This window comes from Polaromonas sp. CT11-55, from assembly GCF_047303325.1.
Classification (GTDB): domain Bacteria; phylum Pseudomonadota; class Gammaproteobacteria; order Burkholderiales; family Burkholderiaceae_C; genus Polaromonas.
Genome location: NZ_JBKBEX010000004.1, coordinates 1 through 55,081, shown reverse-complemented (window position 1 = coordinate 55,081; position 55,081 = coordinate 1). Strand labels below are relative to the sequence as shown.

Annotated in this window: 57 protein-coding genes and 1 pseudogene (1 of these 58 cut by a window edge); 19 read left to right on the top strand and 39 right to left on the bottom strand. The window is 65.7% G+C overall.

Features of this window, described 5'->3' with window-relative positions:
- From motA to fliE, 11 genes are all read right to left on the bottom strand, one after another.
- A protein-coding gene (motA, locus tag ACEN8I_RS05615; protein ID WP_413327202.1) for a flagellar motor stator protein MotA crosses the window boundary here: on the bottom strand, positions 1-139 show its 5' portion. It extends 725 nt beyond the left edge of the window; 139 of the gene's 864 nt are visible here — the first part of the coding sequence; its start codon is at positions 137-139; its stop codon lies beyond the left edge, outside the window.
- Between the two features lie 43 nt (positions 140-182).
- On the bottom strand, positions 183-812 hold the full coding sequence (gene flhC / locus ACEN8I_RS05610; protein ID WP_413327200.1) for a flagellar transcriptional regulator FlhC: 630 nt from the start codon (positions 810-812) through the stop codon (positions 183-185).
- A gap of 45 nt (positions 813-857) precedes the next feature.
- On the bottom strand, positions 858-1,175 hold the full coding sequence (gene flhD / locus ACEN8I_RS05605) for a flagellar transcriptional regulator FlhD (RefSeq protein WP_036836995.1): 318 nt from the start codon (positions 1,173-1,175) through the stop codon (positions 858-860).
- 277 nt (positions 1,176-1,452) lie between these two features.
- Positions 1,453-1,770: an EscU/YscU/HrcU family type III secretion system export apparatus switch protein gene (locus tag ACEN8I_RS05600; protein WP_413327585.1), complete on the bottom strand. Its 318-nt coding sequence runs from the start codon at positions 1,768-1,770 to the stop codon at positions 1,453-1,455.
- Positions 1,763-3,109, bottom strand: coding sequence for a flagellar hook-length control protein FliK (locus tag ACEN8I_RS05595; RefSeq protein WP_413327198.1), 1,347 nt, complete (start codon positions 3,107-3,109; stop codon positions 1,763-1,765). The genes ACEN8I_RS05600 and ACEN8I_RS05595 overlap by 8 nt, the downstream gene beginning before the upstream one ends.
- Positions 3,106-3,453: a flagellar protein FliT gene (locus ACEN8I_RS05590; protein WP_413327196.1), complete on the bottom strand. Its 348-nt coding sequence runs from the start codon at positions 3,451-3,453 to the stop codon at positions 3,106-3,108. The genes ACEN8I_RS05595 and ACEN8I_RS05590 overlap by 4 nt, the downstream gene beginning before the upstream one ends.
- A 2-nt stretch (positions 3,454-3,455) precedes the next feature.
- Positions 3,456-3,941, bottom strand: a complete 486-nt coding sequence (gene fliS, locus ACEN8I_RS05585) for a flagellar export chaperone FliS (RefSeq protein ID WP_413327194.1) — start codon at positions 3,939-3,941, stop codon at positions 3,456-3,458.
- A 16-nt stretch (positions 3,942-3,957) separates the two neighbouring features.
- Positions 3,958-5,403 (bottom strand): flagellar filament capping protein FliD, encoded by a 1,446-nt coding sequence (gene fliD / locus ACEN8I_RS05580; RefSeq protein WP_413327192.1) that lies wholly within the window; start codon positions 5,401-5,403, stop codon positions 3,958-3,960.
- Positions 5,404-5,541: 138 nt separating this feature from the next.
- Positions 5,542-5,913, bottom strand: a complete 372-nt coding sequence (locus ACEN8I_RS05575) for a flagellar protein FlaG (protein WP_413327190.1) — start codon at positions 5,911-5,913, stop codon at positions 5,542-5,544.
- Between the two features lie 133 nt (positions 5,914-6,046).
- Positions 6,047-7,357, bottom strand: a complete 1,311-nt coding sequence (locus ACEN8I_RS05570; RefSeq protein WP_413327188.1) for a FliC/FljB family flagellin — start codon at positions 7,355-7,357, stop codon at positions 6,047-6,049.
- A 159-nt stretch (positions 7,358-7,516) separates the two neighbouring features.
- On the bottom strand, positions 7,517-7,834 hold the full coding sequence (gene fliE, locus ACEN8I_RS05565; protein WP_413327186.1) for a flagellar hook-basal body complex protein FliE: 318 nt from the start codon (positions 7,832-7,834) through the stop codon (positions 7,517-7,519).
- Positions 7,835-8,165: 331 nt separating this feature from the next.
- Here fliE and fliF point away from each other — a divergent pair, with 331 nt between their 5' ends.
- The 16 genes from fliF (at position 8,166) to ACEN8I_RS05485 (ending at position 21,154) form a co-directional block, all read left to right on the top strand.
- A complete protein-coding gene (gene fliF / locus ACEN8I_RS05560; protein WP_413327184.1) occupies positions 8,166-9,902 on the top strand; it encodes a flagellar basal-body MS-ring/collar protein FliF in 1,737 nt (578 codons plus the stop codon).
- A gap of 4 nt (positions 9,903-9,906) precedes the next feature.
- Entirely contained in the window at positions 9,907-10,887 is a 981-nt protein-coding gene (fliG, locus tag ACEN8I_RS05555) for a flagellar motor switch protein FliG (RefSeq protein ID WP_413327182.1), read from the top strand.
- Entirely contained in the window at positions 10,880-11,629 is a 750-nt protein-coding gene (locus ACEN8I_RS05550; protein WP_413327180.1) for a flagellar assembly protein FliH, read from the top strand. The genes fliG and ACEN8I_RS05550 overlap by 8 nt, the downstream gene beginning before the upstream one ends.
- The gene (gene fliI / locus ACEN8I_RS05545; RefSeq protein ID WP_413327178.1) at positions 11,622-13,058 is read left to right on the top strand and encodes a flagellar protein export ATPase FliI; all 1,437 of its coding nucleotides are present in this window, start codon (positions 11,622-11,624) and stop codon (positions 13,056-13,058) included. The genes ACEN8I_RS05550 and fliI overlap by 8 nt, the downstream gene beginning before the upstream one ends.
- 49 nt (positions 13,059-13,107) lie before the next feature.
- On the top strand, positions 13,108-13,566 hold the full coding sequence (gene fliJ, locus ACEN8I_RS05540) for a flagellar export protein FliJ (protein WP_413327176.1): 459 nt from the start codon (positions 13,108-13,110) through the stop codon (positions 13,564-13,566).
- Positions 13,567-13,586: 20 nt separating this feature from the next.
- Positions 13,587-14,954, top strand: coding sequence for a flagellar hook-length control protein FliK (locus tag ACEN8I_RS05535; RefSeq protein WP_413327174.1), 1,368 nt, complete (start codon positions 13,587-13,589; stop codon positions 14,952-14,954).
- 125 nt (positions 14,955-15,079) lie between these two features.
- Entirely contained in the window at positions 15,080-15,571 is a 492-nt protein-coding gene (fliL, locus tag ACEN8I_RS05530; RefSeq protein ID WP_413327172.1) for a flagellar basal body-associated protein FliL, read from the top strand.
- A gap of 27 nt (positions 15,572-15,598) precedes the next feature.
- A complete protein-coding gene (gene fliM / locus ACEN8I_RS05525) occupies positions 15,599-16,603 on the top strand; it encodes a flagellar motor switch protein FliM (RefSeq protein WP_413327170.1) in 1,005 nt (334 codons plus the stop codon).
- The gene (gene fliN / locus ACEN8I_RS05520) at positions 16,596-17,051 is read left to right on the top strand and encodes a flagellar motor switch protein FliN (protein WP_413327167.1); all 456 of its coding nucleotides are present in this window, start codon (positions 16,596-16,598) and stop codon (positions 17,049-17,051) included. The genes fliM and fliN overlap by 8 nt, the downstream gene beginning before the upstream one ends.
- Entirely contained in the window at positions 17,048-17,518 is a 471-nt protein-coding gene (gene fliO, locus ACEN8I_RS05515; RefSeq protein WP_413327165.1) for a flagellar biosynthetic protein FliO, read from the top strand. The genes fliN and fliO overlap by 4 nt, the downstream gene beginning before the upstream one ends.
- A complete protein-coding gene (gene fliP, locus ACEN8I_RS05510) occupies positions 17,518-18,294 on the top strand; it encodes a flagellar type III secretion system pore protein FliP (RefSeq protein ID WP_413327162.1) in 777 nt (258 codons plus the stop codon). The genes fliO and fliP overlap by 1 nt, the downstream gene beginning before the upstream one ends.
- An 18-nt stretch (positions 18,295-18,312) precedes the next feature.
- On the top strand, positions 18,313-18,582 hold the full coding sequence (gene fliQ / locus ACEN8I_RS05505; protein ID WP_074577803.1) for a flagellar biosynthesis protein FliQ: 270 nt from the start codon (positions 18,313-18,315) through the stop codon (positions 18,580-18,582).
- Positions 18,583-18,612: 30 nt separating this feature from the next.
- Complete coding sequence (gene fliR, locus ACEN8I_RS05500; protein ID WP_413327159.1) at positions 18,613-19,407, top strand: flagellar biosynthetic protein FliR; 795 nt, start codon at positions 18,613-18,615, stop codon at positions 19,405-19,407.
- Between the two features lie 357 nt (positions 19,408-19,764).
- A complete protein-coding gene (locus tag ACEN8I_RS05495; protein WP_413327157.1) occupies positions 19,765-20,076 on the top strand; it encodes a hypothetical protein in 312 nt (103 codons plus the stop codon).
- A 24-nt stretch (positions 20,077-20,100) separates the two neighbouring features.
- Positions 20,101-20,598: a hypothetical protein gene (locus ACEN8I_RS05490; protein WP_413327155.1), complete on the top strand. Its 498-nt coding sequence runs from the start codon at positions 20,101-20,103 to the stop codon at positions 20,596-20,598.
- Between the two features lie 16 nt (positions 20,599-20,614).
- Positions 20,615-21,154 carry a hypothetical protein gene (locus tag ACEN8I_RS05485; RefSeq protein WP_413327153.1) on the top strand — a complete coding sequence of 180 codons (540 nt, stop codon included), beginning with the start codon at positions 20,615-20,617 and terminating at the stop codon, positions 21,152-21,154.
- A gap of 15 nt (positions 21,155-21,169) precedes the next feature.
- On the opposite strand, the gene flgL is transcribed toward ACEN8I_RS05485, so the two are convergent.
- The 13 genes and pseudogenes from flgL to flgB form a co-directional block, all read right to left on the bottom strand.
- Positions 21,170-22,387: a flagellar hook-associated protein FlgL gene (flgL, locus tag ACEN8I_RS05480; RefSeq protein WP_413327151.1), complete on the bottom strand. Its 1,218-nt coding sequence runs from the start codon at positions 22,385-22,387 to the stop codon at positions 21,170-21,172.
- Positions 22,388-22,397: 10 nt separating this feature from the next.
- Positions 22,398-24,383: a flagellar hook-associated protein FlgK gene (gene flgK / locus ACEN8I_RS05475; RefSeq protein ID WP_413327149.1), complete on the bottom strand. Its 1,986-nt coding sequence runs from the start codon at positions 24,381-24,383 to the stop codon at positions 22,398-22,400.
- Positions 24,384-24,725: 342 nt separating this feature from the next.
- Positions 24,726-25,022: pseudogene (locus tag ACEN8I_RS05470) on the bottom strand (methyl-accepting chemotaxis protein); the annotation flags it as partial.
- Positions 25,023-25,147: 125 nt separating this feature from the next.
- Positions 25,148-26,872, bottom strand: a complete 1,725-nt coding sequence (locus ACEN8I_RS05465) for a methyl-accepting chemotaxis protein (RefSeq protein ID WP_413327146.1) — start codon at positions 26,870-26,872, stop codon at positions 25,148-25,150.
- Between the two features lie 98 nt (positions 26,873-26,970).
- Entirely contained in the window at positions 26,971-27,921 is a 951-nt protein-coding gene (flgJ, locus tag ACEN8I_RS05460) for a flagellar assembly peptidoglycan hydrolase FlgJ (protein ID WP_413327143.1), read from the bottom strand.
- Positions 27,922-28,167: 246 nt separating this feature from the next.
- Positions 28,168-29,307 carry a flagellar basal body P-ring protein FlgI gene (locus ACEN8I_RS05455; RefSeq protein WP_413327140.1) on the bottom strand — a complete coding sequence of 380 codons (1,140 nt, stop codon included), beginning with the start codon at positions 29,305-29,307 and terminating at the stop codon, positions 28,168-28,170.
- 2 nt (positions 29,308-29,309) lie between these two features.
- Entirely contained in the window at positions 29,310-29,981 is a 672-nt protein-coding gene (locus ACEN8I_RS05450) for a flagellar basal body L-ring protein FlgH (protein ID WP_413327137.1), read from the bottom strand.
- Positions 29,981-30,763 carry a flagellar basal-body rod protein FlgG gene (gene flgG, locus ACEN8I_RS05445; RefSeq protein ID WP_413327134.1) on the bottom strand — a complete coding sequence of 261 codons (783 nt, stop codon included), beginning with the start codon at positions 30,761-30,763 and terminating at the stop codon, positions 29,981-29,983. Before flgG ends, ACEN8I_RS05450 begins: the two co-directional genes overlap by 1 nt.
- Before the next feature lie 38 nt (positions 30,764-30,801).
- Positions 30,802-31,542, bottom strand: a complete 741-nt coding sequence (locus ACEN8I_RS05440) for a flagellar basal body rod protein FlgF (protein WP_413327131.1) — start codon at positions 31,540-31,542, stop codon at positions 30,802-30,804.
- A 43-nt stretch (positions 31,543-31,585) separates the two neighbouring features.
- A complete protein-coding gene (flgE, locus tag ACEN8I_RS05435) occupies positions 31,586-32,872 on the bottom strand; it encodes a flagellar hook protein FlgE (RefSeq protein WP_413327128.1) in 1,287 nt (428 codons plus the stop codon).
- 91 nt (positions 32,873-32,963) lie between these two features.
- Positions 32,964-33,629, bottom strand: coding sequence for a flagellar hook assembly protein FlgD (locus ACEN8I_RS05430; protein ID WP_413327125.1), 666 nt, complete (start codon positions 33,627-33,629; stop codon positions 32,964-32,966).
- Between the two features lie 48 nt (positions 33,630-33,677).
- Positions 33,678-34,094, bottom strand: coding sequence for a flagellar basal body rod protein FlgC (gene flgC / locus ACEN8I_RS05425; RefSeq protein ID WP_413327122.1), 417 nt, complete (start codon positions 34,092-34,094; stop codon positions 33,678-33,680).
- Between the two features lie 42 nt (positions 34,095-34,136).
- Positions 34,137-34,541: a flagellar basal body rod protein FlgB gene (gene flgB / locus ACEN8I_RS05420; protein WP_413327119.1), complete on the bottom strand. Its 405-nt coding sequence runs from the start codon at positions 34,539-34,541 to the stop codon at positions 34,137-34,139.
- 426 nt (positions 34,542-34,967) lie between these two features.
- On the opposite strand from flgB, the gene flgA reads away from it, so the two are divergent.
- From flgA to ACEN8I_RS05405, 3 genes are all read left to right on the top strand, one after another.
- Positions 34,968-35,669, top strand: coding sequence for a flagellar basal body P-ring formation chaperone FlgA (flgA, locus tag ACEN8I_RS05415; protein WP_413327117.1), 702 nt, complete (start codon positions 34,968-34,970; stop codon positions 35,667-35,669).
- A 75-nt stretch (positions 35,670-35,744) separates the two neighbouring features.
- Positions 35,745-36,035, top strand: a complete 291-nt coding sequence (gene flgM / locus ACEN8I_RS05410) for a flagellar biosynthesis anti-sigma factor FlgM (protein WP_413327114.1) — start codon at positions 35,745-35,747, stop codon at positions 36,033-36,035.
- The gene (locus ACEN8I_RS05405) at positions 36,032-36,487 is read left to right on the top strand and encodes a flagella synthesis protein FlgN (RefSeq protein ID WP_413327111.1); all 456 of its coding nucleotides are present in this window, start codon (positions 36,032-36,034) and stop codon (positions 36,485-36,487) included. Before flgM ends, ACEN8I_RS05405 begins: the two co-directional genes overlap by 4 nt.
- A 774-nt stretch (positions 36,488-37,261) precedes the next feature.
- Here ACEN8I_RS05405 and ACEN8I_RS05400 read toward each other — a convergent pair.
- The 15 genes from ACEN8I_RS05400 to ACEN8I_RS05330 all read right to left on the bottom strand — a co-directional run bounded on the left by ACEN8I_RS05400 (position 37,262) and on the right by ACEN8I_RS05330 (position 54,771).
- On the bottom strand, positions 37,262-38,956 hold the full coding sequence (locus ACEN8I_RS05400; RefSeq protein ID WP_413327109.1) for a methyl-accepting chemotaxis protein: 1,695 nt from the start codon (positions 38,954-38,956) through the stop codon (positions 37,262-37,264).
- A 28-nt stretch (positions 38,957-38,984) separates the two neighbouring features.
- A complete protein-coding gene (locus ACEN8I_RS05395) occupies positions 38,985-39,476 on the bottom strand; it encodes a chemotaxis protein CheW (protein ID WP_413327106.1) in 492 nt (163 codons plus the stop codon).
- Between the two features lie 86 nt (positions 39,477-39,562).
- Positions 39,563-41,248: a methyl-accepting chemotaxis protein gene (locus tag ACEN8I_RS05390; protein ID WP_413327103.1), complete on the bottom strand. Its 1,686-nt coding sequence runs from the start codon at positions 41,246-41,248 to the stop codon at positions 39,563-39,565.
- Between the two features lie 34 nt (positions 41,249-41,282).
- Positions 41,283-41,774 (bottom strand): chemotaxis protein CheW, encoded by a 492-nt coding sequence (locus ACEN8I_RS05385; RefSeq protein WP_413327100.1) that lies wholly within the window; start codon positions 41,772-41,774, stop codon positions 41,283-41,285.
- A gap of 322 nt (positions 41,775-42,096) precedes the next feature.
- Positions 42,097-42,921, bottom strand: a complete 825-nt coding sequence (locus ACEN8I_RS05380) for an RNA polymerase sigma factor FliA (RefSeq protein WP_413327097.1) — start codon at positions 42,919-42,921, stop codon at positions 42,097-42,099.
- A gap of 35 nt (positions 42,922-42,956) precedes the next feature.
- On the bottom strand, positions 42,957-43,634 hold the full coding sequence (locus ACEN8I_RS05375; RefSeq protein WP_413327095.1) for a MinD/ParA family protein: 678 nt from the start codon (positions 43,632-43,634) through the stop codon (positions 42,957-42,959).
- Between the two features lie 10 nt (positions 43,635-43,644).
- Positions 43,645-45,981, bottom strand: a complete 2,337-nt coding sequence (gene flhF / locus ACEN8I_RS05370; RefSeq protein WP_413327092.1) for a flagellar biosynthesis protein FlhF — start codon at positions 45,979-45,981, stop codon at positions 43,645-43,647.
- Positions 45,978-48,044, bottom strand: a complete 2,067-nt coding sequence (flhA, locus tag ACEN8I_RS05365; protein WP_413327584.1) for a flagellar biosynthesis protein FlhA — start codon at positions 48,042-48,044, stop codon at positions 45,978-45,980. The genes flhF and flhA overlap by 4 nt, the downstream gene beginning before the upstream one ends.
- A 17-nt stretch (positions 48,045-48,061) precedes the next feature.
- Positions 48,062-49,222, bottom strand: coding sequence for a flagellar biosynthesis protein FlhB (gene flhB, locus ACEN8I_RS05360; protein WP_413327090.1), 1,161 nt, complete (start codon positions 49,220-49,222; stop codon positions 48,062-48,064).
- Positions 49,223-49,496: 274 nt separating this feature from the next.
- A complete protein-coding gene (gene cheZ / locus ACEN8I_RS05355) occupies positions 49,497-50,156 on the bottom strand; it encodes a protein phosphatase CheZ (RefSeq protein WP_413327087.1) in 660 nt (219 codons plus the stop codon).
- 1 nt (position 50,157) lies between these two features.
- Positions 50,158-50,556, bottom strand: coding sequence for a chemotaxis response regulator CheY (gene cheY / locus ACEN8I_RS05350; RefSeq protein ID WP_007873092.1), 399 nt, complete (start codon positions 50,554-50,556; stop codon positions 50,158-50,160).
- 69 nt (positions 50,557-50,625) lie between these two features.
- Positions 50,626-51,726 (bottom strand): protein-glutamate methylesterase/protein-glutamine glutaminase, encoded by a 1,101-nt coding sequence (locus ACEN8I_RS05345; RefSeq protein WP_413327084.1) that lies wholly within the window; start codon positions 51,724-51,726, stop codon positions 50,626-50,628.
- Positions 51,723-52,382, bottom strand: coding sequence for a chemoreceptor glutamine deamidase CheD (gene cheD, locus ACEN8I_RS05340; RefSeq protein ID WP_413327081.1), 660 nt, complete (start codon positions 52,380-52,382; stop codon positions 51,723-51,725). Before cheD ends, ACEN8I_RS05345 begins: the two co-directional genes overlap by 4 nt.
- Positions 52,379-53,236, bottom strand: coding sequence for a CheR family methyltransferase (locus ACEN8I_RS05335; protein ID WP_413327078.1), 858 nt, complete (start codon positions 53,234-53,236; stop codon positions 52,379-52,381). The genes cheD and ACEN8I_RS05335 overlap by 4 nt, the downstream gene beginning before the upstream one ends.
- A 344-nt stretch (positions 53,237-53,580) precedes the next feature.
- Positions 53,581-54,771, bottom strand: coding sequence for an EAL and HDOD domain-containing protein (locus ACEN8I_RS05330; RefSeq protein ID WP_413327076.1), 1,191 nt, complete (start codon positions 54,769-54,771; stop codon positions 53,581-53,583).
- Between the last annotated feature and the right edge of the window lie 310 nt (positions 54,772-55,081).

Sequence of the window (55,081 nt, the reverse complement as noted above, 5' to 3'; positions counted from 1 at the left end):
CGACGAAGGCGCCCACGGCGGCTCCGCCGATGATGAGCAGCTCCAGCGGCTGGTACAGCACTCCGAAATGCCCGCCCATCATGGCGTAGCCGCCAAAGACGGAGGCGACGACGACGAGGTAGCCGATGATGACAAGCATGGGGTTCTCCTGCTGGACCGGTAAAAAGAAAGCCGCCGCGCCTTCAGGCGGTGCGCGAGCTGTTCATCACATTGGCGAGCCACTGCGACGAGGAGATCGCGGGCGTGCCGCCGGCGGCCGCGGGGCTGCCGCCTTCGGCCTCGTCGCGCCTGGCGCCCGAGGTCCGGGTCTTGCCGGCGCGCGAGGGCGGGCGGCACAGCACGCACACATAGTTGCTCTGCGAGTCATGGGCATGGGCGACAAAGAGGCCCGTGCAGCGCGTGCAGGTGCTCAGCTGCAGCATGTCGCTGTCGAAAAAACGCACCAGCGTCCAGGCCCGCGTGAAGTCCAGCACCGGCTCGCCGCCCTGCTGCTGCACCTGCTCGATGTACAGGCGGTAGCTTTTAATGATGGCGTTGATGCGGGTGCAGCCGCCGTGGACCACCATGAAGCGGTAGATGTTGTAGAACATCGACGAGTGGATGTTGGACAGCCAGGTCATGAACCAGTCCGTGGAAAAGGGCAGCAGGCCCTTGGGCGGGGAGGTCCCCTTGAGCTCCTTGTAGAGCTTGATCAGCCGGTCCCGGCTCAGGCTGGTTTCGGCCTCCAGGAACTGCAGGCGGGCGCCCAGCTTGATCAGGTCCATGGCCAGGTGGATTTCCCTGGCCTCCACGATGACGCTTTTACCGGCCATGGCGGTTTCCAGGCAAAGAGCGGCTCAGGGCCCAAACGCGGGACATCACCGGACCGCCTCAAGCTGCTGACCCGACAGCAGGATCGCGGCATGCGCCTGCTGCAGCGCCGGGTTCTTGCCTTCCAGGGTCAGCGCCGACAGCATCGGATGGTCGTCAAAGCGGAAACGGCACAGCAGCAGGCTGGAGCCCGCCAGTTTCACAATCTGGGAAAGCGACAGGCTGCCCAGCAGGTCAGCCAGCTCCCGGCTCATGCCGAGCCGGTACATCGCCAGCGCAATGTCCTCCGTCACCAGCCGCTTTGCAAGCAGCAGGTAGGCCAAATTCAAATCGCCAATGTCGTTGGCGGTACCAGTGTCAATCACGTTGCGTTCCTGTTCTTTCAAAATTTGCATGTAAAGCGGTGAACGAGTCATCCATCACAGTCAATTTCGTCACCTGTCACAGATTGATTGAGCGGCTTGTCGTACGACTTCCTCTCAATTGCAATTTTTAACACATTAAATTGACAATTACATGAACGAATCAAATTTATCAATTAAGTAACATTTAAGCGCCAAAACAGGAAAATTTAGTAATTAATCGAAGAATTTAATGAAAATACTAGTATTTCAGTGGGATGGAAAATCGATTGACTAATGTTTAAGTACTCGTTTCTTCATTTTCTAATTGATGGACCCATGTGAGCATTTCTGCAACAGCGAGGTACAAATTTGGTGGAATTCGGCTGTCCAGATCTACATGCATTAACAATTTCACCAATTCCAGAGAGGCGTGAACATAGAGTCCGCTGTCTTTTGCGCGCTGGACAATGGCCTCGGCGACCGCCCCATAACCCTTGGCCACCACGGTTGGCGCCTCGCCCGCGGCGCCCAGGGACAGCGCCACGGCTTCGGCGCGGGGGCCTTGCGGGTTGCCGGCCAGACCGGCTTCCCTGTCGTCAGACGACCTGTCAGGCATTGCCATTTCCCCCTGAATCCGCCGAATCTGCGGGATCGTCCATGCCGGCCGCGCCGCCTATGCGCAAATCCGTCAGCGCCAGCCCCACGCTCTGCAGGCGCCGCGACAGCTGGTCTGCGGCCTGCTTGAGTACAGCTGCCGTACCAACCCTCGATGCATCCAGGTGCAGTTGCAGTGCCGCGCCATTGAGCCCCAGGCGCACGTCCACCGTTCCCAGCCGGGGCAGCGTGAGCGTCATGCGGGTGACCCAGGCGGCGGGTGTCGTTTGCGCGCCGCTCTCACCGGCCTGCCGCCCGGGGCCTTCCTCAGGCTCCTGACGGATCTCCCAGTCCATCGGAACACCGGGCCAGCCCTCGCCGCTCCAGCGGAACACCGGCTGCGCCAGCATGTCGAGCTGCTGGCGCACCAGGCCCAGGGCTTCGGGGTGTATCGCCGCCGCGGGATGGCCGGCGCGCGCGCTGTCCACGGAAGCGGCGCTGGAGGCATGCAGGTCGGCATCGGGCAGCGAAAAATCGTGCGGGCTGGGCGGTGCCGGCTCCGGCAAGCCGCTGGGTCCGTAGGTCACGGACTGGCCCGCGGGTTCTGGCTGACCAGTTTTGTTCAGGGGTCCGGGCGACTGCGCTTCGCCGTGGCCGGCGGCAGGCGACGCTGCCGCTTCCGGTATTGCCGGCACCGGCCCGGCATCCGTCGCAGCGGGTGAAGCAGGCGGAACGCGCGGAACAGGTGGCAGCGCCGCCATCCCCTCCAGCAGCAACGCGAGAGAGGCCAGCGTGGAGCCGACGGCAGCAATCGATAAGGGAGCGCTCACGTCCGGCGATTGCGCCTCGGCAACCGGCAAGGCCAGGCCGGCCTGCGGCTCTCGCGCCAGCTGCGCCAGCGTGCGCTGGCCGGCCGTGAATTGCTGCAAATGCGATTCGTAAAAAAGGCCTGATTCGGCCACCGTGCGCGCCAGGGCGGCCGCCAGCACCGGCACCGCGGGCGCGTGCATGTGGGGCTGCAACGGTGCCAGGCCGCGCACGGCGGGCGTGCTGCCCACCGGGAGCTTGAGCAACGCGCTGACCGTGCGCGCGGCGGCGCTCAAGGTGACGGCGCCTTCCACCCCGACAGGGGCCGGGCTTGCCGGGTTGCCGTCACGGCCGAAGAGGCCTAAGAGGCCCACGCCCAGCTCGCGCTGCAATGCCTCGCGCGAAGGCAGGCGGATGTCGTTGTCCACCTTCTGCACATTCGCCACGGCGCCCGGGCCGGCGATTTCAGCCTGCGCCTTCAGCGGTACCAGGTCCACGCGCTGCCCCAGCCGCGTGGCCAGCAAGGTGTCCACCAGAGGCGTCACGCCGCTCATGGCAGGTAGGCGTCGTCCGGCTGGCCGTAGGCCCTGTGCAGGCTGCGCTGCCGGTCCAGGCTTTTCATGACGCCGACCAGCTTGGAAAGCTGGGGCATGATCATGCCGACGATTTCAGTCGAGTTGGCGCTGATGCGGCCCAGCAGCACATACTTGCGCGCCGACTGCGCCTCGTCCAGCGTGCTCAGCGGCTCTATGTCCTTCAGGCGCTCCACCATGCTGCTGCACTGCCCTTCAAGCCGGGGCAGCTCGCCCCACTGCTTGGCGCGCGCCAGCACCAGCATGCGCTCGGTCAGCGGGGCGATCTGCTCGTAGCAGTGCATCACTTCACTTTGTGATCCCATGCTCAGGCTCCCGTGGAAAACCGCGACGCCGCGGGCGCGGCCGGCACCTGCGGCGGCCGCGGCCGCTGCGGATCGATCTCGCGCCAGGCCGAGCTCACGCTGTCCAGCAGCCGGTCGGCCTCGTCCAGCAGCGCCGGGTCGTTGCGCAGGTTGGCGTACAGCAGGCGCTGCGTGACATAGGCGTAAAACGCCGACAGGTCCGCCACCAGCTGGGCGCCGGCCGCGCCCGCGGCCTCCGCGTCCAGGCTGGCCTTCAGCCCGTTGTCGACGATGTTGATGGCCTTGGAGATGGCCTGGCCCTTGGCGCTGATGTCCTTGTTCGCCATGTGGTGGCGCGCCATCGCGATGGCCGTCTTGGCGCCGTCGAACAGCATGGTGATCAGCTGGTGCGGCGAGGCGCTCATGGCCGCGCTTTCGGTACCGACCTTGGCATAGGCATTGGCGCCCGGGTGATAGGTGTAGGGTTGGGTGTGGGGTTGTGTGTGCATCGAAACGGCGGCAGGCTTATTTGCTCGAATTGCTCGAACTCATGTTGGCGAATTGCTGGGTCAGGTAACTGGCGGTGGAGTTCATGCGCGAGACCAGCAGGTCCAGCTGGGTGAACTGCGCCTTGTAGCGCGCGATCGTCGCGTCCACCCGGCTCTGGGTCGCCGTGTACTGGCTGTCCAGCGACTTCAGCGTGGTCTCCACGCCCGTGGTGGCCGCGCTGATCATGCCGGTGCTGCTGGTAAAGCCGTCCAGCAGCGAGGAGACCTGCTTGCCGATGCCGCCGGTCGTTCCGTTGCCGGCGAACAGCTCGGCTACCGCGCCCTGTTTGTCCGCGAACGCGGCCTTGAGCTTGGACGCGTCGAAGGCCAGAGTGCCGTCCTTCTGGAAGCTCACGCCGACCTTGGACAGCACTTTGAGCTCGCCGGCCTGCGGCGTGTTGAGCGCCGCGCGTATGCGCGTCTGTATGGTGCGCAGCGTCGAATCGCCGACCAGGGCCGCGCCGGTCTGCTTTTCGGTGTCGTATTTGGTCAGCTGCGCCGCCGTGGTCTGCAGGCTGTTGTAGGCCGTGACGAAGCCGTTGATGGCCGCCTCCACCGCCGAGGTGTCGCGGCTCACCGTCAGCGTGCTGGTGCCGGTTTTCGCCAGCGTCATGGTCACGCCGGGCGCGGCGTCGACCACCGTGTTGGTTTTGGAGGTCACCGGGATGCCGTTGACCTTCAGCGCCGCATTGCCGGCCGCGGCCGTCTGCCGCAGGGCCTGCGCGCCCGACGCGTCGTGGTTGAGCAGGCCCTGCAGGCTGGCGTCGCCCGCGACGGAAATGCGCATGCTCGAAGCCTCGCCGGTTTCCTTGGAGGTCAGTACCAGGCGGTAGGGCGACGCGCCGCCGTCATTGACGATGCTGGCCGTCACGCCGATGTCCGTGCTCTTGTTGATCGCGTCGCGCAAGCCCTCCAGCGAATTGTTGCTGTCATCGATCACGATGGACTTCGCGGCGCGCGCGGCGTCCGGCGTGAAGCTGGCGCCGCTGTAGGTGCCGCTGGCGTCGTTGAATGTTCCGCCCGAGATGGTGCCGAAATCAATGGTGACGGTGCCCTTGCCCACCGCGGCCTTGGTGCTGGAGACGCCCGCCGCGGCCAGCGACTGCGTGCTGGCCAGCCGGCTCACGTCCACCGTGTAAATGCCTGCGGTGGCCGTTGCCTGGCCCGTGGCCGAAAGCACGTCGCTTGCGCTCGAAGTGGCCTTGATGCCTTGGAACAGGTTGGCGTCGGACAGCTTGGCCGCCGCCGTCTGCAGGGTGCTAAGCGCGTTTTTCAGCGTGCCGTAGGCCGACAGCTTCGCGGTGTAGCTGATCTGCTGCTTTTGCAGCAGCACCAGCGGCTGGCTCTCCGCCTTGGTGAGGTCGGTGAGCAGGTCGTTCAGGTTCAGGTTGGACCCGACGCCCAGGCTTGAAATCGATGCCATGAAATATCCCTCAATCTTCTTTAATGAAAGTGCTGCTCACAAAACCCAGCGAAGCGGTCCTGGCTAGACGCGTCGCCGCAGACAGTGCACCAGCACGGCAAGGCGACGCAACAACGCCAGGAGGGTTTTTGAGCGGCACTAAACGGCCTGGTGGACCAGCAGGCCCTGTAGCTTGCCGAGTGCGCGCGAAATCCGCACCACCTCTTCCGAAGGCATCTGCCGGATCAGCTCGCCGCTTTCCACGTCAACCACCTTGACGACCATGGTGTCGGCCTCCTTGTCGAACTCGAACTGCACGCCGATGGAAGACATGCGCAAGGACTCGTTGATCTCGGCCAGCGCGCTGCGTTCGCGTTCACGTTCGGGTTCGGCCCTGGGCCCGGTTTCGGCCGGAACATCGCGGCTCGCGCCGGCGCGGGCCGAAGGGACGGGCGGCGGCGGCGCGGCATCGCGCCACGCAGCGGCCGTCGCGCCCGTCGCGGTCATGGCGGCATTTGCGGAAATCGTCATGCGGGGCTCTCCTCGAATAATCGCTAGGCACTCCCGCCTGGGCACCCAGGCGGGAGTGCGTAGCGCAGGCGGACACAGCCGCCTGGCTCGCACAAAACAGGCACGCCTCCCGGAGGAAGCGCGCCTTGCGCGATTAACGCAGCAGCGACAGAACGCCCTGGGTCGTCTGGTTGGCCTGGGCCAGCACGGAGGTACCGGCCTGTTGCAGGATGTTGGCGCGCGTCATGTTGGACACTTCGGTCGCGTAGTCCGCGTCTTCGATGCGCGAGCGCGAGGAAGACAGGTTGGTCACCGTGGTGCCCAGGTTGGAGATCACCGAGTCAAAACGGTTTTGCACCGCGCCCAGCGAACCGCGCAGGTCGTCCACCACTTTCAGGGCGGCGTCGATCTTCTTGAGCGCGTTGCCGGTGGCGGCGCCGGCGAATTCGGCCGTGGGCGTTGCGCCGCTCAGGACGATGTCGGTGCCGTCAACCGTGTTGCTGCCGGCTGCGCCGGTGTCGGTCAGCGCGGCCTGGATGCCGGCCAGGCCGTAGTTCTTGCCCTGGATGGAGACGAAAGCGGTCACGGTGCCGGCGGCATCGGTGCCGACCTTGACGGGCTGGGTCGTCAGGGTCACGGCGGCCGCGACGCCGTTGGCGGGGTCGGTGAAATCGACCGTGGCCGTGTTCAGCGTCACGGCACCGGTGGCGGGAGCCACGGAAGCCGCGTAGAAGTCGTCACCGCTCTTGACCACCCAGTTCGCCGTGGGGGCGCCGGCGGCGGTCAGCACATTGTGCAGGGACAGGTCGGAAGCGTTCACCGTGGCGCCGGTGGCCGCGGTCAGGGCCGTGGCGACGGCGCTCAGGTCGGTCGCAACGGGTGCGCCGGCGCCTGGATCGACCGTGAGGGCTGCCGCGCTGACGTTCAGCGCGTTGCTGGCGACCGAGAAGCCGGTCATCTTGAGGCTGGCGGAGTCGATCTGCTTGAGGTTGATGTCGATGGTTTCGCCGTCGTTCGCGCCGACCTGGATGCTCAGCTTGTTGTTGGCGGCCAGCACTTTCACGCCGTTGAAGTCGGTCTGTGCCGAGGTGCGGTCGATTTCTTCCAGGCGCTGGGTGATTTCAGCCTGGATCGAGGCCTTGTCGGCCACCGAGTTGGAACCGTTGGCCGACTGCACGGCCAGTTCGCGGATGCGCTGCAGGTTGCTGTTGATTTCGGTCAACGCGCCTTCAGTGGTCTGCGCCAGCGAGATGCCGTCGTTGGCATTGCGCTGTGCGACAGCCAGGCCCTTGATGTTGGCCGTGAAGCGGTTGGCGATAGCCTGGCCGGCCGCGTCGTCCTTGGCGCTGTTGATGCGCAGGCCCGAGGACAGGCGCTGGATGGCCGTGTTCAGCGAGGACTGCGACTTGTTGAGGTTGTTCTGCGTGAGCAGGGAAAGCGAGTTGGTATTGATGACTTGGGCCATGAGGGACTCCTGATTACATAGGTTGTGGACTCCGGCTAACTTGCCGTCACGCTGGCCTTGCCTGCCATGACAGTCTGCAAGCCACCGTTGTCCAGCTTATCGGCCGGGCTCCGGAAAATCTTTAACCCGCGGCGCAAAATAATTCGCGCCCCTCCCTCATCACGCCGGCATGTTCATGATTTCCTGGTAGGCCGCGACCACGCGGTTGCGCACCTGCAGGCCCATCTGGAAACCGATGTTGGCCTTTTGCATGTCGACCATCACGTCGTTGAGCGCCACGCCGGGCTTGCCCAGCTCGAAGGCCTCGGCCTGGCTGTAGGCGTTCTGCTGGGTTTCGCTGATGCGGTCCAGCGATTTTTTGAGCTCGCCCGCGAAACCGCCGGCGGCCGCCTCGCCGCCTTGCGCCGCTGAAGGGGCCGAAGCCTGGGCCAGCGCGCGCATTTGCTGCAGCACGGACTCGATCGAAGAAATAGCCATGGTGTTTCTTTCAGGCGCGTGCGCGCCCCTTGTTGGATGACGGCATGAAGCGTAGCGGCCGGGCCGGCGCGCGCATCAGGCCAAAAGACGGCAAAAGCCCCGGCTATTCGGCGGATCGGGAAGCCGGGCCGGCTCTGACAATTCTTCACAAGGACCCGCCCCGTGCCCCTCCCGTGCGCGGATGCCGGTCGCCATTTTTGCCTTTGTGCCCTTGTGCCTTTGAATAAGACCTGTTGTATGCCAACTGTTGTTTCGGCCGCCCGGCCACCACGCAGCCTCCGCTTCATCGCCGCGCATTCCCGCGGCGCGGTGACGGCGGCCGGGTGAGCGCGTGAACTCCGCCGCACTGGGCGCCGACACGGCCCTGCCCAAAGCGCCGCCATGGCTTGCGCAGCTGCGCGCCAACCCGCGCCTGCCGCTGATGGTGGGTGCGTCCGCCGCGGTGGCCGCCATCGCGGCGCTGTGGCTGTGGAGCCGCGCGCCCGACTACGGCGTGCTCTACAGCAACCTGTCCGACCGCGACGGCGGCGCCATCATCGCGTCGCTGCAGCAGATGAACATCCCCTACAAGTTCACCGAGGGCGGCGGCGCGCTGCTGGTGGCGGCCAACAAGGTGCCCGAGGCGCGCCTGCGCCTGGCCGCCCAGGGCCTGCCCAAAGGCGGCACCGTCGGCTTTGAGCTGATGGACGCGCAGAAATTCGGCACCAGCCAGTTCGCCGAGCAGGTCAACTACCAGCGCGCCCTGGAAGGCGAGCTCGCGCGCTCCATCAACTCCATTTCCGCCGTCGAGTCGGCGCGCGTGCACCTGGCGCTGCCCAAGCCATCGCTGTTCGTGCGCGACCAGAAAAAACCCAGCGCCTCCGTGGTGCTGAGCCTGCACCATGGCCGCAGCATCGACGAGGGCCAGGTCAGCGCCATCGTGCACCTGATCTCCAGCAGCGTGCCCGAGCTCTCGGCCAAAAGCATCACCGTCGTCGACCAGGCCGGCAACCTGCTCTCGGCGGCCAACGCCGGCACGCGCGGCCTGGACGTGAGCCAGCTCAAGTACACCCAGGAAATCGAGCAGGGCTACATACGCCGCATCGAAGCCATCCTGCAGCCCATCCTGGGCGCGGGCAATGTGCATGCACAGGTGGCCGCCGACATCGACTTTTCAGTCGTCGAGAACACCGACGAAAAATTCCGCCCCAACCAGGAGCCCGGCAGCGCGGCCATACGCAGCCAGCAGTCCAGCGAGTCCGGCCAGCTGGGCAGCGGCCCGGCCACGGGCGTGCCCGGCGCATTGACCAACCAGCCGCCGCCGGACCCGGTCGCGCCCATCACCGCGCCCTCGCAGATCAAGCCGGGCACGCCGCCGGGTACACCACCCGGTACGGCGCCCGGGGCCCAGCTCAAGATGAGCGCCGAACTCGGCTCGGCCGGCGCGGCCCCGCGCGCCGCAGGCACGGGCGTCAACTCGCGCAGGGACGTCACCACCAACTACGAAGTAGACCGCTCCATACGCCACACACAACAGGGCGCGGGCGGCATCAAACGCCTGTCGGTCGCGGTGGTGGTCAATGACCGCCGAAGCACGGGCGCCGGCAAACGCGCGGCGCTGACGGCGGCCGAACTCGAGCAGATCCGCAACCTGGCGCGCCAGGCCATGGGCTTCAGCGCCGAGCGCGGGGACTCGCTCAACGTGGTCAACAGCCCCTTCGCCGCCGACACCGAAACCCCCGAGTTGCCGCTGTGGCGCCAGCCCGAGAACATCGAGATCGCCAAGTCCTCGGGCAAATACCTGCTGCTGGGCCTGCTGGCTCTCTATATGTGGCTGACCGTGCTGCGGCCGCTGCTGCGCAAACACCTGCAGCCCGCGCCGGCGGCGGGGTTCACGGAGGACGCTGACGTGGCACCCAACCTTGGCGAAGCCGCCAGCGCGCAGGCGCAGGCCCTGGAGAAGGAACAGCGCGAACGCCGCGAGCAGCGGCACCAGGCCAACCTCCAGTATGCGCAGGACATGGCGGCCAAGGAGCCGGCCATGGTGGCCATGCTGATCAAACACTGGACCGAAAAAAATGGCGGATGAAGGCATGCGCAAAAGCGCCATCCTGTTGATGTCGCTGGGCGAGGCCGGCGCCGGCAGCGTGCTGCAGCACCTGCCCCAGCATGTGGTGCAGACCCTGGGCAAGGCCATGGCGGGCCTGGCGCAGGTCAGGCGCGACGAGGTCAGCGAGGTGCTGCGCGAGTTCCGCGAGGAGACCGAGCAGTACTCGGCCACGCACGTGGATGCCGGAAGCTACCTGCGTGCCGTGCTCAACAAGGCCCTGGGCAACACCCGCGCGGCCGACCTGCTGGAAAGCATTTCCCAGCCCGACAGCTCGACCAGCGGCATAGACCGCCTGAACCAGCTGGAGGCGACCGAAGTCGTCGAGCTGATACGCGACGAGCACCCGCAGATCATCGCCACCTTGCTGGTGCACCTGGACCGCGACAAGGCCGCCGACGTGCTGGAACAGCTGCCCGAGCGCGTGCGCCACGACGCGGTGCTGCGCGTGGCCACCTTCGGCGGCGTGCAGCCGGCGGCCCTCAAGGAGCTGACCGACGTGCTCACCGACATGCTGTCCGGCGAAGGCGTCAAGCGCAGCCGCCTGGGCGGCATACGCGCGGCCGCCGAGATCGTCAACATGATGAGCAGCGCGCAGGAGGAAAGCGTGATCAAGCATGTGCGCGAGCACGACGAGGCGCTGGCGCAGAAGATGATCGACGAGATGTTCCTGTTCGAGAACCTGCTCGAGCTCGAGGACCGCAGCGTGCAGTTGCTGCTCAAGGAAGTCGAGTCGGAGTCGCTGATCATCGCGCTCAAGGGCGCGCCGCTGGAGCTGCGCGACAAATTCCTCAAGAACATGTCGCAGCGCGCCGCCGAGATGCTGCGCGAGGACATCGAGATGCGCGGCCCGGTGCGCGTCTCGCAGGTCGAGGTCGAACAAAAGGGCATCCTGCAGATCGTGCGCCGCCTGGCCGATGCGGGCGAGATCGTGCTGGGCGGCCAGGGCAACGACTCCTATGTATAACAAGCCCGCCAACACAGCGCGCACAGGGCCGCCCTTCGCGCGCCGCGCCAACGGCGCCAAGGAAGCGCTCACCGCCTGGGAGCGCTGGGAAATGACGGCCATCGCGCAGGACCCCGCGCCCGAGCTTGCGCCCGAACCCAAACCCGCACCCGTGGTCGCGCCGCTCAAGCCCGAGGTGCTGATCAACGACGTCGAGCTGGCCCAGTTGCGCCTGCAGGCCCTGCGCAGCGGCGAGGCCGAAGGCTTTCGCCAGGGTTTCGCCCAGGGCCAGGCGCAGGGCCGCGCGCAAGCCATCGCCGAAGTCCAGGCCGAGGCGCGGCAGCTGCGCGCGCTGGCGCAAACATTACCCGACGCGCTGCGCGGCGCCCAGGCCGAGATCGCCGACAACCTGCTGGCCCTGGCGCTGGACATCGCACGCCAGGTGCTGGGCCAGGCCCTGGCACTCGACAGCGGCGCCATCCTGCCGGTGGTGCGCGAGCTGCTGCAGGCCGAACCGGCGCTCAGCGGCTCACCGCAGCTGGTGCTGCACCCCGACGACGCGGCCCTGGTGCAGCAACACCTGGCCGAAGATTTACAGGCCGCCGGCTGGCGCATACGCAGCGACGCGAACTGCCAGCGCGGCGGCTGCCGCGTGCTGGCGGCCAGCGGCGAGCAGGACGCCAGCCTGCCGGGCCGCTGGGAGCGCGTCACCGCGGCCCTGGTCAAAACCGCCATGCACACCCCGGTTGTGGTCGATGCCTGAACACGCCGCTCCTGCCGACATTCCCGTCGACATCCCCGCCGCCGGCCCGCTGCGCGCCTGGCACGGCGCGCTGGACGAGGCGCGCAACGCGGTCGCGCAAAGCGTGCCGGTGCGCAGCTACGGCCGGCTCACACGCGCCGTTGGGCTGGTGCTCGAAGCCGTCGGCCTGCGCCTGCCGGTCGGCAGCGACTGCCTGATCGAGCTGCCGCCCGGTTACCCGCAAAAAACCGCCGAGGCCGAGGTGGTCGGTTTTGCCGGCGACCGGATTTTTTTGATGCCGCAAAGCGAGGTCGACGGCCTGCTGCCCGGCGCGCGCGTCTACGCGCTGGAGTCGCCCATGGGCCACGCCGGCGGACTGGGCCCGCGCACCAAACGGCTGCCGGTGGGCGTCGGCATGCTGGGCCGTGTGGTCGACGCCGCCGGCCGGCCGCTGGACGGGCGCGGCCCGCTGGATTTTTCGCGCGAGGTGCCGCTGGCCGCCAAGCCCATCAACCCGCTGACTCGCGCGCCGATTGACAGCGTGCTCGACGTCGGCGTGCGCGCCATCAATGCGCTGCTGACCGTGGGCCGCGGCCAGCGCATGGGCCTGTTCGCCGGCTCCGGCGTCGGCAAAAGCGTGCTGCTGGGCATGATGGCGCGCTACACGAGTGCCGACGTCATCGTCGTCGGACTGATCGGCGAACGCGGCCGCGAGGTCAAGGACTTCATCGAAAACACCCTGGGTGAGGAAGGCATGGCGCGCGCCGTGCTGGTCGCGGCGCCGGCCGATACCTCGCCGCTGCTGCGCCTGCAGGGCGCGGCCTACGCCACCTGCCTGGCCGAGTATTTCCGCGACGAAGGCAAGAACGTGCTGCTGATCATGGACTCGCTCACGCGCTACGCGATGGCGCAGCGCGAGATCGCGCTGGCCGTGGGCGAGCCGCCTGCCACCAAGGGCTACCCGCCATCGGTCTTCGCCAAGCTGCCCGCGCTGGTGGAGCGCGCCGGCAACGGCGCGCGCGACGCCGAGGGCCGCGGCGGGTCGATCACCGCCTTCTACACCGTGCTGGCCGAGGGCGACGACCAGCAGGACCCGATTGCCGATTCGGCGCGCGCCATCCTCGACGGCCATGTGGTCCTCTCGCGCAGCCTGGCCGAATCGGGCCACTACCCGGCCATAGACATCGAGGCCTCCATCAGCCGCGCCATGACGGCGCTGATCACGCCCACGCAGTTCCAGGCCGTGCGCAGTTTCAAGCAGGCCCTGTCGCGCTACCAGCGCAACCGCGACCTGATCAGCGTGGGCGCTTACGCCCCCGGCCACGACGCGCAGCTGGACCAGGCCATCGCCCTCTACCCGCGCATGGAAGCGTTTTTGCAGCAGACCATGGAAGAGCGCGTGGGCCACGGCGACGCCACCGACCAGCTCAACGCCATCTTCCAGGCTTGATCCTCATCCCACCGTCTTTGTCCAAGACCCCAACCCCAGGAATCTCCTCATGGCCACCAAACTTCCGCTCGCCACGCTGATTGAACTGGCGCAGAACAAAACCGACGAGGCCACGCGCCGCCTCGGCCAGTTGCAGGCCGCGTGCACCAGCGCCGCCGAAAAACTCGAGATGCTGCAGCGCTACCGGCAGGAATACCTGGACCAGCTGCAAATGCGCATGGTCGTGGGCGTGTCGGCGGCGCAAATGCGCAATTTCAACCACTTCATCAGCACGCTGGACAGCGCCATCGAGCAGCAGCGCGCCATCACCGCGCAGGCCGACACCCGGCTCGCAACCGGTCGCGGCGACTGGCAAAGCAGCCAGCGCCGCCTCAACTCCTTCGACACCCTGGCCGGCCGCGTGCGCCTGCAGGAATTGGCCGTGCAGCACAAACGCGAACAGCGCGACAGCGACGAACGCAGCGCGCGCCAGTTTTTCCACCTGCGCGCCGGCCTGCAGGGCCACTAGATTCAAGACTGGAAACCGCCATGTCCCTGCTAGCTCCTTCCCTCTCCTCTCCGGCTTCGGCTCCCAACAGCACCGTTTCTTCCACGGCCTCCGCGCGCGTCGATGAAAACAGCCCGAGCGACAGCGAAAGTTTCGGCGAGGTGCTGTCGCGCTCGCTCGCGGCCTCGGGCGAGGCGCCCGCCAAACCCGGCGGCAAACTGGCAACGGCTATTCCTGCCAAACGCCTCGCCGAAGAAAAAACCGAACCGACCGACATCGCCAACACCGCAGCACTGCTTTTTGTGCCGCTGGAAACGCGCATCGCCAAAGCGCCAGGTGCCGACAGCGCCTCGACCGCCGCGGCAGGCGGCGTCACGGCTTCAGCCATCGCAGCCGTGCCTTCGGCGGAACTGCCGGCGGAGCCCGCCGCATCCACCGCGGCCGCCAGCGATGCGGCCCCTGCCGGCGACGGCCCAACGCAAATGCCGCAAGCCCTGCTCGCATCCGGCTTGCCCGCCACGCCTGGCAAAAGCCGGGAAGCCTCCGGACCCGCTGCACCCGCCGCGCTCGCCGCCGAAAGCGACAAAACAGCCGTCGCCTTGCCTGCCGGGGCAATGAGCATCCCGGCCGGCGCGGCCCAGGAGAATGCGTCTCAAGCCTCTTCAGGACACGGGCAGCGGCCCGGCGATGAGGCGCACGAAGTCCTGGGCTCGGACACAGGCGCGCAACAAAAACCCGCCTCGGCCAAAGCGCCCGCCGCCACGGCAGCCAAGGACACAGCCGCTGAAACCGCCGGCAGCGCGACCCAGGCTTTGGCCACCAGCACAAGCCAGCCCGAAACCGCAGCGCCGGCCGCAAGCCCTGGCATCAGCCTCAGCGCCACAGCCCCCACGGTTCACACCCAGGCCGCGCCCGCCAACCCGGCCGCGCCTGCCGCCCCAAGCCAGGCGGCGCTCACACCCGAAGTCGGCAGCGGCGAATGGGGCCAAGCCCTGGGCCGGCAGATGCTGCACATGGGCAAGACTGGCGAGCAGGTGGCCGAGCTGCAGCTCAACCCGCCCGGCCTGGGCCCGCTCAAGGTCACGCTGAGCATGAACGACAACCACGTCCAGGCCTTGTTTGTGTCGGCGCACTCCTCGGTGCGCGCCGCCATCGAAGCGGCCCTGCCGCAGCTGCGCAGCACGCTGGCCGACAGCGGCATCAGCCTGGGCAACACCTCGGTCGATTCCGGCGGCCAGCAGCAGGCGGCCTTTGCGCAAGGCCACCAGACCCCCCAGGGCCACCAAAGCCAGAACGGCCGGCCCGGAGCACCGGGCCAGCCAGGCTACCTGCCGGCCGATGCGCAAGCCCAGTCCCCCGCAGCCTCGCCACCCATGCCCCGCCGCGGCAAGGTGGACACCTACGCCTGAGCGCACAAGCAGGGCGGGTGCCTCCGGCAAATGCCGAAGTTGAAGCGTTTTCCCCCTGCTGCTCCAGCGATGCACCAGGGGCCTTTTCCCCAACAATCCATTGACCAACCCACTCCCACACAGCCATGGCTACCAGCACACTTCCCGCGAAGCCCTTGAGCGCGCGCCAGCCTTCGCCCCGGCTTATCGCCCTGTTGATTGCCCTGTCGGTCGTGGCCGCCGCCGCGGCCGCGGGCGCCACGTATTACCTGAGCAGCCGCCGCAGCGCTGAAGCAGCGCCCGCCGCCGCCCCTTTGCCGGCCGCCCCGCTGTTTGTGGCGCTCGAGCCCATGACCGTCAACCTGCAGCCCGGCGGCCGCAACCGCTTTTTGCACGCCGCCGTCACGCTCAAGGTGCCTGACGCCAAATCCCAGGCGCTGGTGACCCAGTACCTGCCCGAAGTGCGCAGCCGGCTGCTCACGGTGCTGTCCAACCGCGCCTCCGACGCGCTGATCACGCCCGAGGAAAAAGCCAAACTCGCCGCCGAGATCATGGTGGCGCTGAACCAGCCCCTGGTGGCCAACCTGCCCTCGCTGAAGATCTCCAGCGTGATGTTCACCACCTTCATGCTGCAGTAAAGCAGCCGATGAAATCCGAATCCGCCCATGGCCTATGAAGCACAGCTCTCGCAGGACGAGGTAGATGCGCTGCTGCAGGGCGTCACCGGCGACGCCGGCGCGGCGGCCCCGCGGCCGGCCGCGCCCACGGGCCCGCCGACCTACAAGCTCGGCACGGACGAGCGCATCGTGCGCGGCCGCATGCACACGCTGGAGGTCATCAATGAGCGTTTCGCGCGCCACCTGCGCGGCGCGCTGCTGACCTTCATGCGGCGCAGTGCCGACATCTCGGTCGGTTCGGTGCAGATCCAGAAATACGGCGACTTCATACGCCACCTGCCGGTGCCGGCCAACATCAACCTGATGCACATGAAGCCGTTGCGCGGCACGGCCCTGTTCGTGTTCGACCCCAAGCTGGTCTTCCTGGTCGTCGACAACCTGTTCGGCAGCGACGGCCGCTACCACGTGCGCATCGAGGGGCGCGACTTCACGCAGACCGAGCAGCGCATCATCAAGCGCCTGCTCAACCTCACGCTCGAAAGCTACGGCAGCGCCTGGCAGCCGGTCTATCCGCTCGAATTTGAATACGTGCGCGCCGAGATGCACGCCAAGCTGGCCAACATCGTCGCGCCCAACGAAGTGGTGGTCAACACCACCTTCCAGATCGAGTTCGGCCCCCTGGGCGGGGCGCTCAACGTCTGCATCCCCTATTCCATGATCGAGCCGATACGCGACCTGCTGGCCAACCCGCTGCAGGACGCGATCGAGGTCGACAAGCGCTGGGTCAAGCAGCTCTCGCAGCAGGTGCAAAGCGCCGAGGTCGAGCTGCGCGCCCACTTCCTGACCCTGCAGTCCAGCATAGGCCAGCTGCTCAAGCTGCAGGCCGGCGACGTGCTGCCCATCGAGATCCCGGACACCATCATCGGCAAGGTCAACGGCGTGCCCGTCATGGAATGCGGCTACGGCACCTCCAACAACCACTATGCCCTGCGCGTGGAAAAAATGATCCACCACCAGGACAGCGACTCCAGCAAGGGAAAAGACCATGAGTGAAGACAGCAAAGCGCAGCCCGCGGCCGAGCTCGACGACTGGGGCAGCGCGCTCGCCGAGCAGGCACAGTCCAGCGCGCCGGCCGCAGCGCCCGCCCCGGCTCCCGCTGCGCCCGCAGCCCCCTCCACCGCGGCAGGCGACCGCGTGTTCCAGCCGCTGCAGGGCAATGCCGCCTTCGAGATCGCGCGCGGCGACATAGACCGCGTGCTCGACGTGCCGGTGCAGCTGACCACCGAGCTGGGCCGCACCCGCATCACCATCAAAAGCCTGCTGCAGCTGTCCCAGGGTTCAGTCGTCGAGCTCGACGGCCTGGCCGGCCAGCCCATGGACGTGTTCATCAACGGCTATTTGATCGCCCAGGGCGAAGTGGTGGTCGTCAACGACAAGTTCGGCATACGCCTGACCGACATCATCACGCCGTCCGAACGCATGCAGAAGCTGAACCGATGAAAGTTTTTCTTGTGCGCGGGCTGTCGGGCGTGGTGCTGGCCGGCAGCTGCCTGTCCGCCGCCGCCACGCTGCCCACCGTTCCCACGGCCGCCGCCGAACCGGTGCGCGCCTTCGGTGCCGCGGGCCTGTTGCAGGCCGGCCTGGGCCTGGCCCTGGTGCTGGCCATGATTTTTGGCTGCGCCTGGCTGGCGCGGCGCTTCGGCCTGCAGGCCGGCGGCAGCGGCCGGCTGCTGAAAGTCGTCTCCAGCGCCATGGTCGGCCAGCGCGAACGCGTGGTCGTCGTCGAGGTCGGCGGCCAGTGGCTGGTGCTAGGCGTGGCGGCAGGCCAGGTCAACGCCCTGCACAGCATGCCCGCGCAAAAAATTCCCGAGGCCGACGCGGCGCCTGCCCTGCCAGGCTTTGCCGGCACCGGTGCGTTTTCCAGCAAGCTGCTCGAATCCCTGAACAAGCTCAAGAAGCGCGACTGATGGACAAGCATTTTTCCGGCCTGCGCCGCCGCGCCGGCCCGCTGCTGCCGGCCCTGCTTTTGCTGGCCTTCATGCTGCTGCCCGCGCTGGCCTCGGCCCAGGGCCTGCCCGGCATCACCAGCACCAAGGGCCCGGGCAGCAGCCAGACATGGTCGCTCAGCGTGCAAACCCTGGTGCTGCTGACCTCGCTGTCGTTTTTGCCGGCGCTGCTGCTGTCCATGACCAGCTTCACCCGCATCCTCATCGTGCTGGGCCTGCTGCGCACCGCCATAGGCACACAGTCTTCGCCGCCCAACCAGGTGCTGGTCGGCCTTTCGCTGTTTCTGACGTTTTTTGTCATGTCGCCGGTGTTCGACAAGGTGCACGCCACTGCCTACAAACCTTTTTCAGAGAACAAGATCAGCGCCGAGCAGGCCCTGGAGCGCGGCGTCGAGCCCTTCAAGCAGTTCATGCTCAAGCAGACCCGCGAAGCCGACCTGGCCCTGTTCGCCAGGCTTGCCAATATCGAGAAACTCGAAGGCCCCGAACAGGTGACGCTGCGCATCCTGCTGCCGGCTTTTGTGATCAGCGAACTCAAGACCGCCTTCCAGATCGGCTTCACCATCTTCATCCCCTTTCTCATCGTCGACCTGGTCGTCGCCAGCGTGCTGATGTCCATGGGCATGATGATGGTGCCGCCCGCCACCATCTCGCTGCCCTTCAAGCTCATGCTGTTTGTGCTGGTCGACGGCTGGCAGCTGCTGATAGGCGCGCTGGCGCAAAGCTTTTATCTTTAGCGAGCGCAAAGAAAACACATGACACCCGAATCCGTCATGGCGCTGGGCTATGAGGCCATGAAGCTCTCCCTGCTGCTGGGTGCGCCGCTGCTGCTGGTGGCCCTGGTCACCGGCCTGCTGATCAGCCTGTTCCAGGCCGCCACCCAGATCAATGAAATGACGCTGTCCTTTATCCCCAAGCTGCTGGCCGTCTTCGCCACCCTGGTGATCGCCGGGCCCTGGATGCTGGGCCTGGTGCTGGACTACATGCGCAACCTGTTTTCCTCCATCCCGCAGCTCGTGGGCTGAGGCCGGGCACGCGTCGGGCAATAAGAAAACATGCAGCCGGTTTTTTCGGCCACCTCGGGCCAGCTCAACCTCTGGCTGGTGTTTTTTTTATGGCCTTTTGTGCGCATGCTGGCCCTGATCAGCACCGCCCCCATCTTCAGCGAACACGCCGTGCCGCGGCGCGCCAAGGTCGCCCTGGCCGCGCTGCTGGCCATCGTCGTCGCGCCCACGCTGGGCGCCATGCCGGCCGTGCCCATAGTCTCCGCCGCCGGCTTCTGGATTCTGGTCCAGCAAATCCTGATAGGCGCGGCCATGGGTTTCTCCATGCGCATGGTTTTTGCGGCCGTGCAGGCCGCCGGTGAATACGCTGGACTGCAAATGGGTTTGTCCTTCGCGTCCTTTTTCGACCCCACCAGCGGCGGCAACACCATGGTCGTCGCGCGCCTGCTCAACGTCATGGCCATGCTGATTTTTCTGGCGGTCGACGGCCATTTGATGCTGGTCATGGTGCTGGCCGAAAGCTTCCAGGCTTTGCCGATCTCCGACGCGCCCCTGGCGGCCGGCGGCTGGTTCCTGCTGGCCAACGCCGGCGGCCAGATCATGGCCGGCGGCCTCATGCTGGCCCTGCCTTTGATCGCCACCCTCCTCACCCTCAACCTCGCCATGGGCATCCTGAACCGCGTCTCACCGCAATTCAGCATTTTTGCGGTCGGCTTCCCCATCACCCTGCTGGCCGGCATCGCCATGCTGCAGCTGCTGATGCAATACCTCGCGCCCTTCCTGGAGCCGCGCTTTGCGGCCGCGTTTGCGGGGACGCTGGGGGTTTTACAGGGTTTGCGGCAGTAGCAGGCCCTAGGCAGTGTCCACGGGCATAGACCAGGCTTTCACAAGCCGGCGCTGATAAATCCAACAAAAAAGGGCCGCGCGCAGACAATCCGCCCGACATTCCCTCGCGAGCTCGCATACCGTTCAGCGTCATGCCTGGGCCTGATCAACCGATGGAGGTGACAGGCAGTAGCGCCGAGAACGCTGCGATTCTTTGGCGCATAGGCACCGACAAATCCTATTGAAATTCAAATGAACATAAAGCGCAAACCAGCCCATCTACTTGCTTACCTAGTCGCTATGGCATTGGTGCCTCTCACGTGGTTGGGGCTCAAGCACTCATATGTTTTTACCGTTCGTGCAGATGGCACCTGCGACATGCAATTGCACTCCATCCGTGCAGAACCGAGAAGCAATTTCTTTTTTGTTTTTTACACACCCGTATCGGGCGTTACCCAAGACGCATCACTAGCACCAAACGCATTGACGTTCTACGTGTTGCGTTTTTCCGATGCGGCACATCCGGAAATAGCAATCTCTGCACGGGCCCGAGTGAAGCCGACTTGGCGAATATTGATGAACGACGAGGAGATCGAACGTTCCAAGGCAACGGGGGGAATTATTGATTTTTCCGTTTCCAAAGAGGCACTTGGGTGTCCCACCCAGCAGAGAACCTCGAAACGAGAGTAGCACCCGACTCGAAAAGGAAAATTGATGTCGCAATCAAGAAAACACGGTCGGCTGCGCGGCTTCCTCGGGACAGCTGCGTTAGTCTTCACATCGCTGCTCATCTGGAGCCACTTCGGTTATCCGCAATCATTGGTGGAAGCGCGCTTCCTGTTCAAACTCAAATCGGTTGCGGCCGGCGACGTGCAAGAAGTTAACTTGACCGAGTTGATGCCTGGCGACTGGGAAACGGTTTGCGATAGCCATGGATACTACGGGCCGTTGTACTTGGAAAAATACAACAAAACATTTCCAGCAACCGGTGCAATGCAGGATGGTGCATGGGGTTTGATTTTTATAAAAACCGATGGGACCTATGAGCCTATTTCCAGTTCATGTGGTCAGGGTGCATATGTAGATTTTCCAGCCGGCTGCCTTTCACGAGACGAAAGCGTTTTGGTCAGGGAGATGGCTTCCGAACCCAGCAAGTGTCCGCTACTTAAGGTGACGCATCAGCTTAGGACAGAGGCAAACGAAACCAAATAGACAGGGGGAGTCAACAGTGAGCACCATAGAACAGAGTACCAATGCCAACACCTCCAGTAATCCCATTTGGCCATTCAAGCCACTGTTTTTCATGGGCCTGGCGCTGTTGCTAACGCCAGGCATGGTGACGATCGCATCCTTGTATCTGCCCTCTCTAGTGGAGTTGCCGTTGGGGTTCACACACATTCCTGGCTTGGTCACATCACCCGAAATGATGGTTGCGGCCTTGCTGGCACTGGGCATAGGCATGACTGTCTATCTGGTCATCGCAGCATTGAGCGCCAAAACGCCAACGCTGGCCGACATGATCGCCATTGAGCTATCCCAGGCACTCGCTTTTTTCCTGGCGATTGCAGCCTTGCTTCACAACCCGCAGGAGGAGTTTTGCAAAGCCGGCCCGGCCGGGTCTGCACTTGCGAAGGCCTTTCAACTTGAAAGCTGCAGCCTGACCACCGATTTTTGGATGCAAGCCGGCGTCGGCGGTCTGGTGGCAGCGGCTTCTTTGGTTCTGGTACTGAGATTGGGCCGCGCGGCTGCCCAGGTTATTTCCAGCTGATCAAAATCGTCCCGCCTACAGATAGTTAAACAACGCAATCTGCTGGATCCGCACAAAAGTCTGCTGGCTGGCCTGCAGGGCGGTCTGGCGCTGGTAGAACTCGGCGATGGCGCTGGCGTAGTCCAGGTCCTGCAGGTCCGACAAATAGCTTTTGTCGTAAAGGGCGCGGCTGTCGCCGGTGTCGCCCAGTGCGTCGAGTTCCTGCAGGCGGGTGCCGACCGAGGCGCGCACCGTGAGCACGTTGTCGTGGGCGTTGGTGATTTTTCGGTTGGCGGTGCTCAGGGCGTTGAGCAGTTTGGCCTGTGCTTCCGGGCCTGCGCCGTTGACCGGGGCGCGCAGTGCGGTAATCGCGTCGCTGATGGCGGCGAAGACGTCGGTGCCGGCATTCTTCGCGGTGGCCACGTGGAAGCTGTCGCCGGCCGCGGGGGCGCCGGTGATGCTGAGCTGCAGGCCGCCGAACTGGATAGGGCTCCCCGCGGTGAAGGCGGTGGAGGGCACGATGGCCACCGGCGGCACGGTGTTGGTGTCGACCTGGTAGGTGGTCGGCGTGGTGAAGGTGATGACGAAGTCTTTTCCGTAATTGGGGTCGGCGATGTTGGTCACCGAGGTCGCGCCGAACACGCCGCTGCCGGTGTTGCCGGCCTGGGCCTGGGTGACATAACCCGCGCCGCCCTGCACGCTCTGGAAAATGCTGCGGCCGTCGTCGCTGCCGGCCATCTGGCGCGACACGTCGACCTGCATCAGGCGCTGGCCCTGGTCGCCGGCATAGAGGATGCTGCCATCGGGCTGTTTCACAAAAGGCGGGCTGCCGGTCTTGAAGCCGGCAAACAAAAACTGGCCGTTGCCGTCGTCGGTGTTGGCCAGGCCCTGCAACTGGTCAAAGGCGCTTTGCAGGGTGGTGGCCAGGGTGGCGCGGTCGGCGTCGGTCATGGTGCCGTTGCCGGCCTCGACCAGCAGGCTTTTGACGTTCTGCAGCACGGTGGTCACGCTTTGCAGGGAGTTCTCTTCGAGCGAGAGCATCTGCCCGGCCTGCTTGCGGCTGGTCGCGTATTGCGAATTCAGCGCAATGGATTGCGAGACCGCCAGCGCGCGCGTGGCACCCAGCGGATCGTCCGAGGGCGCGAGGATTTTGGTCATGGCGCCGATTTGCTGCTGCACGCGCAGCAGGCTGCTTTGCTGCGAGCCCATGGCGCTCTGGCTTTGTTCATAAAAAGACTGGGTGCTGATACGCATCATGGGCTCCTTAGTTGATCCCGAGGACCGCGTCAAACATGGTCGATGCCGTCTGTATGACCTTGGCATTGGCCTGGTACATCTGCTGGAACATCAGCAGGTTGGCGGTTTCCTCGTCCTGGTTGACGCCGGAGACCGACTGCTGAGCGCCGCGTATTTGCGTGGCCAGGCTGGTCTGCGCCGTGCCGGCGATCTGGACCTGCCTGGCCTTGTTGCCGACGCTGCTGACCAATTGGGCGTAAGAATCGTTGAAGCTGGCCGTGCCGCCGCCCATGGTTTTTTTGTTCTGCAGCGCGCCCAGCAGCAGCGCGTTGCTGCCGTCGGAGATGCCGCCGGTGTTTTTGTCCACGGTAAAGCTGTCGCCATTGGCCGGCGTGCCGCTGATCGTGAGGCTGATGCCGTTAAAGCTCAACGTCGCGCCCGGTGTGTAGCTGACCGATGCGCCTGGTGCGTAGGGGCTGGCGGGGTCGGGCGTGCCGTCGGCGCGCGTCACGGTCACGGCCGCGCCGGCCGGAAAGCCCGACAGCTGGTTGGTGGTGGCGTCGTAAGTGAGCGTCACCTTCGCGGCCAGCGGCGTGATGGGATAGGCCGCATCCACTTTGCCGGCGCTGATCTTGCCGCTGCCCTGGTTGGCGGCGGTGTTGCCGGTCACTATGGGTGAAGCCGCCGCGATTTTGGCCGGGTCGCTGACCAGCACCGTGAGGTCGCGCGCGCCCGTGCGCGTGGGCTGGATCAAGAACGAGTCGCCGGGCGCACCGGCGCCGCTGGCCAGCGTCAGCGTGACGCCGTCAAAAGTCGTGGTGTTGGCGGGCGCGGCGCCCGGGAAACCCGCGGTCATCGGAATGACCTGGTTGTCCGACAGGCGGGTCAGCGTGTAGCTGGGGCCGGCGCCCACGTCCAGGCGGTAGTCGCTGGTGGTCAGCTGGCTGGTGTTGGCAAACGAGGGCGTCATCACCAGGTTGCCGGTGTTGCGGCTGTTGGCCAGCAGGCCGGGGCTGGCCTGCGAGAAAAAATCCGTGCCCAGCGCGCCGCTCAAATCGACACCCAGCTTGTGCTGGGCGTTGAAGGCGTCGGACAGCGCGATCGCGATGCGGCCCAGCGCATTCTGCGCGGGGGCCAGGGTCTCGCTGCGGAACTGCATCAAGCCGCCCATCATGCCGCCGCTGAGCATGCTGTCGGGCATCTGCACCGCTACGCCGGCCGCGTTGATCACCGCCACGGCCATGCGGCTGGGGTCGGCCGCCGAGCGTACCGCCGCGAGTTTGTTGGCACTGTCGCCCAGCACCAGGGACTGGCCGTTGCCTATGCTGATGTTGTACTGGCCGCCGTCCTGCACCACCAGCTTGGTGCCCACCAGCAGGCCCAACTGGTTGACGAGCTGGTCGCGTTGGTCCAGCAGGTCGTTGGGGGCCTGGCCGCCCGAGGCATTGCTGAGCAGGGCCACCTGTTTGTTGAGGCTGGCGATCTGCTCGGCGTAGCTGTTGATCTGGTCGACGGTGCCCGAGATCTGGTCGTTGGTCGTGTTGTTCAGACCGCTCAGGTACTGGTCCATGGAACGGAACTGGTTGGCCGCGGCCTGCGCGGAGCTGATCAGCTGCTGGCGCGCGGCGGGGTCGGCCGGCGTGTTCGCCACCGCCTGGATGTTGGTGAACAGCGACTGCAGCTGGGGCGCCAGGCCCGCTTTCTGGTTGGCCAGCAGGTTGTCGATCTGGCTGATCTGCGTGTAGTAAGTGGTGAGCGACTGGTTCAGCGACTGCGCCTGGTTGAGTTGCGAGGCCAGGTAGGCGTCGTAGCTGCGGGTCACGTCGACCACCTTGGCGCCACTGCCGAAGAACCCCACGCTGGCGCGGTACACGCCGCCGGCCGTCGCGACCTGCGCGGACTGGCGGCTGTAACCGGGCGTGTTGACGTTGGCGGTGTTGTGGCCGGTGGTCACCAGCGCGGCCTGGGCGGCATTGAGGCCGCTCAGCCCGGTGTAAAACATGCTATTGGACATAAATCGGGTCTTTCACGGGGCGCTCCCCTGGGGAGTGCCGGCACACACTAGATATATATAGAGGGATAACGGCCGGGGCCTGGGGAACTTGAGATGTATTCCTCATCAAATTGCCGCTTGTCCCCATTCCCTCTCCCCCTGGGAGAGGGTAAGGGTGAGGGCTCTCCGGGTCTGGAGACATGGCTGGTGTTTGGTACGCCGCCGGCCCTCACCCCGCCCTCTCCCAGAGGGAGAGGGAGCAAGACAGAAATACCCGGCTCACGCCGTCAGCGAGCGCTGCCACCGCTTGGCACGCTCCTCGAACTCGCGCTGGCGGTCTTCCTCGGCCTGGCCGGCCTTGTAGACGGAGTCGCCGATCAGGCCCTTGATTTCCCGGACCGCCGCTGCACTCCGATGGGCCAGGCTTTTGACTTCAGCGGCCATCAGCGCAAAACCCCGGGCCTGCTCGCCGGCATGGGCCGCTTCGGCTGCAGCGTGGGCCAGGCTGCGGGTGCGCAGCGCGATGCCGTCGATCATGCCTATGATGTCGGCGACTTTTTCGGCCGGCAGCGGTGCGGCGGCCAGGCCGGGGTAACCCAGTGTTGGGGCCGGTGATTTTTCTTCAACATTCGATACAGGATGGCTTGTGGTCGTGTGCATGCGCACTCCTTGAAAATCAATGATGTCGGCGTGCAAGGCCATGCCCGCGGCACGCCTCGCTCCTGCTTATCGGCCGGCTGCGGCAAAACTTGAGCAAGTTGCCACGCCACGCCGAATCTTTTTTCCTAGAAAGTCTCCCAGCTGCCGCCGCCCGCGCCGGCCGCCAGCGGCGGGGCGATGGCATGGCGGGCCTGGGGCGGCTGTTTCGGTGTGGCCACCGGTCGAACCGGGCTGGCCGGGCGGCGCGGCATGGGCGGCGGCTGTTGCATATCACCTCCCTCAACCTTGAACACGCTGACCGCTTGCGACAGGCCGCTGGCCTGCTCCTGCAGCGAAGACGCCGCGGCGGCGGCTTGTTCGACCAGCGCCGCGTTCTGCTGCGTGACCTGGTCCATCTGGGTGATCGCCTGGTTGATCTGCTCGATCCCTGAGGTCTGTTCCTGGCTGGCGGCCGTGATCTCGGCCATGATGTCGGTCACGCGTTTGACGCTGTCGACAATCTCATCCATGGTCTTGCCGGCTTCAGCCACCTGGCTGCTGCCCTCTTCGACCTTGCTCACCGAATCGTCGATCAGGGTCTTGATCTCTTTGGCTGCTGCCGCGCTGCGCTGGGCCAGGTTGCGCACTTCGGCTGCGACGACCGCAAACCCCCTGCCCTGCTCGCCCGCACGCGCCGCTTCCACGGCCGCATTGAGCGCCAGGATATTGGTCTGGAAGGCAATGCCGTCGATCACGCCAATGATGTCGACAATCTTGCGTGAGGATGCATTGATCGCGCCCATGGTGCCCACGACTTCGGCGACCACGCTGCCGCCCTTGACGGCAACGCTCGATGCGGACACCGCCAGCTGGTTGGCCTGGCGTGCGTTGTCGGCATTCTGTTTGACGGTACTCGTCAGTTCCTCCATCGAGGCAGCGGTTTCTTCGAGCGAACTGGCCTGCTGTTCGGTGCGCGATGACAAATCATGGTTGCCGGCCGCGATCTCGCTCGATGCGGTCGCGATGGTGCCGCTGGCCTGGCGGATCTGGCTGATCACGCGTGCCAGCTCCTGCTGCATCTTGTGGATGGCATACAGCAGGCTGCGGCTGTCGCCCTTGCGCAGCGCCACATGCACCGTCAGGTCGCCCTGGGCCACACGGTCCACAATGGCCGCGGCATAGGCCGGCTCGCCGCCTATCTGCAGGCCCAGCATGCGCGACATCACCACGCCCAGGCCCACGCTGGCCGCGATACCGCCCAGCACCAGCACCACCATGGCCAGGCGCGAGTTGCGGTAGGTGGCCGCCACGTTCTCCATGCTGGCCTTGGCCTGCCCGTCGCTGTAGCTGACCATCTGCTGCAGGATTTCCTCGACCACTCGCGATTCCTTGAGCAGGATGGCGCTGTCCTCGGCCACCTTGCCGTCGTACTGCGAGGAGTCCAGCGACTGCTTCATGAGCAGGGCCACAAAGTCGTTCATCCGCTGCTTGAGTTGCGGCATTTTGGCGGCGTACTGCTGGTACAGCGCCTGGCCCTTGGACTCGTCTTCGAGCAGGGGCTTGACCTCGGCCATGCGCTCTTCAATGCCTTGCAGGGCCGCTGCGATGTCTTTCTTGCCGGTGTTGCGCTCGCCTATGGACGAGGCCGACTGCAAGCCCATCTGCGCCCGGCTGGCATAGATCAGGTGGATGTTCGCCTCCTGCACACCCTTGAGCGCGAGCACCTCCTGGTTGTAGAGGCTTTCGGTGGCAGCGCTGATGCGGCCCATGTGAAAAATGCCCAGCCCACCAATGATGGCGCCTATGGCCGCCACGATGAGGAAACTGCCGACCAGTTTGGTCATGACACGAAGTTGATGAAACCATTGCATATTTTTATTCCTTGTATGGCCGCGGATGCAGGCCTTGGACCCAGATAACTAACCCAAACTCTCCCGGCTGCCGCCGACCAACAGCGAACGGCAAACGCCTATGTGCTCATCTGCCGCATGATGCGCACCAGCTTTCCGCCGTACTCAGGGTCGGTCGCATAACCGGCACGCTGCAGGCCGTGCGCCGCCTCGGCCGGGTCGCGTGTGGCGACCACACCGGAATAGCGCGGGTTGGCGGCGAGGAATTTCGCGTAGTCGGCAAAGGCTTCGTCATAAGAGCCATAGGCGCGGAAAGCGGCGCGTGTCTTTTGCGGCGCGCCGTTGACGTATTCAGTGGTGGCGCTTTCGGCCACGGGGCCCTTCCAGCTTCGGTCGGCCTTGATGCCGAAAACATTGAAGCTGCTGCTGCCGTCTTCCTTGCGGATTTCGCGCTTGCCCCAGCCGGACTCCAGCGCCGCCTGCGCCATGATCAGCTGCGCGGGCACACCGCTGGCTTCGCTGGCGCGCTGCGCGGCCGGCAGCAGGCGCGAGACAAAAGCCTCGACGTGCGCCTGCGGCAGAGCGCTGCGGCTCAGCGTGGCCTGCGCCGTGGCTTCTTCATACAGCGACAGATCGGGCGCGCGGCCCTGGGAAACAGCCAGTACCGGCAGCGGCACAGCTTTGGGCGCCCCCACGCCGGTCTCGCCGGGCGGCACCGCCTCGCCCCCCGCCATGCGGCTGAGCTGCGCATACATGGCATCGGCCAGGCCCAGGCCGCGGCCCGAGAGGTTTTGCGCGAGCTGCTGGTCCAGCATGGAGGTGTACATTTTTTCGGACTGGCTGCCGAACAGGCCCTCCGAAGGCGTGGCCTCGCGCATGCTCTTGAGCACCATGCCCATGAACATCACCTCAAACTGCTTGGACGCCTGCTTCATGCCCTCCTGCGGCGAGCTGCGCGCCGTGCGGCGCAACTCGTCCACACCCTGCACGTCCAGCGACAGGCGCTGGTCGAGCACGCCGGTGGCCGGCACATTCAGGGTGTTGAGGTTGGCAAGGCTCGCGTCGCGCATGTTTAACCTAGAAACGGCAGTTGGATGTGCCCGAGTGTGCCGCGCGCGGGGTGCCAGGCAAGGCGCGACAACGCAGTGGGCTAGTGCCCACAAGGCGGAGCAACGCCGCATGGCGCCCCGCGCGTGGTGCAATCGGGTACATAGCGCTGCCACCCAAAAAATGGATTCGAACGAAGGCAGAAATGTCAGTACTCATACGGCTTTTGGAAAGTTTGCAAGCGGTCAACTGCCGTTTCCGTTTCTAGGTTAGATAATCTCAAGCTCAGCGCGTAGCGCGCCCACGGCTTTCATGGCCTGCAGGATGGACACCAGGTCCTGCGGGTTGGCGCCCAGGGCATTAAGGCCCTTGATCACCTCGGCCAGCGAAGCGCCGCCCTTGACGACCTGCAGCGCGCCGCCGCCCTGGCTCAGCTCGATCTGCGAGCGCTGGGTGGCCACCGTGTTGCCGCCGGAAAACGCGCCGGGCTGGCTGATCACCGGATCGGTGTTGATCACCACCGACAGGCTGCCGTGCGCCACCGCGCAGTCGTTGATGCGCACCGCCTGGTTCATCACCACCGAGCCGGTGCGCGCATTGATGACCACCCTGGCCACGGCCTGCGAGGGGTTCACGTCAATGTCCTCGATGCGGGCCAGGAAGCCGACACGCTCCTCGGGCCGGGCCGGTGCGTTGACCTGGATCACACGCGCGTCCAGCGCCTGCGCCGTGCCGGGGCCGAAGCTGCGGTTGATCGCGTCCACGGCTTTTTGCGCGGTGCCGAAATCGGTCTTGTTAAGTTCAATCATCAGCGTGCCGTCGCCGCCCAGCGGGGACTCCACCGCGCGCTCGACAATCGCGCCGGCCGGGATGCGGCCCGAACTGAGCTGGTTGACCTTGACCTGGGTGCCGCCGGCCGAGGCGCCCGCGCCGCCCACCACCATATTGCCCTGGGCCAGCGCATAGACCTGGCCGTCCGCGCCCTTGAGCGGCGTCATCAAGAGGGTGCCGCCGCGCAGGCTTTTGGCGTTGCCCAGCGAGGACACGGTGACGTCTATGGCCTGGCCCGGCCGTGCAAACGGCGGCAGCACGGCGGTCACCATCACGGCCGCCACATTCTTGAGCTGCATATTGGTGCCGGGCGGCACCGTCACGCCCAGCTGGCCCAGCATGTTGTTCAGGCTTTGCGTGGTGAAAGGCGTCTGCATGGTCTGGTCGCCGCTGCCGTCCAGGCCCACCATGAGGCCGTAGCCTATCAAGGGGTTGTCGCGCACGCCCTGGATGCTGGCCAGGTCCTTGATGCGCTCGGCTTGCACCGGCAGCGCCGGCAAGGCGGCCAGGGCCGGCAACAGCAGGCACAGCCTGAGCGCCCGGGCCCCCGCAAAAGTGAAATGAGACAGGGAGTGCATGGTCAGAACGGCAAGACGTTGAGGAAGACGCGCTGCAGCCAGCCCATGGTCTGCGCTTCGTCGATATAGCCCTTGGCGCTGTACTCGATGCGCGCGTCGGCCACCTGGGTTGAAGGCACAGAGTTGTTGGCGCCCACGGTGCGCGGGTTGACCACGCCCGAAAAACGTATGTATTCCGTGCCCTGGTTGATCAGCATCTGTTTTTCGCCGCTGACCAGCAGGTTGCCGTTGGCCAGCAGCTCCACCACCGTGACCGTGATCACGCCGTTAAAGGTGTTCTTGGAATTGGCGCCGCCCTTGGCGCTCATGACGTTCTTGCCGCTGGCATCGGCATCCTGGTCGCTGGAGACCAGGCCGCTGAGCAGCTTGGGCACCAGGCCCAGGGCCGAGGTGGCGCTGCTGGTGCGGCTGGCGTCGGCGGCCGAATTTTTGCTGGCGTTGATGTTCTCGTTGATGACGATGGTCAGGATGTCGCCCACCTGGCGCGGCCGCCTGTCCTCGAACAGCGCCTGCGCGCCAAAGCTGGTGCGGTAGATGGAGCCGTAGGCCGGCACGGCCGGCCGCGGCTGCGCGTCGTAGCGCGCCGTCATGGGCTGGTGCACGATGGGCTCGCGCGGCACCTGGGCGCAGCCGCCCAGCAGCAGCCCGGCGGCGGCCAGCACACAGCCACGCATCACAGCTGCGCCAGGCGCGCGAGCATCTGGTCGGATGTCTGCACCGCTTTGCTGTTGATCTCGTAGGCGCGCTGGGTCTGGATCATGTTGACCAGCTCTTCCACCACGTTCACGTTCGACGACTCGACGTAGCCCTGGTTGAGCACGCCCGCGCCGTTCTGGCCGGGCGCGGTCTGGTTGGCGCCGCCCGAGGCGTCGGTTTCCACATACAGGTTCTCGCCCTTGCTCTCCAGGCCCGCGGGGTTCATAAAGGTCGCGAGCTGGATCTGGCCTATCTGCACGCTGGTGCTGGAGCCGCCCTGGGTGATGGAGACCGTGCCGTCGCGGCCTATGGTCAGGCCCGTGGTGTCCTGCGGCAGCGTGATGGCCGGCTGCAGCGGGTAGCCGTTGGTCGTCACCAGCTGGCCGTTCTGGTCGGGCTGGAAGGAGCCGTCGCGTGTATAGGCATTGGTGCCGTCAGGCATCAGCACCTGGAAAAAACCGCTGCCGTTGATGGACACGTCGCGCGGGTTGTCGGTCTTGGTCGGGTTGCCCTGGGTGTGTATGCGCTCGGTCGCCACCACGCGCGCGCCTGTCCCTATCTGCAGGCCCGAGGGCATGCGCGTCTGGTCCGAGGTCTGGCCGCCGCTCTGGCGCAGGTTCTGGTAGAGCAAATCTTCAAACACCGCGCGGCTGCGCTTGAAGCCCGTGGTGCCCACGTTGGCCAGGTTGTTGGAGACCACGTCAAGCTGGGTCTGCTGCGCATCCAGGCCGGTCTTGGCGATCCAGAGGGAACGAATCATGGGAAAACTCCTGCGGGAGAAAACATGTCAATAAAGGCTCAGCTCGACAGCAGCTTGTTGGCCTGCTGCTCGTTGCTCTCGGCGGTCTGCAGGGTCTTCATCTGCATCTCGAAACGCCGCGCGTTGGAAATCATCTGTACCATGGCCTCGACCGGGTTGACGTTGCTGCCCTCCAGCGCGCCGGTCTGCAGGCGCACCTCGGGGTCGGCCTGCGGCGCGGGCCGGCCTGCCTGCATGCGGAACAGGCCGTCGTCGCCGCGCACCAGGTCGGCCGCGGCCGGGTTGACCAGCTTCAAGCGGCCGACTTCGGCCGCGCCCACGACCGGGTCGCCCGCGCCTATGGCCGTGAGCACGCCGTCGCCGCCCACCACCAGCGAGGCGCCCGGCGGCACCACCAGCGGGCCGGCGTCACCCATCAGCGGGCGGCCGCCCTGCGTGCTGACCTGGCCCTCGGCGCCCACCTGCAGGTTGCCCAGGCGCGTGTAGGCTTCGCTACCGTCCGGCATCCGCACCGTGAGCCAGCCCTCGCCGCGCACCGCGACGTCCAGCGGCCGGCCGGTCTGCATCAGCGGGCCGGCGCTCATGTCGGCGCCGGGCGTGGTCGCCACCACCAGCGCGCGCGTACCCATTTCCTCGCCGACCACGGGCACGGCGCGAAAGCTGTTGATCTGCGCGCGAAAGCCCGGCGTGGACACATTGGCCATGTTGTGGGCCACCGAGGCCTGCTGCTCCAGCGCCTGCTTGGCGCCGCCCAGGCCTATGTAAATCATCCGGTCCATGCTGTTCCTTGCTTCTTACGTCCGATGCATCAATGCGCCGACATCAGCGCATGTTCACCAGGGTCTGCATGACCTGGTCCTGCGTCTTGACGGTCTGCGCATTGGCCTGGTAGGTGCGCTGCGCGATGATCAGGTTGACCAGCTCGCCCGTCAGGTCCACGTTCGAAGCCTCGACCGCGCCGGACGACAGCGCGCCCAGCTTGGTGCCGCTGCCCGGCGAGCCGGTCAGGGGCTGGCCCGATTCGGCGGTCTCGGCCCAGACGTTGTCGCCCTTGGACTGCAGGCCGTTGGGGTTCACAAAGGACGACAGCACGACCTGGCCCAGGGTCTGGGTCTGCTCGTTGGAATACTTGCCGGTGATGGTGCCGTCCTCATTGATCGCGAAGGCCGTGAGCTGGCCCGAGGTGAAACCGTCCTGCGTGAGCTTTTTCGGGTCGTTGACGTTGCCGAACTGGGTGGAGCTGGTCAAGTCCATGGTGAAGTTCAGCGGGTTGGCGCCGTTGGCGAAGTTCAGGCCCGCGAAGCTGATCTTTCCGCCCACCAGCGTGGTGGGCGCGCCGGCGACCAGGTTGCCGTTGCCGTCAAAACTCAGGGTGCCGGTGGCCAGCGGCGCGCTGTTGGCGACCACGGGCGGGCCGGCCGGCGTGGGCGCGGCGATCATGCCGCCGGTCGCGTTGAGCGGGTAGCCGTCGGCCGTGGCGTAGGCGCTCCAGGCATTGGGGCCGGTCTTCACGAAGAAGGTGTTGATCTCGTGCGCATTGCCCAGCGAGTCGTAGACCTTGACCGGGTTCGAGTAGTTGTAGGTGGCCGAGTTGTTGGCGTCAAAAGGCGTGGCCGCGGGAACCGTGCTGCGCGAATCGAGGTTGTACTGCGAGACGATGCTTTGGGTCGCCCTGGGCGCCATGGCCGCGGTGGGCAGCTGCAGCGGGCCGGGCGTGCCGCCGGCGACCGTGCCGTTGGCCGAGCGCTGGTAGCCGGTCAGGCGCAGGCCGCCCGCATTGACGATAAAACCGTCGGCGTCCTGGTCGAACTGGCCGTTGCGCGAATACATGATCTCGCCGCTGGGGCTGGCCAGGCGGAAAAAGCCGTCACCGTTGACAATGGCCACGTCCAGCCCGCGCGTGCTGCTTTGCACCGCGCCGGCGCTGAAGTTCTGCACCACCGCCGCTACCCGCGTGCCCAGGCCGACGCGCGAGCCCGCATAGACGTCGGAGAACAGCGTGTTGCCCGACTTGAAGCCCACCGTGCCGGAGTTGGCGATGTTGTTGCCGATGACGTCGAGATTGCTGGCGGAGGCGTTCAGGCCACTCACCCCTTGTGCGAAACCCATGGTGTTTCCTTTTTATTCAGTTGATTGCTTGCGGTTAAAGGGAAATGGGGCGGCTGCCCCGGGGCCGTCAGGCCGCTACCTCACAAAAAAATCAAAGCACCTGCCGGACTTCGTCGAGCCCGGCCTTGCGGCCGCCGCCCAGGTCCAGCGAGGCACCGCCGTAGACCTGCGCCACGCTGGCGACCTTGGCATAGGTCAACGCCAGGGACTGCACGTCCTCCTTGCCGGCCTTGGCCGTCACGCTGAGGCTGTAGTTGCCGTCGGGCACGGCGGCGCCGGTGTCGCTCTTGCCGTCCCAGTCGACCATCTTCACGCCGGCCGGCAACGCGCCCAGGTCGAAAGTGCGCACGGTCTCGCCGGCCGCGTTCTTCACGCTGACCTTCACCGCGTCGGCGGCGCCGGCGATGTCTATGCCGAATTTTTCCGGCACGCCATCCTTGACAGCAGCCTCCTTGCCCGGCACCAGCACGGTGCGGCCTATCAGTGCGGCCGACTGCAGCACCTGGCTGGCGCCGCTCTGGGCCAGCAGCGACTGCACCGCGCCGTTGAGTTTTTCGATGCCGCTCACGGTGCTCATCTGCGCGAGCTGCGAGGTCAGCTGCGCGTTGTCCAGCGGGTTCAGCGGGTCCTGGTTGTTCAGCTGCGTGACCAGCAGCTTGAGGAAGCGCTGCTCGCTGTCGGCGGCGGAGCCCTGCTTCGAGGCCAGGGCGTTCAGCGTGCTCGCGGGGTCGGATGCGGCGGGGGCGTTCACGGCCATGAAATTTTTCCTGTGTGGGGGGGGGTGGAAGAAGGGATGGCGCGGCGCTTACTGGCCGACGGTCAGGGTCTTGAGCATCAGCGTCTTGGCGGTGTTGAGCACCTCGACGTTGGCCTGATAGGAACGCGAGGCCGAGATCATGTTGACCATCTCCTCCACCGGGTTGACGTTGGGCATGGCCACATAACCCTCGGCATTGGCGGCCGGGTTCTTGGGGTCGTGCACCAGGCGAAAGGGGGAGGGGTCTTCAACGACCCGCGAGACACGCACGCCGCCTATGGCGTCGCCGGGCACGGGCGCGGTCTCGAACACTACCTGGCGCGCGCGATAGGGCAGGCCGTCTGGGCCGGCCACGCTGTCGGCATTGGCCATATTGCTGGCCGCCACGTTCATGCGCTGGGACTGCGCCGTCAGGGCGGAACCGGCGATCGCGAAGATGCCGCTGGAGCTGTTGAAATCCGGCATGAATGCAAACCTGTGGTGTGTGGTGTGTGGGGTGGGAGGGGGTTACTGCGCCGCCGCCAGCAGCGACTTGATCTTGGCGCCCAGCAGGGTGAGGTTGGCTTCGTAGCGCATGGCGTTGTCGGCGAAGTTCACGCGCTCCATGTCCATCTCCACCGTGTTGCCGTCTATGCTGGACTGCGCGGGCGTGCGGTAGAGCAGTTCGTCCGCGCCCGAGGCACGCGCCTCGCCGGGCAGGTGGCGCGCCGACGTGGTCGACATGCTCATGGAGCCGGACTGGCGGCCGCGCTCCAGCGCTTCCTGGAGCTTGCCGCTGAAATCGAAGTCACGCGCCTTGTAGTGCGGCGTGTCCGCGTTCGCGATATTGGCCGACAGCACTTCCTGCCGCCGCGCCCTGAGGCTGAGCGCCTCCTGGTGGAAGCGCAGCGCTGAATCGAGTTTGTCGATCATGGGTCCTTCTCCGTGCTTGGGCACCGCGCCCGCGCAGTGCCGCCTTTGAAAAATTGTAGGAATTGCCCGTTTTCGCAATCAGCGGAACAGACGGTGTTTAGCCGGCCAATTCAGGGCTTGCCGCAATGCCGGGCCACACATTCCGACTCCATGCATTGCACTACCGGCGGGCGTTTTTCAATCGGATGAACAGCAGGCCGATTGCCGCGCACTTCAGGCCTTGGCTTGTGCTGCCGGTTTCTAAAATCTGTGGAAATCTGCGTAATCTGCGGATAAAAGAAATTCATATCCACAGATTTCGCAGATTGACGCAGATGAAAACCATCATGATGAAAGTCATGTAGCTGGCGTGCAGAGACAGGAATGAAATTTTGAGTACAACCACTTTCTCTTCAATCTTGGAAATCTGTGAAAAACCCTCTCAAGATGTCCGCGCCTAGCCTCGTCCTGCTGCTCGCCGGCATGGCCGTTTCCAGCCAGCCAGTGCGCGCCGCACCCCCGCAAGCCGCGCCGCTGGCCGGCAGCGCGCGTCCCGCGATAGAGCGCTTTTTGCAGGAGCAGGCCGCGGGCCTGCCCGGCCAGGTGGTGATCACGATAGACACGCCCCTGTCGGGCGCGCTCCCGCCCTGCGACGCGCCCGAACCTTTTTTGCCGGGCGGCGCGCGGCTCTGGGGCCGTGTGTCTGTCGGCGTGCGCTGCAACTCGGCCCAGCCCTGGACCCGTTATGTGCCGGCCTATGTGGCCGTGCGCGGCAATTACTATGTCGCGGCCCGGCCGATCAGCGCCGGCCAGGTGCTCACCGCAACCGATGCCACCCTGCGTGAAGGCGACCTCGCTGCCCTGCCGCGCGGCGTGGTCACGGACCCGGCGCAGTTCGACGGCGTCACGGCGCTGAACACCATAGCCTCGGGCGCGCCACTCAGGCGCGAATCGCTGCGCGCCGCCATCGCGGTGCAGCAGGGCCAGGCCATACGCCTGCGCACACGCGGCCCCGGTTTTACCGTCAGCACCGAAGGCAAGGCCATGAGCAGCGCCGCGGTGGGCGCCCTGGTCCAGGTCAAGACGGCCGGCGGCCAGTTGCTCAGTGGCATCGCCCTGGCCGACGGCACGGTGGAACGGGTTCACTGAATTTTTAGGAATGAGCCCTAAAGTTTTCATCCAGGCGGCCGTTAGAACGATCAGATCCCCCTGAGGAATACCCCCATGAATATCCAGAAAACCTTCACATTCCTCAAGAATGTGGCCGACAGCGTGGCCCCCAGTTCCACCCGCGAAAGCCGGCCCGCATCGGCCGCGCCTGCTCCCACAGCCCTGTCGCGCCCGGTCTCGCCCGCGCCGCTGCTGTCCAGCCAGTCAGACTTCGACGCCGCGCGCGTGGCCCGCATCCGCGAAGAAATCGGCGCCGGCCGCTACCAGGTCAATACCACGAAGATCGCCGACGGCCTGCTGGCCACGGTGCGCGACCTGCTGGGCGGCGAAGAGCCCCAAAAATGAGCAGCGCGCTGGTCGGACTGCTGCACCGCGAACATGCGGCGACAGGCTTGTTTCTTGAACTGCTGGGCCTGGAAGCCCATGCCATGACCGAGGGACTGTTCACCGAACTGCCCGGCCTGGCCGAGCGCAAGTCCCAGCTGGCAAGCCAGATCACCACCATCAGCCGCCAACGCGAAGCGCTGCAGCAAGGCCTGGGCTACGGCCCCGGCCGCGCCGGCGCCGATGCCGCGGCCGCCGCGGGCGACGCCGTGCTCAAGAGCGCCTGGCAGCAATTGCTGGCCCGCGCGGCCGAAGCCCAGGCCATGAACCACCGCAACGGCGTGATGGTCCACACCCATCTGGACTTCACGCGCCAGACCCTGAATTTCCTCAAGGCCGGCGGCCAGCCGCTGTATGGGCCGGATGGGACGCACCAGTCGGGTGGTAGTGGGAATCGGCTGGGGGTTGGCTAACCCCCCATCCCCCGCTGAGGGAAGCCGGGTCTTGCTCCGGCGGGCGCGCTCTTTCCCCTCTTTCCTCTGCTTAGTCCTGCTGGCCGGGGGTTGCCCGGCGGCAACTCACTTTTCTTTTGCTTCGCCAAAAGAAAAGTAAGCAAAAGAAAAGGCGACCCTGGTGTCTGCGTCCCTCCGCTTCGCTGCGGGCAGCCTGTGGTGCTCGGTCCAGCCGGGGTCAAAAACAACTCGCCTTCGGCTCAAACAAGTTTTTGCCCTTATCCGTCTGGACCTGCGCTCCTCGGCGCATACACAAGGGGCCCGGATACCGAACAGCCAAAGGCAAAAAAAACCAAATACCTAAAACCACAAGGACACGCCACGGCGTGTCCTTGTTTTGGAGTTCGGCATTTTTCTTCTTGTATTCGGACTTCCCCGTCCTGGCTGGGCCGAGGAGCGCAGAGACAAGCGGATCAGGGCAAAAACGTGTTTGAGCGAAGCGAGTTGTTTTTGACCCCGCTTGGCTCGAGCACCGCAGGTTGCCCCGGAGCGTAGCGCAGGGGACCCAGACTGCGGGTCGCCTTTCTTTTGGGTACTTTTGGTGTTTGCGTAACTTCGCTGCGCGAAGTGAGCAAACCCCGCGCGCGTAGCGCGCCTTTGGCGAACAAAGAAAACCCGCTTTGCGGGTTTCGATAAAAGTGCCTCGCCCGCCGGGGCGAGACCCGGCCAGCTGAACCAAGAAGAGGAAGGAGGAGGTAGAAAGAGGAGAGCGCGCCCGCCGGCGCAAGACCCGGCTTAAAACGTTTCCCAGCTTCCGCCACCGGCCATGGCAAGGTCACCGCCAGCCGCTCTGCGAGGCGCGGCAATCGCCTCACGCACTTGCGGCGGCTGTTTGGGCGTCGCGGGCCGGGCCACGCTGGCGCGCGGCTGCTGCGCAGCCGGCGCATGCCCGCCGCTCACCTTGAACACACTCACCACCTGCGACAGGCCGCTGGCCTGCTCCTGCAAGGAGGACGCCGCGGCGGCGGCTTCCTCAACGAGTGCCGCGTTCTGCTGCGTCACCTGGTCCATCTGGGTGATCGCCTGGTTGATCTGCTCGATGCCGGAGGTCTGCTCCTGGCTGGCCGCGGTGATCTCGGCCATGATGTCGGTCACGCGTTTGACGCTGTCGACAATCTCGTCCATGGTTTTGCCGGCTTCGGCGACCTGCTTGCTGCCTTCTTCGACCTTGTCGACCGAGTCGCCGATCAACGTCTTGATTTCCTTGGCAGCCGCGGCGCTACGCTGCGCCAGGTTGCGCACCTCGGCGGCCACCACGGCAAAGCCCCGGCCCTGTTCGCCGGCACGCGCGGCTTCCACAGCGGCATTGAGCGCCAGGATATTGGTCTGGAAGGCGATGCCGTCGATCACGCCGATGATGTCGACGATTTTTCGGGACGACGCATTGATGGCGCCCATGGTGCCAACCACTTCGGCCACCACACTGCCGCCCTTGACGGCAACACTGGATGCGGACACCGCCAGCTGATTCGCTTGCCTGGCGTTGTCGGCATTCTGTTTGACGGTACTTGTCAGTTCCTCCATCGAAGCAGCAGTCTCTTCAAGAGAGCTGGCCTGCTGCTCGGTGCGGGACGACAGGTCATGGTTGCCGGCCGCGATCTGGCTCGAGGCCGTCGCGATGGTGTCCGTGCCGCTGCGCACATTGCCGACGATGCCTAGCAGATTGTCCTGCATGGTCTTCAAGGCCTGCAGCAGTTCGGCGGCCTCGTCGCGACCCGTGCTGTGGACGGGCTGGGTCAGGTCGCCGTCGGCGATAAAACGCGCGCTGCGGGCCGCCTGGCGCAAAGGCCCGGTGATGGAACGGGTCAGCACAACGGCCGACGCAGCCCCCAGCAGCAAGGCCAGCACCGCGCCCACGACCAGGATCAGCCGGCCCTGGGCCGCGTTTTCTTCGGCGCGCACCAGCGCGGCGTCATACAGCTTTTGCTGCTGTTCTTCGAGTTTGTGGATGCTCTCGCTGTAGGCCTCGGCCAGCGGCTTGAGCTCACGCTCCAGCACGGCGGTGACGTCTTCCCCGGCCTGGCGCCGCTTGAGCACGGCGGCGCGCGGCGTGCGGTAGGCCTCGCGCGCGGCGTCTATGCTGGCCAGCAGTTTTTTGCCCTCTTCCGTCTGGACCAGCTCGACCAGGCGCTTGCGCGAGGCGTTGGAGATCTCCGAGGTCTTGTCCATGTCGGCCTGCCACATCGGGATGCGGCTGGTGTCGGCGTCCATGATGGAGGCACGGGTGCGTATCCAGTTCAGGTCTATGGTCTGGCGCCATTGCACCGCCATCTTGAGCTTTTCGTTGTCTATGGTGCCCAGCTGGTGGGTGGTCTCGGCCAGGCCCTGCAGGCGCCAGACGCCGGTGGCGGAAATCGCCGCCATGATAAAAAGAATCAGGCCGAAAGCCAGCGCCAGGCGGCTGCCGACCTTGATGTTGTTGAGTGACATGGGTGCGAACTTTCAGGGTTTGAAGGGCTTAAAGCGTGGCGCGCTCTATCAGCGCCATGTCGCTGCTGGACATGAGCTTGTCGATATCAACCAGGATCAGCATGCGCTCGTCCAGCGTGCCCAGGCCTATCAGGTATTCGGTGTCCAGCAGCGCGCCCATTTCGGGCGCGGGCCTGACTTGCTCGGGGCTGAGCGTGATCACATCCGAGACGCTGTCCACCACCATGCCCATCACCCGGCTGGCGATGTTCAGGATGATCACCACGGTGAACTGGTCGTAGCTGGGTGTTCCCAGATTGAACTTGATGCGCATGTCCACGATCGGCACGATGATGCCGCGCAGGTTGACCACGCCCTTGATGTGCTCTGGCGCATTGGCGATGCGCGTCACCGTGTCATAGCCGCGCAGCTCCTGCACTTTCTGGATGTCCACGCCGTACTCTTCCTGGCCCAGCCTGAAGGCCAGGAATTCGAGGGCCTTGCCGGTGCCCGCTTCGGCTTGTTTGTTTGTCTCGTGCATACGCACTCCTTTAGAAATCAATGGCTGTCTGTACTTATCGGCTGGCTGCGGCGCAAACTTAAGAGCTACTCACCCGGCCTTATGACCTAAAAGCTTTCCCAACCGCCACCGGCGACGGCCAGCTCGCCATTCACAGCCGCGGTCTTTCGCGAAGCCGCGATGGCCTGGCGGGCCTGCGGCGGCTGTTTGGGCGTAGCGGCCGGGCGGCGCGCCGGAGTGACGTGCCCACCCTCGACCTTGAACACGCTGACCGCTTGCGAGAGGCCGCTGGCCTGCTCCTGCAAGGAGGACGCCGCGGCGGCGGCTTCCTCAACGAGTGCCGCGTTCTGCTGCGTGACCTGGTCCATCTGCGTGATGGCCTGGTTGATCTGCTCTATGCCGGAGGTTTGTTCCTGGCTGGCGGCGGTGATCTCGGCCATGATGTCGGTCACGCGCTTGACGCTGTCGACGATCTCGTCCATGGTCTTGCCGGCTTCGGCGACCTGGCTGCTGCCCTCCTCGACCTTGCTGACCGAATCATCGATCAGGGTCTTGATCTCCTTGGCCGCCGCCGCGCTGCGCTGGGCCAGGTTGCGTACCTCGGCAGCAACGACTGCAAAGCCGCGCCCCTGCTCGCCGGCACGGGCCGCTTCAACAGCGGCATTGAGCGCCAGGATATTGGTCTGGAAGGCGATGCCGTCAATCACGCCGATGATGTCGACGATTTTTCGGGACGACGCATTGATGGCGCCCATGGTGCCGACCACTTCGGCGACAACATTGCCGCCCTTGACGGCAACACTGGACGCTGACACCGCCAGCTGGTTGGCCTGGCGTGCGTTGTCGGCATTCTGTTTGACGGTGGAGGTCAGCTCTTCCATCGACGCCGCCGTCTCTTCAAGAGAGCTGGCCTGCTGTTCGGTGCGCGATGACAAGTCATGGTTGCCGGCCGCGATCTCGCTCGATGCGGTGGCAATCGTGTCCGTGCCGCTGCGCACATTGCCGACGATGCCCACCAGGCTGTCGTTCATGTCTTTCAGCGCCTGCATGAGCTGGCCAGTCTCGTCCTGGCTCTCAACCTCAATCCGGCTGGTCAGGTCGCCGGCGGCCACCGCGCGCGCCACCTGCACCGCATGCGACAGCGGCCGGGTGATGCTGCGCACCAGCAGCCAGGCCAGCAGGGCGCCCAGACCCAGGGAGACCACGCTGCAGACCACCAGCAGCAGGCTGATCCTGGCGCGCAGTTCCTCGCCGCGCTGCGCCGCGTCATCGAGCAGTTCGCGCTCGGTGTCGACCATCTTCTGCACGCCGGCCAGGTAGTCGCGCGAGGTGGGCTCAAACCGTTCGTTGAAAATCCGGTTCGCGCCCTCCATGTCGCCGGCCTGCTTGGCCTTGCTGACGTCCTCGCGCGCGGCCAGGTAGACCTTGCGCAGCTCGCCGACCTTGTCGAAGAGCTGTTTTTTCTCGGGCGTGTCCATCTGCTGCTCGAGGAATTTCTGCAGCTCGTTGGTGTTCTTGATCGAGGTCGCCGATGCCGGCGCGAAATAGGCAACCAGGCCGACGTCGCTGCTCTTGGCGATGGCCGCGGCGCGCTGTATGCCCGCGGTGGTGTGGCGCAGCCAGTCGGAGCCGGCCCGCTCGGTCTTGATGTTCTTCTCGACCATGGCCTTGATTTCCTCGCCCAGCTGGCTGAGCTTGAGGACGGCGAGCACGCTGCTGGTCACAAACAGCGCAAGAATGAGGCCGACCACGACGGCCAGGCGCTTGCCGATGGAGAGATTGCCTAAAAACATGATGGAAACTCCAGAACAAAAAGGGGATGGCCGCTCATTGCGCGGCGGCGGCGTTGATCAGCGCCATGTCGCTGCTGGACATGAGCTTGTCGATATCGACCAGGATGAGCATGCGGTCGTCCAGCGTGCCCAGGCCTATCAGGTACTCGGTGTCCAGCAGCGCGCCCATTTCGGGGGCGGGCCTGACCTGGTCGGTGTCCAGTGTGATCACGTCCGAGACGCTGTCCACCACCATGCCCATCACGCGGCTCGCGATGTTCAAAATAATCACCACGGTGAACTGGTCGTAGCTGGGCGCGCCCAGCTTGAACTTGATGCGCATGTCCACAATCGGCACGATGATGCCGCGCAGGTTGACCACACCCTTGATGTGCTCGGGCGCATTCGCAATGCGCGTCACCGTGTCGTAGCCGCGCAGCTCCTGCACTTTCTGGATGTCCACGCCGTACTCTTCGTGGCCCAGCCTGAAGGCCAGGAATTCGAGGGCCTTGCCGGCCGACGCGGGGCTGTTGTGTGTCTCGTGCATACGCACTCCTTTGGAATCAATGGACATCTGTCTCTACCGTGTATCTATCGGCCGGCCTGATGAAAACTTAAGAGCTACTCACCAGGCCGTCCTGGCGTTTTGATGAATTCCTATCCGCAGACGACGCGGAAATTCATATCCGCAGATGAAATCTTTATCCACAGATTTCGCAGATTTACGCAGATTAAAAAACTCAGAATGCAAGGTCGTGTGCCCGGTGCAGAGGGATAGGTTCCAGCTACAGATTTCTTCTCTTCAATCTGTGGAAATCTGTGTAATCTGCGGATGAATCTGTATTTGAAGATCTGCATAGGCAAGACCATCAAGATGACATGGCCTTCGCGGCCCGGGGCCGGGCGGCCGTTGCCGGCTTGCGCGCGGGCGGGCGCGGCACCTCCTGCAGGCCCAGCGCTTCGGCCAGGCCGGCGCGCAGCCGGCTGATGGCCTGGCTGTGCAGCTGGCAGACGCGCGACTGGGTCACGTCGAGCACCGCACCTATCTCGCGCAGGTTCAGCTCTTCCTCGTAATAAAGGCTGAGCAGCAGCTGCTCACGCTCGGGCAGCTGGCCTATGGCGGCGATCAGCTGGCGCCGGAAGTCGCCCTGCAGCAGCTGCGTAAGCGGCTCGTCGGCCAGCACGCTGTCGCCGTGGTCCTGGCGGTCCAGGAAGCTGCTCTCGCCGGCCTCGCCGTCGCCGCGCTCAAAATCCTCGTAGTAGACAAGCTGGCAGCCGTGTATCTCGTGCAGCAGCTGCTGGTAGGCCGCCAGCGGCAGCTCCATGGCCTGGGCGATTTCGCTTTCGCTGGGCGCGCGGCCCAGCTTTTGCTCCTGCGCGCGCACCGCCATGGCGACGCTGCGCGAGGACCTGCGCAGGCCGCGCGAGACCCAGTCGTTGGCGCGCAGCTCGTCGAGCATGGCGCCGCGTATGCGCTGGCTCGCGTAGGTCTCGAACTTCGCGCCCTGGTCGTCCTGATATTTCTCGGCGGCGTCCAGCAGGCCCATCATGCCGACCTGTATCAGGTCGTCCAGCTCCACGCTGGCCGGCAGCCTGGCGATCATCTGCAGCGCCAGCCTGCGCACCAGCGGCGCGTGCAGGGCCAGCAGTTCCGACGGGGCCGGCTGGGCCATCTTTCCCTGGGGGGTGTACATGGAAGGATTCCTCCTGCTTCTTGAACGGTCGGGTGTCAGGCGGCGGCCGCGTGCAAGCTGCCCACGCGCAGCGCACTGTCTTCTTCGGCGGCGGGCCGCGCCGGCCAGCGCAGCAGCGCCGAGGCCAGCCGGTAAAAATCCGCCGCGGCCGGGCTGCCCGGAAAGGCTTCCACCACGCTGAGGTTGAGCCCGCGCGCCTCGGCGAGCTGCGGGTCGGCGCTGATGCAGCCGGCCGGCTCCAGCGCCAGGCCCAGGTAGCGGCCCGCGGCCCCGGCCAGGTTGGCCAGGATGCGCTGGGCCTCGGCCTCGTCGGCCGCGTGGTTGACCAGCACACGCACGCGCCGCAGCCCATGGGCCTGCTGCAGCCGCTTGATGCAGCCATAGGCTGCGGTGATCGCCTGGGCCTGCGGCCGCAGCAGCACCACCATCTCGTCGGCCCGGGACGCGAGCGGCGACAGTGTGCCCTCTTCGCCCAGCACCGCATCGAGCAGCACCAGCCGGCCGCGGTGCCGCGATGGTCCCGCAGTTGCATCGCCGCGCTCATCAACCAGGCGCACGTCCTGGCCCAGGCGCGCCAGCGCCGCCGCGAGGTTCAGCGTGACGCTGCTCACGCCCGCGCCCGGTGCGCCGGCAACAAAGGCCAGCAGCCGGCCCGGGCTGTTCGCCATGAGGCGCCTGAGCCCGTCGGCCTGGTCGCTGCCCGGTGCTTTCATGGGTCCATCCTCAGCCGCGCGCGGCGGGCGTGTGCGCCGGCAAGGGCTGCTCCACGCCCTCGGTCTCCAGCGCGTCCAGCAGCACCAGCAGCTTGCCCAGGCCTTCGAGCAGCACGGCGGCCGGCACGGGCCGGCCCGCTTTGGGCGCGCGCCCGGCCAGCTGCGCGAGTGCGGCGCGTGCCGTCTCCGCCCAGCCGTCCTGCAGGCTTTGCAACAGAAACACCGTGGCGCAGGCCTGGCCGGCAATCAGCCGGCGCGCGGGCGCATCGGCCGCGTCGAGCTGGCCAATGCCCTGGCCCAGCAATTTGAAATACGGTTCGGCGGCGCTGCGCCAGGCCGGCCACTGCGCCATGCGCTGCGCCGGCACCCGCACGGCTTCGTCGGCCAGCACATAGCTATGGGCCAGCACCTTGCCGCTTGCGGCATCCACCATGCGCCTGACCACGCAGCGCAGCACCGGCAGCGGCGGCTGCGTGCCCGGCGCCATTTCGTCAAGCTCGGGCCTGAGGCTGATGCGCGCCTCGGCCACCGACATCAGCGCCGCCTTCTTGCGGTAGAGCACGGGTTGGGCCGTGCCGAAGTCCAGGCCCGCGGCCAGCTTGCCCAGCGTGCCGCGCGCGCCGGTGTCCGGGTCCACGAACCGCATCGCCGAGCTGCCGGCCGCCGCCCAGGTGCGGCCTTCAAGCTGCCACTGGCGGATCAGGCCGGCCTCGGGCGCCTGCGCGAACAGATGGACCACCGCCCTGCCCAGCGCGGGCTGCAACGCCCACCCAGCCGGATGTACCGGATGTGCCGGGCCCGCATGGCCTTGCAGCGGCGCCGCGAACACCTTGCCCGTGCGGTCCGACAGCAGCAGCGTGCCGACCAGCCCTTGCGCCGCGTCGCTGCCACGCGCTTCACCGGCCACGGCCAGCACATGGCCATCGCACAGTGCGGCGCTGTCCTCCACGGCCTTGGACAGCAGCGCCCGCGAGATGCCCTGCGCGTCGTCAGCATCCGCAGGGGCCGAAAGCCGGCGCCACAGCGCGCGCGTTTCCTCAAAGCCTATGCCGCCCTTCGACAGCGCGGCCGCGTTGGCGGCCAGCTCCTGCGCGTTGTGCGTCAGGGCGTTGATCAGTTGCCGGCATTGCGCGCGCAGGCGTTCGCTGGTGGCTTGCGCCTCCTGGTCGCCCGCCGCGGGTTTGTCCTCGAGCCCAGACTCGCCGGGTACAAACAGCGCGCTGCGGCTTTTCGCCTGGAACACGCTGTCGACCAGGGCCCGGCCGTCGGCCGGCGCCAGGTGCTCGGGCACTTGCTGGCCGCTGGAGATGTAGTGCACCGGCAGCTGGTGGCGTATCGCCATGTCGATCAGCGCGCCGGGGTGGGTGGCCTCGTCGACCTTGGTGAAGATGCAGCCGGCGAGGTCCCAGTCGCCACCCATGCCGCCGGGCTTCTCGCCATGGCGGTAGGCCTGCACCACTTCATTGAGGGTGTCGCCGTGGCTGGAGGCATTGAGCAGCAACAGCCGCTTGACGGGCCGGCTCGCGCCGCACAGCATCGCGATCTGCCCGGCAACGGCGCGGTCGCGCTGGCTCATGCCCACGGTGTCTATCAGCACCATGTGTTTGTCGCGCAGGCCGGCCAGCACCCGGTCCAGGTCGGCCGCGTCCTTCACCGCATGCACCGACACGCCCAGGATCTGGCCGTAAATGCGCAGCTGCTCGTAAGCGCCTATGCGGTAGCTGTCGGTGGTGACCAGCGCCAGCTTGTCGGCGCCAAAACGCATCACGCAGCGCGCCGCGAGCTTGGCCGTGGTGGTGGTCTTGCCCACGCCGGTCGGGCCCATCAGCGCATACACGCCGCCCTCGTCCAGCAGCGCGCCTTCGTCCTCGAGCAGCGGCATGCGGCGCGCGAGCTCGGCCTTCGCATAGTCCATGCCCTGCGCGTGGCCCTGGCCCGTGGGCAGGTCCTGCAGGATGTCCTTGGCCAGGCGCGCGCTGAAACCCGCGCCCAGCAGGGTGCGCAGCAAATGGCCGCGCACCGGGTCGCGCCGCTGCTTGTCGTTCCAGGCCATGCCGGCCAGCTGCTCTTCAATCATGCCGCGCATGGAATGGATTTCGCGCAGCACGGCGTCGCTTTCGGCCGCGGGCGCCGCGGACCGGGCCATGGCGGGCGCGACGGCAGGCACAGGCACGGCGGCGAATTCCTCCAGCGCCGCGAGCACCTCCACGCCATCTGCCGTCACGCGGTTGGACAGCACCACGGCATCGGGGCCCAGTTTTTCGCGCACCAGGCGCAAGGCCTCGCGGCTCGAAGGCGCGACGACCCGGCAGGTCTGGTCGGTGGCGTTGCTGCTGCGGCTGTTCACGTCGTGGCTCCAATCGTGGCGGTCACCTGGATGGTGCGGGTGTCGGGTATCTCAGCGTGCGACAGCACCTTGAGCTGCGGCAGGCTGCGGCGCAGAAAGCGCGCCAGCAGCACGCGCAGCGGGTGCTGCACCACCAGCACCGGCGCCAGCCCCAGCCCGGCCTGGCGGTCCATGGCCTGCTGGGCTTCGCGCAGCAGCCTGTCGGCCAGGCCCGGCTCCAGGCCGGCGCTGTTGGCCAGGGCCTGCAGCAGCACGCGGTCCAGCGCGCTGTCCAGGCCTATCACCTGCAGGGCTTCGTTGCCTGGGAAAATCTGCTGCACGATGGCGCGCGACAGCGCCAGCCGTATCAGCGAGCTCAGCTCGGTGGTGTCGCTCACGGTGGGCGCGTGCTCGGCCAGCACGTCGAGGATGGTGCGCATGTCGCGTATCGGCACGTTTTCCTCGAGCAGGTTTTGCAGCACTTTCTGCAGCGTCGTGAGCGACAGCGTCTTGGGCACCAGGTCCTGCACCAGCATGGGCGACTCCTTGCCGATACGGTCCAGCAGTTGCTGCACTTCCTGGCGGCCCAGCAGCTCGGCCGAGTGCGCGTGGATCAAATGGTTGAGGTGCGTGGCCACCACGGTGCTGGCGTCGACCACGGTGTAGCCGTAGATCTGCGCCTGCTCGCGCAGGCCGCTGTCTATCCAGGTCGCGGGCAGGCCGAAAGCCGGGTCCTTGGTCTGCGTGCCCGGCAGGGGGGCGCTGACCTGGCCCGGGTTGATGGCCATCCACTGGCCGGGAAAGGCCTCGCCCTCGCCGATCTGCACGCCCTTGAGCTTGAGCACATAGGCGTTGGGCTTGATCTCCAGGTTGTCGCGGATATGGACCACGGGCACCAGGAAACCGATGTCCTGCGCGAACTTCTTGCGTATGCTTTTGATGCGGCCCAGCAGCTCGCCGTTCTGGCTTTTGTCCACCAGCGAGATCAGCCGGTAGCCGACTTCCAGCCCCAGCGGGTCCACCAGGGCCACGTCGTCCCAGCTGGCCTCCTGCGATTCGGTCGGGGCCGGCGGCGGCGGTGCTTCAGCCGCGGCGGCCGCGCTCACGGCGCCGCGCTGCAAAATGCGCCGGCCCAGCCAGACCAGGCCGCCCGCGATGATCAAAAACGCGATATTGGGCATGCCGGGGATCAAACCCATCAGGCCTATGACGCCGGCCGTCAGGAACAGCACCTGCGGGTTGGCAAACAGCTGGCCCGTGAGCTGGCCACCCACGTCCTCGTCGGTGGTGACGCGCGAGACGATGACACCGGCCGCCGTGGAGATCACCAGCGCCGGAATCTGCGCGACCAGGCCGTCGCCGATCGCCAGCAAGGTGTAGCTCGTGGCCGCCTGCGAAAAATCCAGCCCGTGCTGGGCCATGCCGACGATCAGCCCGCCGATGATGTTGATCACCAGGATCAGCAGGCCGGCCACCGCGTCGCCGCGCACAAACTTGCTGGCGCCGTCCATGGAGCCGTAGAAGTCGGCCTCCTGCGCCACTTCGGCGCGGCGCTTGCGTGCCACGTCCTCGCCGATCAGGCCGGCGTTGAGGTCGGCGTCAATCGCCATCTGCTTGCCCGGCATGGCGTCCAGCGTGAAGCGCGCGCCCACCTCGGCGATGCGGCCCGCGCCCTTGGTGATGACCATGAAGTTGATCACCACCAGGATGATGAAAACCATCACGCCGACCGCGAAGTTGCCGCCCACCAGGAAGTGGCCGAAGGCCTCGATCACTTTGCCGGCCGCGTCGGGCCCGGTGTGGCCTTCCATCAGCACCACGCGCGTGGAGGCGACGTTGAGCGACAGGCGCAGCAGCGTGGTGAACAGCAGCACGGCCGGGAAGGCCGCGAAGTCCAGCGCCTTCATGGTGTACATGCTGACCAGCAGCACCATGATGGACAGCGCGATGTTGAAGGTGAACAGCAGGTCCAGCAAAAACGGCGGCAGCGGCAGCACCATCATGCTGAGGATCAGGATGATGAGCACCGGGCCGGCCAGGCCCTTGCCCTTGCCGCCGGCCATCATCTGGCGCGGCAGGCGCATCAGGTCGTCGACCAGCGTCATGCGGCGGCTCCCGCCGGGGCAAGGGGGGCAAGTGGGTCCAGCGACTCAGGCACCGGCAGGTCGCGCGGCGCACGCGGCGGCGTAACGCCGCCCTCGGCCGCGCGCCGCAGCTGGTAGGCCCAGGCCAGCACCTCGGCCACGGCTGAATACAGCGCCGCCGGGACTTCATCGCCGAGCTTGGTGTGGCGGTAGAGCGCGCGCGTCAGCGGCGGCGCCTCCAGCACCGGTATCTTGTGCTCCTCGGCCATGGCGCGTATGCGCAGGGCCACCAGGTCGGTGCCCTTGGCGATCACGCGCGGCGCGCGCATGTCCTTGTCCAGGTATTGGAGGGCGACCGCGAAGTGCGTGGGGTTGGTGACGATGATGTCGGCCTTGGGCACCTCGGCCATCATGCGGCGCTTGGCCATCTGTTGCTGCTGCCGGCGTATCTGCGCCTTGATGTGCGGGTCGCCCTCGCTTTCCTTGTTCTCCTGGCGCAGGTCTTCGCGCGACATGCGCAGCTTGCGCGCGTGGCTCCAGAGCTGGTAGGGCACGTCGATGCCGGCCACCAGCAGCAGCGAAGCGATGATCAGCGCGCAACTGCCTACGACCAGGTGCAGGGTGTGCGGCAGCGCGGCATGCGCGGGCTCGCGCATCAGGCCCATGATGGCGCCCAGGTCGCCCGCGATCACCCACCAGGCGACGCCGCCCACCAGCGCCGACTTGAGCAAAGTCTTGACGAGCTCGGCCAGCGACTCGAACGAGAACATGCGGCCTATGCCGGCAACCGGGTTGAGCTTGGAAAAATTCGGCGCCAGCGACTGGGCCGACAGCAGCCAGCCGCCCAGCAGCATGGGCGCCACCAGCGCGGCCACCAGCATCATCAGCAGCACCGGCAGCAGCGCCTGCATGGCGTGCAGCACGGCGGTGCCGGCCTGGTTCATCATGTGCGAGGCATCAAAGGCCGAGGCGCGCTCGAACTGCAGGCCGCCGCGCAGCGCGCTGTTGAAGTGCCCACCCATCATCTCGCCCAGCATCCACAGGCCGCCCACGCCCGTGGTGAGCATGACAAAGGTGACCAGCTCGCGCGACCGCGCCACCTGGCCTTCTTCGCGCGCCTTTTCCAGGCGGCGCGGCGAGGCCGGTTCGGTCTTTTCGAGCTCACTTTCTTCCGCCATCAGTACTCCGCAGAGCGAGGCACAAGAGGCACCTCGTCTTAAGAATTATTGAGGCGGAGGGCGGAAATCGATCAAGGAAACAGGCCATGTATCAGCCTGTTCTTTGGACAATAAGCTATGTGGCGCGACGGGGCGGGGTCTGAAGAATTTATCCGCGGATTACGCAGATTTACACAGATTGAAGAGAAGAATTCAAAGCTTCACCTCAATGGTTTTAATCTGCGGAAATCTGCGTAATCTGCGGATATAGATTTCTCTGCGGATTCCGCGCGGCTTAGAACCCCAGGCTCGCCAGCAAATCATCTACCTGCCCCTGGTCATCCACCGCATCCGCATTGCCGATCTTGATCTGCGGACCATTGAGCAAGCCCTGGCCCACTTCCTGCGCCTCCTGGCGCTTGTCGGGCGGCGCGTTGTCGATCAGCAGCTGCAGCAGCTGCGTCTCCATGTCCTTGATCACGTCCATCATCTTCTTGATGACCTGGCCGGTCAGGTCCTGGAAGTCCTGGGCCATCATGATTTCCATGAGCTGCGCATTGGTGGCGCCGGCCTGCTGCGGCGCTTCGGCCAGGTAGCTGCGCGTGTCTTTCACCAGCTCGCGCGCATCGGATAGCTCGACCGGGCTGGCGAACCAGCCGTCCCAGCGCTTGCCGAGCTCCACCGCCTGCTTGGCCAAACTATCTTGTATGGGCTGGGCCACGTCGATGGCGTTGAGCGCCCTTTCGGCCGCGCGTTCGGTCATCTGGGCCACATAGCTCAGGCGGTCGCGCGCATCGGGAATCGCCTCGGCCGCGCGCGCGATGCTTTTGTCCAGGCCCAGTTCGCGCATGCCCTCGCGCATCTGGCGCGTCAGATGGCCTATGCGGTTGACCAGCTGTTCGGCCGAATCGCCGGCGGCCGCGGGGTGCAATGCTACGGCTTGGTGTGCGTCCATGTCAGGCACCCTCCTTCTCGATCTTTTCGAAGATCTTGTTGATCTTTTCCTCCAGCGTCACGGCGGTGAAGGGCTTGACCACATAGCCGTTGGCGCCGGCCTGCGCGGCCGCGATGATGTTTTCCTTTTTCGCCTCGGCCGTCACCATCAGCACCGGCAGCTTGGCAAACTGCGGGTCGGCGCGTATGGCCTGCAGCATGGCCAGGCCGTCCATATTGGGCATGTTCCAGTCCGAGACCACAAAGCCGTAGCTGCCGGTCTTGACCTTTTCCAGGCCCGCGGCGCCGTCCTCGGCCTCGTCGACGTTGACGAACTCCAGCTCCTTGAGCAGGTTGCGCACAATCCGGCGCATGGTCGGGAAGTCATCCACGACCAGGATCTTGATGTTTTTATCAACCACACTTCACTCCAGTTTTTTCATTCAGTTTGATGATTGGTTTACGGCCGGTGTGGCCTTCAGCTTGAGGTCCTACACCCGGTTGGCGCGCTCCCCGAAGGAGCGCAGGTGCGCCAGCACGCGCTGGCTGATCTCGCGCAGCGGCGCCACCTCGGTAACCGCACCCAATGCCACGGCCTCGCGCGGCATGCCGTAGACCACGCAGCTGGCCTCGTCCTGGGCAATGGTGTGGGCGCCGGCCTGGCGCATACGCTGCAGGCCTTCGGCACCGTCGCGCCCCATGCCGGTCAGGATCACGCCTATGGCGTTCTTGCCCGCATGGCGCGCGGCCGAGTCGAACAGCACGTCCACCGAAGGCCGGTGCCGGTTCACGGGCGGCGCCTGGTCGACCTGGGCCACATAGTTGGCGCCGCTGCGCGTGAGCGACAAATGAAAGCCACCCGGCGCGATATAGGCATGGCCGGGCAGCACACGCTCGCCATGCACCGCTTCCGAGACCACGATGCGGCACAGGCCGTTGAGCCGCTGCGCGAAGGAATTGGTAAAACCCGCCGGCATGTGCTGGGCGACCAGGATGGCCGGGCTGTCAGGCGGCAGCGGCTGCAGCACCTCGCGTATGGCCTCGGTGCCGCCCGTGGAGGCGCCGATGATGATGAGTTTTTCGGTGCTCAGCAGCGGGCTGTGCAGCAGGGGCACTTCAGCGCCGGCCGCGCCGCCCGCCGGCGCCGCGCGCCGCACCGGCAGCAGTTTGGCGCTGGCCGCGACGCGTATCTTGCCGGCGATCAAATCGGTGTAAGACAGCAGGCCGTCGCGTATGCCCAGGCGCGGTTTGGTCACAAAGTCGATCGCGCCCAATTCGAGTGCGCGCAGCGCGGCTTCAGAGCCGCGCTCGGTCAGCGAGGACACCATGAGCACCGGCATGGGCCGCAGGCGCATGAGTTTTTCGAGGAACTCCAGGCCGTCCATGCGCGGCATTTCCACGTCCAGCGTCATCACGTCGGGGTTGTGCTGCTTGACCAGGTCGCGCGCGACCAGCGGGTCCGAGGCCGTGGCCACCACCACCATGTCGGGCTGGCTGTTGATGATCTCTGTCATCAGGCTGCGTATCAGCGCCGAGTCGTCGACGCACAGCACCTTGATCTTTTGGACAGTCCCGTTCACGTTCGCATTCATAAAACCCACGCATTCCTGGCGGCCGCGCCCGCGGCCTGGCTGTTGCTGAAGATCTCGACAGGGGCGGGACGCGCCGGCCTGCGCAAGGTGGCGGCCAGCGCCTGCTCCTCGTCGCGCACCAGCGCCACGTCGGCCTGCTGGCGCAGCTTGCGCATGGTGACCCTGCCCGTCACCGGGAAGTAGTTGATGCGCCGCGGGTAGTTGCCGCGCAAATCCTGGGCGGCCACCCGCACCTGTTCCATCTGCAAATAACGCAGCACAAAGTCGGCATTGCGCTCGCCGATGTTGAGCAAGGTCATATTCGCCAGCACCGCACCGCCGCCAAAGACCTTGGCCTCGAGCCGCTCGCGCCGCGCGCCGGCCTTGAGCAGTTCGTTGAGCAGCATCTCCATGGCGTAGGCGCCGTAACGCATGGAGGCCGCCGCACCGCGCGTGCCCGGCTCGGCATCCTCGGGCAGCATGAAATGGTTCATGCCGCCTATGCCGGCCACGGCATCGCGCACACAGGCCGAGACGCAGGAGCCCAGCACCGTGGTCAGCACCATGTCGCTGGAGGTCACAAAGTATTCGCCGGGCAGCAGCTTGACCGCCGCGATGTCGAACTCGCGGTCGAAATAATGGTGGGTGGCCAGGGTCTCCCGGTGCGCCGTGGTCATGGGCCGGCCACGAGTTCATACACCGTCTGGCCCTTGAGCCGGAAGGTGTCGCTGGCAAAGGAGAAATTTTCCGAGTGCCCGGCAAACAGCAGGCCGTGCGGTTTCATCAGCGGCGCGAAACGCTGCAGGATGCGGCCTTGCGTGGGCTTGTCGAAGTAGATCATCACATTGCGGCAGAAGATCGCGTCAAAAGGCTCGCGCAGCGCCCATTTGGCGTCCAGCAGATTGAGCTGCTCGAACTTCACCATGGCCGCAACTTCGGGCCGTATGCGCACCTTGCCGGCCTGCGCGCCCGCGCCCTTCAAAAAAAAGCGCTTGAGCCGCGCCGGCGAGAGCTTGCTGACCTGCTCCATCGTGAAGATGCCGGCCTGGGCCTTCGCCAGCACCTGGGTGTCTATGTCGGTGGCCATCACGCTGGCCGCCGCGCCCGCGCGCTCACCCAGCGCCTCGATCAGGGTCATGGCGATGGAATAGGGCTCCTCGCCGGTGGAGGCGGCCGAGCACCAGACGCTCATGGGCTGGGCACATTTTTTGGCATGCTCGGCCAGCAGCGGGAAATGGTGGGCCTCGCGGAAAAAGGCCGTGAGGTTGGTGGTCAGCGCATTGGTGAACTGCTGCCACTCGTCGCCATGCGGGTCGGCTTCGAGGAAGCGCAGATAGCTCGCGAACTCGGTCAGCCGCAGCTCGCGCAGGCGCCGCGCCAGCCGGCTGTAGACCATCTGCCGTTTCTGCGTGCTCAGGGCAATGCCCGCCCGCTGGTGGATCAGCGTGCGTATTTTTGAAAAATCATGGTCCGTCAGGAGGAAATCCGGACCGGCCGACGAGGCCGTGGCGCCATGCGGGGGTGTGTTCATAGGTTTTTTGGCCATCGCGCGCGGGGCACGCGCCTTGTGCACAGTGCAAAACGGCGATGCTTCAATGTACAAAGCCTGCGCCGCCCGCCATGGCCTGAAAAGCGCGCGAAAAGGCCCGCTTCTTTGGCGATGGCGGGACGGCGGGCTCGGGCATAAAGATTTATCCGCAGATGACGCAGATCTACACAGATTGAAGAAAGAAAATCTGTACTAAGAACTTCTTCTCAATCTCTGCACGCTTCCACCACACAAGCTTCCATTGCCTTTGTCTTTATCTGCGGAAATCTGCGTAATCTGCGGATATGGATTCATCTGCGGATATAGGAATTCATCCGCGGATAGCGCTAGATGGTGACCGTATGCGCCCAGGCCAGCGCCGCCAGGTGCGCCTGGTTGACGCGCGTGGAGGTCACAAACAGCGCATCGGCCAGCGCCGGCACGCGGCCGTCTCTTTGTTCACAGGCCTCGACCAGCGACAGAAAGGGGCCGTACACGCCCTCGCGGCTCAGCAGCGCCTGCACCACGGGCTCGGGCAGCAGGATCTGGCTCACCACCTTCTCAAGCGGGATGCCCAGCAACTGGTCCAGCAGCGAGAACATACCGACAAAAAACAGGTGCTCGGCCTCGCCGCGCGGCAGCAAGTCCTTGCCCAGCAGCTCAGCAAACCGCCCGCGCACAATCGCGGCCTGCAGCAGGGCATGTGAGTACCCGGCCGTGTTGGTCGTGGCCAGCAGCACCGACAGCCAGCGGAACAGCGGCGTATAGCCCAGCATGGTCACCGCATGGCGCAGCGATTCGATCTCGACCTCTATGCCGAAGCCCGGCGAGTTGATGTAGCGGAACAGCTTGTATGACAACGCCGCGTCGCGCTTGAGCACACCCTCGATGTGCCGCACGTCGGCGTTTTCCTGCACCATCTGCATCAGCTGCAGAATGAATATGGCCTGCGGGCTCAGCGCGCCGGCGCTGTTGAGCGGGCGCGGCGTGGTGCACAGCTGCCCAAAAAAGCCGCCCACGCCATGCGCAGCCGATTTGTCAAACTCCGCCCATCCCGGGAAATCCTGCACCACCACCGCCAGCGGCGGCTCGGCCTGTTTGGCCAGGTTGCTGAGCGCCGCAAAATCCGGATGGCCCAGCGGCAACTCGATGTGCGTGGCCAGCGGCAGCAGCGTCTCGGCATGTTGTTTCATAAACGCAAGGCTGGCGCCACGCAGCGCAAGCTGCAAGCCTTGCTCACGCATGGAAGCCATGCCCGCCGCACAGTCCTCGGCCAGGTCGCCGCAGTCCAGCATCAGCACCGTGTGTTTGGGAACCTCCGCAGCCAGGATGCCGCCCGGCGGCACGCCGCGCTCTGCATCGAGAAACAGCAAACCCAGCTCGGCATCCTGGGCCCGCTCACCCACAAAGTCCAGCAGCTGCCGCACGTCTTCCTGCGGATTCGTGGGCAAAGAACTCTGCCAGGCGAGCCTGTAGCCGACCACCTGTTGTTTGGGGTCCAGCAGGGGGGCTCGTACAAGGAATTTGTGGTCTGGCATGGTGAAGGTTTGTTTGGTTGTAGCTAGCGGTTTGTCTTTTTGGGCGCCAGCGACCCCAGCCGGCCATCGGCAAGATGGGTTTTGGGGTGACTGTAAGGAAAAAGGGTGCAATTGATTGCGGTGAATAAGGTGGGGTTTATAGGTCTGTTTTCTAAATAGGTTTTTGGCCGGGTCTTGCTCCGGCGGGCGCGCGCCCTCCTCCCACTCCTCCCTTCTCCTTCCCCTCTTGAGAGTTGCTGGCCGGGGGTAGCCCGGCAGCTACTCACTTTTCTTTTGCTTCGCCAAAAGAAAAGTAAGCAAAAGAAAAGGC

Excerpts from the sequence above, each read along its gene's own strand:
- flhC (WP_413327200.1), bottom strand. The coding sequence starts at position 812 with ATGGCCGGTAAAAGCGTCATCGTGGAGGCCAGGGAAATCCACCTGGCC.
- ACEN8I_RS05600 (WP_413327585.1), bottom strand. The coding sequence starts at position 1,770 with ATGCCTGACAGGTCGTCTGACGACAGGGAAGCCGGTCTGGCCGGCAAC.
- ACEN8I_RS05595 (WP_413327198.1), bottom strand. The coding sequence starts at position 3,109 with ATGAGCGGCGTGACGCCTCTGGTGGACACCTTGCTGGCCACGCGGCTG.
- ACEN8I_RS05590 (WP_413327196.1), bottom strand. The coding sequence starts at position 3,453 with ATGGGATCACAAAGTGAAGTGATGCACTGCTACGAGCAGATCGCCCCG.
- fliS (WP_413327194.1), bottom strand. The coding sequence starts at position 3,941 with ATGCACACACAACCCCACACCCAACCCTACACCTATCACCCGGGCGCC.
- fliD (WP_413327192.1), bottom strand. The coding sequence starts at position 5,403 with ATGGCATCGATTTCAAGCCTGGGCGTCGGGTCCAACCTGAACCTGAAC.
- ACEN8I_RS05575 (WP_413327190.1), bottom strand. The coding sequence starts at position 5,913 with ATGACGATTTCCGCAAATGCCGCCATGACCGCGACGGGCGCGACGGCC.
- ACEN8I_RS05570 (WP_413327188.1), bottom strand. The coding sequence starts at position 7,357 with ATGGCCCAAGTCATCAATACCAACTCGCTTTCCCTGCTCACGCAGAAC.
- fliE (WP_413327186.1), bottom strand. The coding sequence starts at position 7,834 with ATGGCTATTTCTTCGATCGAGTCCGTGCTGCAGCAAATGCGCGCGCTG.
- fliG (WP_413327182.1), top strand. The coding sequence starts at position 9,907 with ATGCGCAAAAGCGCCATCCTGTTGATGTCGCTGGGCGAGGCCGGCGCC.
- ACEN8I_RS05550 (WP_413327180.1), top strand. The coding sequence starts at position 10,880 with ATGTATAACAAGCCCGCCAACACAGCGCGCACAGGGCCGCCCTTCGCG.
- fliI (WP_413327178.1), top strand. The coding sequence starts at position 11,622 with ATGCCTGAACACGCCGCTCCTGCCGACATTCCCGTCGACATCCCCGCC.
- fliJ (WP_413327176.1), top strand. The coding sequence starts at position 13,108 with ATGGCCACCAAACTTCCGCTCGCCACGCTGATTGAACTGGCGCAGAAC.
- ACEN8I_RS05535 (WP_413327174.1), top strand. The coding sequence starts at position 13,587 with ATGTCCCTGCTAGCTCCTTCCCTCTCCTCTCCGGCTTCGGCTCCCAAC.
- fliL (WP_413327172.1), top strand. The coding sequence starts at position 15,080 with ATGGCTACCAGCACACTTCCCGCGAAGCCCTTGAGCGCGCGCCAGCCT.
- fliM (WP_413327170.1), top strand. The coding sequence starts at position 15,599 with ATGGCCTATGAAGCACAGCTCTCGCAGGACGAGGTAGATGCGCTGCTG.
- fliN (WP_413327167.1), top strand. The coding sequence starts at position 16,596 with ATGAGTGAAGACAGCAAAGCGCAGCCCGCGGCCGAGCTCGACGACTGG.
- fliO (WP_413327165.1), top strand. The coding sequence starts at position 17,048 with ATGAAAGTTTTTCTTGTGCGCGGGCTGTCGGGCGTGGTGCTGGCCGGC.
- fliP (WP_413327162.1), top strand. The coding sequence starts at position 17,518 with ATGGACAAGCATTTTTCCGGCCTGCGCCGCCGCGCCGGCCCGCTGCTG.
- fliQ (WP_074577803.1), top strand. The coding sequence starts at position 18,313 with ATGACACCCGAATCCGTCATGGCGCTGGGCTATGAGGCCATGAAGCTC.
- fliR (WP_413327159.1), top strand. The coding sequence starts at position 18,613 with ATGCAGCCGGTTTTTTCGGCCACCTCGGGCCAGCTCAACCTCTGGCTG.
- ACEN8I_RS05495 (WP_413327157.1), top strand. The coding sequence starts at position 19,765 with ATGCAATTGCACTCCATCCGTGCAGAACCGAGAAGCAATTTCTTTTTT.
- ACEN8I_RS05490 (WP_413327155.1), top strand. The coding sequence starts at position 20,101 with ATGTCGCAATCAAGAAAACACGGTCGGCTGCGCGGCTTCCTCGGGACA.
- flgL (WP_413327151.1), bottom strand. The coding sequence starts at position 22,387 with ATGCGTATCAGCACCCAGTCTTTTTATGAACAAAGCCAGAGCGCCATG.
- flgK (WP_413327149.1), bottom strand. The coding sequence starts at position 24,383 with ATGTCCAATAGCATGTTTTACACCGGGCTGAGCGGCCTCAATGCCGCC.
- ACEN8I_RS05465 (WP_413327146.1), bottom strand. The coding sequence starts at position 26,872 with ATGCAATGGTTTCATCAACTTCGTGTCATGACCAAACTGGTCGGCAGT.
- flgJ (WP_413327143.1), bottom strand. The coding sequence starts at position 27,921 with ATGCGCGACGCGAGCCTTGCCAACCTCAACACCCTGAATGTGCCGGCC.
- ACEN8I_RS05455 (WP_413327140.1), bottom strand. The coding sequence starts at position 29,307 with ATGCACTCCCTGTCTCATTTCACTTTTGCGGGGGCCCGGGCGCTCAGG.
- ACEN8I_RS05450 (WP_413327137.1), bottom strand. The coding sequence starts at position 29,981 with ATGCGTGGCTGTGTGCTGGCCGCCGCCGGGCTGCTGCTGGGCGGCTGC.
- flgG (WP_413327134.1), bottom strand. The coding sequence starts at position 30,763 with ATGATTCGTTCCCTCTGGATCGCCAAGACCGGCCTGGATGCGCAGCAG.
- ACEN8I_RS05440 (WP_413327131.1), bottom strand. The coding sequence starts at position 31,542 with ATGGACCGGATGATTTACATAGGCCTGGGCGGCGCCAAGCAGGCGCTG.
- flgE (WP_413327128.1), bottom strand. The coding sequence starts at position 32,872 with ATGGGTTTCGCACAAGGGGTGAGTGGCCTGAACGCCTCCGCCAGCAAT.
- ACEN8I_RS05430 (WP_413327125.1), bottom strand. The coding sequence starts at position 33,629 with ATGGCCGTGAACGCCCCCGCCGCATCCGACCCCGCGAGCACGCTGAAC.
- flgC (WP_413327122.1), bottom strand. The coding sequence starts at position 34,094 with ATGCCGGATTTCAACAGCTCCAGCGGCATCTTCGCGATCGCCGGTTCC.
- flgB (WP_413327119.1), bottom strand. The coding sequence starts at position 34,541 with ATGATCGACAAACTCGATTCAGCGCTGCGCTTCCACCAGGAGGCGCTC.
- flgA (WP_413327117.1), top strand. The coding sequence starts at position 34,968 with ATGTCCGCGCCTAGCCTCGTCCTGCTGCTCGCCGGCATGGCCGTTTCC.
- flgM (WP_413327114.1), top strand. The coding sequence starts at position 35,745 with ATGAATATCCAGAAAACCTTCACATTCCTCAAGAATGTGGCCGACAGC.
- ACEN8I_RS05405 (WP_413327111.1), top strand. The coding sequence starts at position 36,032 with ATGAGCAGCGCGCTGGTCGGACTGCTGCACCGCGAACATGCGGCGACA.
- ACEN8I_RS05400 (WP_413327109.1), bottom strand. The coding sequence starts at position 38,956 with ATGTCACTCAACAACATCAAGGTCGGCAGCCGCCTGGCGCTGGCTTTC.
- ACEN8I_RS05395 (WP_413327106.1), bottom strand. The coding sequence starts at position 39,476 with ATGCACGAGACAAACAAACAAGCCGAAGCGGGCACCGGCAAGGCCCTC.
- ACEN8I_RS05390 (WP_413327103.1), bottom strand. The coding sequence starts at position 41,248 with ATGTTTTTAGGCAATCTCTCCATCGGCAAGCGCCTGGCCGTCGTGGTC.
- ACEN8I_RS05385 (WP_413327100.1), bottom strand. The coding sequence starts at position 41,774 with ATGCACGAGACACACAACAGCCCCGCGTCGGCCGGCAAGGCCCTCGAA.
- ACEN8I_RS05380 (WP_413327097.1), bottom strand. The coding sequence starts at position 42,921 with ATGTACACCCCCCAGGGAAAGATGGCCCAGCCGGCCCCGTCGGAACTG.
- ACEN8I_RS05375 (WP_413327095.1), bottom strand. The coding sequence starts at position 43,634 with ATGAAAGCACCGGGCAGCGACCAGGCCGACGGGCTCAGGCGCCTCATG.
- flhA (WP_413327584.1), bottom strand. The coding sequence starts at position 48,044 with ATGCGCCTGCCGCGCCAGATGATGGCCGGCGGCAAGGGCAAGGGCCTG.
- flhB (WP_413327090.1), bottom strand. The coding sequence starts at position 49,222 with ATGGCGGAAGAAAGTGAGCTCGAAAAGACCGAACCGGCCTCGCCGCGC.
- cheZ (WP_413327087.1), bottom strand. The coding sequence starts at position 50,156 with ATGGACGCACACCAAGCCGTAGCATTGCACCCCGCGGCCGCCGGCGAT.
- ACEN8I_RS05345 (WP_413327084.1), bottom strand. The coding sequence starts at position 51,726 with ATGAATGCGAACGTGAACGGGACTGTCCAAAAGATCAAGGTGCTGTGC.
- cheD (WP_413327081.1), bottom strand. The coding sequence starts at position 52,382 with ATGACCACGGCGCACCGGGAGACCCTGGCCACCCACCATTATTTCGAC.
- ACEN8I_RS05335 (WP_413327078.1), bottom strand. The coding sequence starts at position 53,236 with ATGAACACACCCCCGCATGGCGCCACGGCCTCGTCGGCCGGTCCGGAT.
- ACEN8I_RS05330 (WP_413327076.1), bottom strand. The coding sequence starts at position 54,771 with ATGCCAGACCACAAATTCCTTGTACGAGCCCCCCTGCTGGACCCCAAA.